Here is a 54,960-nt window from a genome sequence, read left to right as displayed (position 1 = left end):
GCGGCCAGATCGCGGCGGTTGCCGAAGACAAGCGGATAGTAGTCGTCGCCGTAGGTCCCCCAGGCGAGACACCGCGCGCCCCTTCTTCGTACCGTCAGTTCGGTGCGGCCGTCTTGCTCAGCTCGAACCAGACCACCTTCCCGGTGCTCAACCGGGTCGCCCCCCACCGCCGGGCCAGGCGGTTGACGAGATACAGGCCGCGGCCGCCCTCGTCCGTCGCCCGAGCCTGCCGGAGCCGCGGCAACTGCGGCACGTCGTCGCCGACCTCGCACCGCAGCACATCGGTCCGCAGCAACCGCAGCGTCACCGGCCGGGACGCGTAGCGGACCGCGTTGGTGACCACCTCGCTCACCAGCAGCTCGACGGAGTCGCTCAGCTCCTCCAGCCCCCACCGGGCCAGAGCCCGACGGGCCAGCCGCCGCGCCCGCCCGGGCGCCGCGTCCTCCGGCTCCAGGAACCAGTACGCCACATCACTCGGCGCGATCCCGTCGAACCGGGCGGCCAGCAACGCGATGTCGTCGTCCCGGTCACCGGGACCGAGCATGTCGAGCACCTCGTCGCACAGCGCCTCCAGCGGCGGCGGATGGTCTGGCCCCGTCAGCTGCGCGGTGGCGGCGAGCTTCTCCCGCAGCTGCTCTATGCCGGTCCACACGTCCCGCAGCCGGGACTCGACCAGCCCGTCGGTGTACAGCAGCAGCGTGGCCCCGGCGGGCGCGTCCAGCTCCACGGCCTCGAAGTCGACGCCACCGACGCCGATCGGCGCCCCGGGCGGCACCCGGAGCACCTCCGCGCGCCCGCCCAGGTGCAGCAGCACCGGCGGCGGATGCCCCGCGTTGGCGATGGTGATGCGGTGCGAGACCGGGTCGTAGACCGCGTACAGGCAGGTCGCCATGCGGTCCGTGCCGAGCCGCTGGGCCTGCTCGTCCAGGTGGTGAAGGACCTCCTGCGGCGGCAGATCGAGACCGGCGAGGGTCTGCGCCGTCGTCCGCAGCTGGCCCATGATCGCGGCCGAGGTCATCGAGTGCCCCATGACATCGCCCACGACCAGCGCGACCCGGCTGCCCGGCAGCGGAATCGCGTCGTACCAGTCGCCGCCCACCCGCGCGGTCTCCGCGGCCGGCAGATAGCGCGAGGCCAGCCGGACGCCCGTGGGCCTCGGCAGATGCTCCGGCAGCATGGTGCGCTGCAGCTCGTCGGCGATGTACGCCTCCCGGCCGTACAGCACCGCCTTGTCGATGCCGAGCGCGCTGTGCGTGGCGAGCTGGGCGGCGACCAGGAGATCGTCGGGCTCGAACGCCAGACGCTCGGGCCGCCGCAGGAACAGCGCGGCGCCGATGACCCGACGTCGGCCCCGCAGTGGGGCGAGGATCGCCCGCTGACCGGCCGGTACCAGCAGCTCCCCGCCCTCGCCCAGAAGTTCCGGCAGGGCGGCATGGGCGGCCGGCGCGTCGGTGAAGACCGGCCGGACCCCGCGCAGCACCTCGGCGAGCGCGCTGCCGGGCCGTACCTCGCACAGCTCGGCGCCGAGCGAGTCCAGCTCGGACAGCTCGGCCGGCTCCGGCTGGAGCGCGGGCGAGAAGCCGGTGCCCTCGGTGTCCCGCTCGGCCGGAATGCGGTCGGTGCGCCGCAGACGCAGCAGCAGCGGGCCCGTGGGCCGCTCGTCGCCGACCGGCAGCGGGTCGCGCAGATAGACCAGGATCGCGTCCGAGAAGGTCGGCACGGTCGCCCGGCACAGCCCCATGACGATCTCGTCGAGGTCGATGCCGCGCGCGATGCGCCGGGTCGCGGCACCCACGAACCGCAGCCGGTCACCGTCGCGTCGCATGGGTGTGGGCTGCCCGGGCGAGAGCCCCTGGCCCATGCGGCGTTCCTGACCCTCGCCGCCGCCCTGCGGCCCGTCCTGCTCGGCTCCCGGCCGCTCCGTCACGGCCTCGGGCACGGGCCGCGGGCGGGGCATGTCGGGTTCCACTGCTTCTACGGCGGCGGGCTGGGAGTGCTCCGGGCCCGTGCCCGTGGTGTCGGGAGGCGAGGCCGGCTCCTTTCCCTTGCCGCACGGTGCGGCGGTCCCCGGCGTCGAAGGTGTCTCTCCGGTGCGCGCCTGTGCGGGTAAGGCGGCCGCGGGAGCGCCGGGCACCTGCGTCGGGGTGTGCAGGAGTGCCCCGCGGGGGTCCGCGGGGTCGGCGCCCGGGCGCTCGAAGGAGATGGGGTGCTCCGTCACGCGTGTCGAATCCGTCCGTCCGGGGCTGCGCGTCCTACGCGCAGTTGGTCCCGCAGGAATCCCGATACCCGGAATACGTGTCCCCGGAACGGGATTCCCGCGTGGTCAGAGGCTGTTCCTGTGCCGGAAACGAACCGTCCACGGCTCGCTCCGGTGTTGCCCTCGTACCCCTCGCTCACGTCCTGCCGCCCCTCGGTGACGTTCGGTCAAGCCCAGCGCATGCCCCGGGAGTTGCCGCCCTGCGCCCTTGCGGAGGACGATCCTACGGTTGTGGACCGGGGGCGCATCAAGGGTCTCATGAGGACAGATGCGCGGGCGTACGGTCCCAGTCCTCCGGCAAAGAAGGTACAGCCCACGAGGGATCCGGGCGCCAGTGCTGCCAGCCGTCGCTGAACGGATGACCCCAGGAACGGATCACCTCCACGGCGGAACGTCCCGCTTCGCGCACCTGTGCGGCGAGTTGCTCGTCCATCAACCCGTCCGCCCGGGCCTGTGCGAACTCGTCCTCGTCGCGCCAGTGCCAACTGCGGTCCGGATGCACCGAGATGTCGAGGAAGTGGTCCTCGGAGTCCACCCCGCCACCCCAACGGGCCAGCGGGGTCTCCAGGTTCACGTACCAGTTCTTGAACTGCCAGCCCGGCTCCCAGAACAGCCACACCGACCAGGGCTCACCGGGCCGGGCCAGCTTCAGCACCCCTGTGCCGAACCAGCGGTCGCGCTGGACGGTCCGCGGCTTGGTGTAACGCGACTCCAGCGGCTCGACGTGCACGGGGGTACCGTCGGCGAGGACCGGCTTGACGCACTCGGTGCCGGGCGCGAGCCACACGGCGAGCACATCGGCGTCGTCGCGGACGACCGTGACGGGGCGGGCGATATGGAAGCGCTCGCCGGCGTTCTCCCGGTACCGCCACAGGATCTGGGTGCCGGGCGCCCAGTAGTCCGCCGCCGTACCCGCCGCCGCGTCCGCTCTCACCGCTCCGCCCTCTGCCATGCACAGATATTAGGTGCCATGGGCATACGACGCTGCGGCGCGCGTCACGGTTCTCGCCCGCGCGGGACCTGGTCGACGAATGGTTACGGCCGCGTCATCCGCAGGACATCCAGTGCCTCGTCGAGCTGCCCGAGCGTGAGGTCGCCGCGCTCCACATAGCCGCCGTCCAGCACGACCTGCCGGATCGTCCTCCGCTCGGCCAGCGCCTTCTTGGCGACCTTGGCGGCCTCCTCGTAGCCGATGTACTTGTTCAGCGGGGTGACCACGGACGGTGAGGACTCGGCGTACTCCCGCGCCCGCTCCCGGTCGGCCGTGATCCCGTCGACGGTCCGGTCGGCGAGCAGCCGGGAGACATTGGCCAGCAGCCGGATCGACTCCAGCACGTTCTTCGCGATCACCGGCAGCATGACGTTCAGCTCGAAGTTGCCGGCCGCGCCCGCGGCGGCGACCGTCGCGTCATTGCCCGTGACCTGGGCGGCGACCATCAGCACCGCCTCCGGGATCACCGGGTTGACCTTGCCGGGCATGATCGACGAACCCGGCTGCAGATCGGGCAGGTTGATCTCCGCGAGACCGGTGCGCGGCCCGGAGGACATCCACCGCAGATCGTTGGCGATCTTCGTCAGTCCCACGGCGATCGTCCGCAGCTGCCCGCTGGTCTCGACGATGCCGTCCCGCGCGCCCTGCGCCTCGAAGTGGTCACGGGCCTCGGTCAGCGGCAGCCCGGTCACCCGGGCCACCTCCTCGATCACGGCCGCGGAGAAGCCGGGGGGCGTGTTGATGCCGGTGCCCACCGCCGTACCGCCCAGGGGCAGTTCGGCGAGACGGGGGAGCGAGGCGTACAACCGCTCGACGCCGTAGCGGATCTGGGCCGCGTAACCGCCGAACTCCTGCCCCAGGGTCACGGGTGTGGCGTCCATCAGATGCGTCCGCCCCGACTTCACCACGTCCGCGAACTCCTCGGACTTGCGGGTGAGCGAGGCCGCGAGGTGCTCCAGGGCGGGGATCAGGTCCCGGGTGACGGCCCCGGTGGCCGCGATGTGGATGGAGGAGGGGAAGACGTCGTTGGACGACTGGGACGCGTTCACATGGTCGTTCGGGTGGACGTCCCTGCCCAGCCGCTCCGTCGCCAGGGTGGCGATCACCTCGTTGGTGTTCATGTTCGACGAGGTACCGGAGCCGGTCTGGAAGACGTCGATCGGGAAGTGCTCGTCCCAGTCCCCGCGCGCGACCTCCTCGGCCGCCTCCTGCACCGCCTCCGCGATGTCCTTGTCGAGGACCCCGAGGCGCGCGTTCACCTTCGCCGCCGCGCCCTTGATCCGCGCGAGCGCCTCGATGTGGGCGCGCTCCAGACGCTGCCCGGAGATGGGGAAGTTCTCGACGGCCCGCTGCGTCTGCGCCCGCCACCTGGCGTCCGCGGGAACCCTTACCTCGCCCATGGAGTCGTGCTCGATGCGGTAGTCGCTCATGTCCTGTACAGCGATCGGGAGGGCGGGGATGTTCCGGACCCTGGGCCATTCGTGGACTGTGACCCAGCTCTCATCGCACCTGTGCAGCAGACGGGGGGCCTTCCGCGTCGAGGACGGGTGACAGGAAGGGAGGAGCGTGTGGAGACCGACTTCCACGGCTTCGTCGCCGCCCGGTCGGCCGCGTTGTTCCGGGGCGCCCTGGTCCTGACAGGGAACCGGCACGCGGCCGAGGACCTGGTCCAGGAGACCCTGGAGCGGGCCTGCCGCAGATGGCGGCACATCTCCGCCAAGGACGCCCCGGACGCGTATGTGCGGCGGATCATGGTCAACCTGGCCAACGACCGCTGGCGCCGCTTCCGCCGGGCCGTCCCGGTGGGGGACGGTCCCGACCGGACCGCGCCCGGCGACCAGTACCAACAGGTCGACAGCCGGGACCAGTTGGTGCGCGCACTGCAGCAACTGCCCATGCGGATGCGGACGGTCGTGGTGCTCAGGTACTTCCACGACCTCTCGGACGACGAGATCGCGGCCGACCTGGACATCTCCCCGTCCACGGTGCGCTCCCAGCTCGCCCGGGGGATCGAGAAGCTCAGGGGCCAGTTCCCCGCACTCTCCGGCCCTTCACCACGGCAGCCCCAGGGAGGACGCCGATGACCTCGTACGACGCCGCCCCCGGCTGCACACCCTTCGAAGAGGAACTGGTGAACGCCATGAGGAACTACGCAGACTCCGCCGACGCGCCCGTCTTCGACGCGCCGGGGATCGTCCGCCGCACCCGCCGCCGGCGGGCCGCGGGCATCGCCGCGGTCGCCACCGCGCTGATCGTGGCGGGCGGGGGCACGGCTCTCGCCGCCATCTCCGGCGGCACGGATCACGAGGCACGGCCGGCCGTGAGCACCGCGCCCGCCAGGAGCGAGGCCACCACCGTGCTCGTCGACATCAAGGGCGACAAGGTCAGGATCGACCTCGCGGGCTACGACCTGACCCTGGCCAGGGAGGCGCTGGCGAAGGGCAAACTGATCGTCGGCACCGTCTCCAAGCGACCCGTCACGGGCTGCAAGCCGGGCTCGGTCCTGGCCGCGAGCCCGCACGCCCCGACGGTCGTCAAGGCCGGCGACACGATCAACCTGGCCCTCTGCGCCGGCTGACCCGCCTCCGGGCACGGGCGCCTCTTCCGGTAGCGCTGCCGGAAGGGGCGGACGAGCCGTCACCGACGCCCGCCCCGGCCCTCAGCGGCCGTGCGCCCCGTACCGCCCGGTGCACGCCGGTGTGCCGGCCACCTCCGCGCACGCCTGTGCCCCGTGCGGGTCCGGCGTGGCCAGCATCGGGCTGTTGTAGCCGTCCGAGCGGTCGCCCGGGTACTGGGCGGACAGCTCGTCCTGGCCCGACCTGATCGAGATCTCCCGGGCGCCGCCCGTGCGGGTGCGCAGCTCCGACCAGACCGTGCCGCAGGACGGGGAGAACCGCAGCAGCACGGCCTCGGCGGCCCGGGTGACGCTGCTCTCCGTACGCGCGTCCCGGTCGCAGGTCTCGGAGGTGGGCAGTTCCCCCTGGCAGTCGCCGCCGTGGCAGGAGGCGGCCGTCCGGGGCGCCGCGGCCGGATCGGAGTCCAGTACGTCCGCCGCGCCGGCCGTCACCGCCACGGTCGCGGCCATGGCGGCGAGGGCGACGACGGCACGGCTCGGCCGACGGAGCCCGCGGGGCCGCACGGCTGGGGCCGGGACCGGGGGCTGTCTCACCGTGACCGGCCCCTCGGCCTGTGCCCGGGCCGCCGCGTCCCACAGGGCGAGCAGCGGGCCCGGCTCGGCCTCCGCGAGCCGGCCGAGCGCCACGACCGCCGCCCGGGGCGGGAACTGGTCACCGTTCAGGTAACGGTGCCAGGTCGACTTGCTGAACGGGGTGACCGCGGCCAGCCCGGCCAGGCTGAGCCCCGTCCGCCGCCTGAGCGCCCGCAGCCGCTCCGTCAGAACTCGCCCCTCGTCCTGCGACGCGTCGGACAGCGGCTGCCCCTTGACCGTCACGTGGCTCTCCATCTCGCTCCCTCGCCGTGCCGGGGTGACCGCCCTGATGCGTTCCCGGCGGCGGGGCCCGGTCATACCGTGGTCACCGGAATATGAAGGGGAGTTGACCTGCGGTTACGCCACCTGGGGGAGAAGCGGCCGTTCGACGGGGCGGTGCCTTCCGGCGGGTTCCCGAGGCCCGCCGGAAGGCACCGCGGCTCATGGGTGGTGCGGTGGAGGGGCCGTCAGCACCAGCGGACGGCGCCGCGGCTGCGCACATAGTGGGCGGAGACATAGCCCTTGCGGTGGGGGAGCCGGTACCAGCGGTGGTCGCCCCGGACGCCGGAACCGCGTACCTCGCAGATGACGGCGACCCGGGCCCCGGCCGGCCGTGAGCCGACGACGCGGTACCGGGTGCCGGGCCCCGACCGGACGTTCAGCCGCGGTCCGCCCGTGGAGACGTCGCCCCAGGCGCGGGTCGCGACGACGTGGCGCAGGCCGCGCAGATGCCGGAAGTGAGGCTGGTGACGGACACGGGTGACCGTGTGGTGACGCCGGGCGTGCCTCTTCACATGGGTGTGCTTCGTCGGCACGTGGGTGTGCCGCGTCGGCGTGGACGGTGTGCCGGACGGCTGCCACGGCACGGAGAGGTGCGGGGGAGTGGAGTTCCAGGCGTGGGCCGACGCGGCCGGCCCCGCGTCGGCGACGGCCGCCACCGGGAAGACGGCGACGACCGCGAACGCGGCCAGGAGACCACCGCGCAGTGTGCGTCGAATCATGGGATGTCCCTCCGAGCTGACCTGCGGATCACGGGCTGTGATCCAGTCAGCACGGAGCGTTTCCGGCGAACCTCGCAAAGATGCCGTCCCACCCGTTCCTGGGACGAAATGGGACGGCGTCCATGAGTTCCCCGACGTCGTACGGCGATGTCGTACGACGTCCCGGGACGCTAGGCCAGCCCGGGACCCCGAACCGGGATCGTGGTGAAGGTCGGCGCGGGGGTCTGGTCCTGGAAAAATTTGTCCGGCTTGTTCATCTCGCGTGCACCCCAGTACGATCCGCGCCATGATCTCTAACCCGAGGGTCCTGGGGGCCGTACGCCTGTCCATCCTGAAGGACGACACCACCAGCCCCGAGAAGCAGCGGCAGGCCGTAGAGCACTGGACCACTGGCCCTGCCGTCGACGGCCGTATTGCTGGCTGGGCCGAAGACCTCGACGTGTCCGGTGCCATGCATCCCTTCAAGAGACCCGGCCTCGGTCCCTGGTTCAACGAGCGGGCCGACGAGTGGGACGTGTTGGCCGTGTGGAAGCTCGACCGTCTCAGCAGAAAGGCGGGGCACTTCGCGGAGGTCTTCGAGTGGTGCCAGAAGCACGGGAAATCCATCGTGTCCGTGACCGAGGGCATCGACATGTCCACCCCCATGGGCAAGATGTTCGCTCAGATCATCGCCGCCTTCGCTGAAGGCGAGTTGGACACCATTCGCGCCCGCGCGCTCTCTGGCTCGGCCGCTCGTAAAGCCAAGGGTGTTTGGATCGGTGGCGTCGAACCGTACGGGTACCGCTTCGAACGGCAAGAAGGCGGCGGAAAGAAGCTGATTCAGGAACCGACGTATGCGGACCTGTTCCGCGAGATTGTCGAGCGGTTGAAGGGCGACTGGTCGGCGTACAAGGTCGCGCTTGATCTGAATAAGCGTGGCGTTCCCACTTGGCGGGATCATCTTCGAATCGTGAAGGGGGAAGATCCGAGGGACGTTGCCTGGACTGCCAACGCGATTCGCGCCATAGCTATGAACCCGACGGTGGCCGGCATCTATACGTACAAGGGCGAGAACGTCGTAGACGAGAACGGCGAGAACGTTCGGATCACTGATGATCCGTTGATGGATTTCGCCGAGTGGTCGGAGTTTGTGGCCGCACTCAAGAGTGATCGCCAAGTTAGGCGGTCCACCCCTTCGCGGTCGATGCTGGGCGGTGTGGCCACCTGCCAGGGGTGCGGCGCTCGGATGTCGTCCAACAAGAAGACGAAGCCGAACGGCCGCGTGCATCACTACTATGCCTGCAATAACGTCAACACCGGAACGTGCCCTAACCCTGGCCGTATTCGACGTGATGACCTAGACGCGGCTGTCGAGACTTTCGTGAAGGTCACTCTCGACCCGCTCCCGGTTATGGAGCGGGTCGGAAACTCCATCAGTCAGGCCAAGACCGAGCTAGCCGAAGCCGAGGCGACGCTAGACCGACTAGAAGCCGATTACCTGGCTGGACGGTTTAAGACCGATGTGCAGGTTGAACGCTACTGGGGACAGCACGAATTCCAGTCGGCCAAGGTGGAACGTCTGAGGGACGAAATCAAGACTGCCGAAGATGCCCCGGCCTGGAAGGAGACGGGGCGGACCTACTCCGAAGAGTGGACGACCAAGGATGACGAACAGAAGCGTGTGTTCCTGCAACGGCACGGCATAACTGTGACGGTGGGGGCTACGGAAGACGGGAGCCGACGAGTCGTCTGCAAGATGCCTGAGCTTGCCGAGATCGCCAAGGATACCGGGCTTCAAGTTCCCGAGGGATACTGGTTGATCGAGCCGGAGGCGGAATACATTCTGCCGAAGCAGATGGCTTATAAGCGGAACTAGGTAGGGCCGCCCACGCTCCCAATCCTTGCCCCCGTCGCGTGTAAACGCTTCAGGGGCTTTTCCATGCTCACGCTGGGTCACCTGGCCGTTTAAACACTCTTCCTTGATTCCGCCACCCCCGGCAGGTTAAAACCTAGGCACAGAAGACCGCACAACGGCCCCGGATAACCGGGGTATTTCCGTGCCTGCTCACCCCGAAAGGGAACGTGGCCGATGACCTTTGCCGAACAGTACGCGGACGCTATCAAGGGGCGCAGAGTGAAGCTGCGAAAGCGCGGGTTTGTCCTTGCGGCCGAGACGGCTCCCCCGGCCGGGCAAGCCGCCCTGTGGTATGCCGACGCGGTTCAATGCGTGCCGCGTAGCGGTCAGGCAGTGGCCCGGCAGATAGCCCGCCTCTGCGGCGACGAATCCGAGGTGACTGTTCCGTGGCGTTCGCTTGCCGATGCTGTCGGATGGCTCGAAGTCGAGACGGTTGGGAACAAGCGCGGAGCGAAGACGACGTTCCGCCTCCTGGCGAGTGACCGTTCCTCGGAGTGCCTGGGCTGGACCGGTGACCTGGAATGGTTCACCGAGGCTGCCTGAACAACCCTCGGCGACTTATGGCCTTAGTAAGACCCCCTTGGTGGCCGTTAGCTGCTGCGCTCTGCTGTGCAGCTATGCCCTGGCCTTGAGCGGAGGGGAATTTATGGCCTTAGAGAGAAGCAGCGCCCCTCTAGGGGCGCTGCTCTATAGAAGCTCACTAGAGTGCCCTTCTCGCCCTGGCCGAGGATTGGAGGTCAGGCTTCATGGCAACGTAGAGGCACCCGGCGGAGGGTGCCTCTACCTGCGAGACAGAATTACTCAGCTTCAACGACGGCTGAGGGCGAGTCGTCCTAGGCGTCGAGTAGACCGCCGAAGTGACCAAACACCCAACCATCGACCATGGTTGGGTAAGCGTCTATCAGCATCCTCGGAAGAGAGTCGTTCGGCTCATCGAGATGGAAGCACCATTGCGACACGACGTTGTCGCCCAAGGCTAGATCGGCTACAGCAGCGCGCAGCCGCGCCGCATGCTCCAAGATGTCGCCTTGACTCACGGCAGATATTGAGGCTACCGAGGCTCCATCGTGCGCAATGAAGTTGCGGGCTTTCCTCGCCCCATCGAGGGCGTCCAAGTCGGAGGTTCGCGAGCCGAGCGATGTGCTCGCTAGATCTCGCAACGTCCCCCGCGAGCATCTTGTCCGGGGGCAGGCCGTTGATCATCTCTTGCAGACCCAACACCGGGTCGGCTTGTGCAGCCTCGGCAAGGTTGGCCATCCGCGAGACGTACTGACACTTGGACTCGAAAGCATTGGCCAAGTGCAACGCGCGACCAGCCGACAGGAATAGCGCGTCCAACAACCGTGGCTCACGCGGCTTCAGATAGCTCAGCGACCAACCCATGCGATCCAAGGTACTGACACCGTCAAGGGGGTTCCGGCCGGCTGACGGGGAAGACCCCGGTGCTCAGGTTGCGGAGGATTCATAACGACCCTGGTCGCCGGGAAATCTGAGGAGCGGGAGTCTGAAACTCTGAGGGGATCCTTCCCGGCACCCGCCGCCTTCCCCCCGCGCGAACGCGCGGGGGTTCGCCTAAGTCGGTGGGAATACCAAGTTGGCCCGCTGTCGCTAGCTCTCCGCTTCCTCACCTCACCTCTAAAGATTGGGAAGCGGCTTAGTGCGGGATCCATCCTTCATGGGCTTAATGTTGCGGTCTTTATCAATCCTCCATCGCTTACCGAGTGCGTCTCGAAGCTCAAGGCCGACCGGCACGTCTGCGATCCTGATTCGAAGTTCAGACCCCTCCAGGGAAGGGGTAAGCGCAACTTCACTGATCCTAAGATTTGGATTCCAGCTCTCGGGGTACTTTTCAATGCGTTTCCTAGTTCTCCCCTTCGCGGGAAGTTCCGGGATATAGGACAGAAGGCCTCCCGACATAGCGTCCTTGACGTTGATTTCGTAGGCGCCTCCGTCTCCTCCGTTGGCCGCGTTGACGAAGTACAGATTTTCCCCGTTCTCACCCTTTTCTTCACTGATCCACGCAGCAACCTTACTGGCATGTTCGCGCTTCTGATCTCTTCTACTCCGCCAAAAGGTGAAGGAAGCAACAATCAGTGATCCGCTCGTCAGAACGGCACCTACCCATGCCGGGACATTCCCCCAGTCCCATCCAAGCCATCCTGAAGCGTTCGAATAGTTCGCCATGGCTCCATACCAGGGCAATGGCGGGTGCGCCGCACCTCAAGCTACTCCAACTGAGGGATGAAGCCGCACTAGCATACGGTTTACCAAGTGGAGTGATCTAGGTCACTGGCGGGTTTTGTGTTGAGTATCGCGCCTTAACCGGTCTTTGGTAGATGCAAAACAGAGAAACTTCGATCCCTTCGGGATCGGGGGAACACGCGGCATGGGCGGCGCGGCAGCGGCGGCCCGGTTTCCATGGTTTGACTCCGAAGGCCATGGAGGCCGGGCCGTTTCGCATATCCACCACCAGTAGCCGACCATTCCCCGCTCGCCATATCGAAGAGACATGGAATGAAGAACACAGTCGAGCTGAAGTGCTGGGCTTGTGAGCGAGAGTTCACGACCGAATTCGGACCGGGGCGACCGCGCCGGCACTGCTCCCCAGATTGCAAGGAACTGGCGCGCAAGGTTGCGCGCAGAGTCCGCCACCCCCACACGGTCGCCATAGGGAGCTTCCGCCCCTGGCCGACCGAGCTATGAGGATGGTTCTCAATTTCCCGGTTGGCCGAAGCCACCGCTTCGGTCACGCCCGCTTCACGGTCGACTTCACGGGAGCCAGAGAGAGCGGCGCACGTCATGCACCCCTCGACTCCCACTGGTTCGAGTCCGGGAATACTTCTTGCTACCGGTCCGGAACGGGATTCAGCGTGCGGCCTGTGCTCTAGCATCGATCGCCCCTCGGCTCCATGTCTGTCACGCAATGGTGCCGAGGGATGTGCATCGCTAGTCGATTTATGCGCGACATGGGTTAAAGGTCATGATCGGCAGGCTGCCGACCATTCGGTGCGTCTCGCCCTGGCCTCTTCTCCGAACAGGGCGCTTTCTTCGTAGCCTGAGAACTCTTCGAGGTATCCGCGAATATCTCTGTCATCACGCAGCACAAGCAGCCCTGCCGAAGTCTCAATGGTCGCCAAAGACGTGTCATAGACAGTGATGGTATTCATGGGCGTCTTCGAGGTGAGCGCACCCATCGGTATGAGGCCAATCCGAACATTCGGCAGGTAGCTCAGAGAAGAAATTCGGTCCATCTGTTCCGCCAAAGCGAGCGGCGCAACCAGGGGCCACCGAACGGCTTGCTCGGTAAGAATAAACGCGAACCGCTTGGAGCTGTCATATAGGACGGCTTGACGTTCCAGCTTCCCCGCCACGGCCTTACTGATGTCTGCCGGAGAATGAGCGAGGCTTGCCCGAACGTATTCGGGGGTGGCTAGAAGGCCAGTCATCATGGAGAGCAGGAAGTAGCGAATATGGGCCGAAGACGCTTCGAGTGCCTTCAGTTCGGCTTGCCGTGTTCCTAGACCCTTCCGGCGCAACTCTCGAAGGTTTCGCCATTCGGTGTTTGCCAACCGGGCGAGAGTTGAAACTTCCTCGATCATGCTCGGGTGTGCGTCGACTGCTCTCAAGATCTGCTCAACGTCCACCAGGGACGGCCGGACTTTCCCGTTCTCAATCCTGCTCACCTTGGACTGAGACATGTTGCAGCGCGCAGCAAGCCGGACCCCGGAGAGTCCGGCTTGCTTGCGAATCCTCGCCGGCTAGTGCGTGAGGCGCGTAATACCGCGAGAACTCAAAGCGCAGGTATTCGGAAAGCGGCTGGGTCAGGATGTGCACCCGGCCCTTCCTTCTTCCCTCGCCTCTAAGCCGCTTCAAATCTTCCGTGTACGGCGACGAGTAGGCGTGCGGGTCGATCCGCTTACCCGCGCGGAACGCCTCAATCTCTGCGGACTCCTGCGGTACGAGGTACTGGGGCAGGGTCTCCAGTCGCCACGCTTCCGACTGGATCCCCCGAAACATTGCCCGCCACTCGTTACCATCCAAGAGCACGGAGAGCCTCCCGAGGCACGCTCTCGGGAATCTCGACCAGCCCCTCACCAGTGGGCGGCGTGAAGGCGTCGGACATGTCGCCCTGAACGACGAACGTTCCCCGCTCTGTGCGGTACACGTTCGGGCAGTCGTCCTCGCCGCACTCGCCATTGCCGTTTCCAGTGTGCCGGGTCAGTTCCTCGCGTGCCATTGCGAACCCCCTGATTCGTGGCCCCGGTTGGGCCGCCGCGTACGACGGTACGAGGGCGCATGTCCGGGCGTCTATGCGGTCACGCGACTATGCGCGTTGTCGCATAAACCGGCGGGCGGCTGGTCCGTTGTGGTGCTCACCAGGCGGGCGCACCGGGAGCCTCTTTGCGTGCCTGCAGCGACAGACCCCCCGGCGGGCGCCGAGGGGTCTGGGACGGGGCGCCAAGGGCACTTAGACCAGGCCAGGACCCCGCACCGGGATGCTGGTGAACGTCGGCTGCTCAGGTTCCCGTGAAGTGAAGAAGTCGTTGCCCTTGTCGTCCACCACGATGAACGCGGGGAAGTCCTCGACCTCGATCTTCCAGACCGCCTCCATGCCGAGCTCCTCGTACTCGACGACCTCGACCTTCTTGATGCAGTCCTGGGCGAGACGGGCGGCCGGGCCGCCGATGGAGCCGAGGTAGAAGCCGCCGTGCGCGTCGCACGCGTCGGTGACCTGCTTGCTGCGGTTGCCCTTGGCGAGCATCACCCTGGAGCCGCCGGCCGCCTGGAACTGCTCGACGTAGCTGTCCATCCGGCCGGCCGTGGTGGGGCCGAAGGACCCGGACGCGTAGCCCTCCGGGGTCTTCGCCGGGCCCGCGTAGTACACCGGGTGGTCCTTCAGGTACTGCGGCATCTCCTCGCCGGCGTCGAGCCGCTCCTTGATCTTGGCGTGCGCGATGTCACGGGCCACGACCAGCGGGCCGGTCAGGGAGAGCCGGGTCTTGACCGGGTACTTGGTCAGCTCGGCGAGGATGGTGTCCATCGGCTGGTTCAGGTCGATCCTCACCACGTCCGACGACTCGTCGAGATGCTCGTCGGTGGTCTCCGGCAGGAAGCGCGCCGGGTCCGTCTCCAGCTGCTCCAGGAAGACGCCCTCGGGCGTGATCTTGGCGAGGGCCTGGCGGTCGGCGGAGCAGGAGACGGCGATGGCGACGGGGCAGGACGCGCCGTGCCGCGGCAGCCGCACCACCCGCACGTCGTGGCAGAAGTACTTGCCGCCGAACTGCGCGCCGATGCCGATCCTCTGCGTCAGTTCGAAGACCTTCTGCTCCAGCTCCTTGTCCCGGAAGCCGTGTCCGAGCTCCGAGCCCTCGGCCGGGATCTCGTCCAGGTAGTGCGCGGAGGCGTACTTGGCGGTCTTCAGCGCGTACTCGGCGCTCGTGCCGCCGACGACGATCGCCAGGTGGTACGGCGGGCAGGCGGCCGTGCCGAGCGAGCGGATCTTCTCCTCCAGGAACTTCATCATGGAGGACTCGTTCAGGACGGCCTTGGTCTCCTGGTACAGGAAGGACTTGTTGGCGGAGCCGCCGCCCTTGGCCATGAAGAGGAACTTGTAGGCGCCGCCGTCGGTGGCGTACAGCTCGATCTGGGCCGGCAGGTTGGAGCCGGTGTTCTTCTCGTCCCACATGGTCAGGGGGGCCATCTGCGAGTAGCGCAGATTGAGGTTCAGATAGGCGTCGTAGATGCCGCGGCTCAGGGCCGCCTCGTCGCCGCCCTCGGTCAGCACGTTCTGTCCGCGCTTGCCCATCACGATCGCCGTGCCGGTGTCCTGGCACATGGGCAGCACACCGGCGGCCGCGATGTTGGCGTTCTTCAGGAGGTCCAGCGCCACGAACTTGTCGTTGGCGGACGCCTCGGGGTCATCGATGATCCGGCGCAGCTGGGCGAGGTGGGCGGGCCGCAGATAGTGCTGGATGTCGTGGATGGCCTCGGCCGCCAGCTTGCGCAGTGCCTCCGGCTCCACCTTGAGGAACGTGCGCCCGTCGGCCTCGAAGGTGGAGACACCCTCGGAGGTCACCAGCCGGTACGGGGTGGTGTCCTCTCCCATGGGGAGCAGATCGGTGTACGCGAACTCAGGCATCGCAGCCCATTCCTCACTCGACAGACGGCGCCCGCCGACGCTGGCGGGCGCTCACCAGCGTAGAACCTGCCGCTGACAGCAAGCCTGTGAGGTAGGGCTCAGTGGGGGGTGTCGCGATCTATCGTGTTTCGGTAGTCTGCTGCCGTGGACCTTCAGAAGCAACAGCAGGACACAGCTCCGCACGCATCCGAACTCCGAGCGTCGGACGCCGACCGGGACCGTATCGCCGACATCCTGCGCGACGCGCTCGCCGAGGGCCGGCTGACGGCCGACGAGCACGCCGAGCGGGTGGAGGGCGTGCTCGCCGCCAAGACGGTCGGTGAGCTGGAGGTCTTCGTCCGGGACCTGCCGGCCGCCCACCAGCGCCGCGCGGCCCCGTCCTTCGCCGCGGCCCCGAGCAGGCCCACGCTCGGCGCGATCCCGGTCGACCCGGACGAGAACGTGGTCGCGGTGTTCAGCAGCGCCATGCGTAGGGGCCGCTGGCGCGCCGGCCGCCGCATTCACGCGTACGCGATCTTCGGCAGTGTGGAGATAGACCTCAGCGAGGCCCTCTTCGAGTACCAGCAGGTCGTCATCAAGGCGATCTCCGTGTTCGGGAACGTGGAGGTGCGTGTCCCGGAGAACGTCTCGCTGCGCGGCACCGGCGGCGGTGTACTCGGCAACTTCGAGGTCGCGCCCCTCGACTCCAGCGACCCGGACGCCCCGGTGGTCTATGTCGACGGCTGGGCGGTCCTGGGCAATGTCGAGGCGAAACCGAAACGGGGCAAGCTCGTCGCGGACATTCTCGATCGGGTGCAGCACAAGGTCGACAGGCATTTGCGCAAACATCTGGACCGTTGACGGTTGTGAATCCGGCGTGAATGCCGGTGGTTCGGAACTCAGTGCATAGGCACGCGCACAGCGGGTAGGCCTTGCTGCATCGTCGCTCGCTCGCGAAGCCGTCGTCAGGAGTAGACCGTGCTGCAACCGCCGCATTCGTCCCTGCAGGTAGCCGCCGTTCCGGCCCAGCGGGTGCCAGTGCCAGCCAGGGACCAGGACGCCCCTTGGCACACCGAGGCGGTGTGCCGGCGCGACGAGGCCGGCCTCTTCTTCGCCCCCTCCAAGGAGCCCACGGCCGCCCGCCTCTCCCGCGAGGAGGCCGCGAAGCGCGTCTGTGCCCGCTGCCCGGTGATGGTCGAGTGCCGCGAACACGCCCTGCTCCAGCCCGAGCCCTACGGCGTCTGGGGCGGCCTCACCGCGGCGGAGCGCCGGGTCGTCCTGGCTCGGCGCCGCCGCCGCGAGATGGAGCTGAAGAAGACGGCGCGGGCTCAGGGCCGCATAGCGCAGGCGGGCTGACCGGGCCCCGTACGACGATGGGGCGCCCCCACCGCACCGGGGGCGCCCCATCGTCGTACGGCTTCTCCTACTTCGCCCGGTCGAAGTCGATCGCGCTGTAGGCCCTCAGCTTGCTCAGCCGGTGCTCCGACTCGATCCGCCGTACGGTTCCCGACTTCGACCGCATCACGATCGAGTCGGTCGTCGCGGTCTCCGAGCGGTAGCGCACGCCCCGCAGCAGCTCACCGTCGGTGATGCCGGTGGCGACGAAGAACACGTTCTCCCCCGACACCAGGTCGTCGGTCATCAGCACGCGGTCCAGATCGTGCCCGGCGTCGACCGCCCGTGCCCGCTCCTCGTCGTCCTTGGGCCACAGCTTGCCCTGGATCGTCCCACCGAGGCACTTCACCGCACAGGCGGAGATGATCCCCTCCGGCGTACCGCCGATGCCGAGCAGCATGTCGACGCCGGTGCCCTCGCGCAGCGCGTAGATGGATCCGGCCACGTCACCGTCGGAGATCAGCTTGATCCGCGCCCCGGCCTCCCGGATCTCCTTGATGATCCCCTCGTGCCGAGGCCGGTCCAGGATCACCACGGTCACGTCCTCCGGCGTGGACCGCTTGGCCTTGGCCACCCGCCGGATGTTGACGGACACCGGCGCGTTGATGTCGACGAAGTCCGCGGCCTCCGGACCCGTGACCAGCTTGTCCATGTAGAAGACGGCCGACGGGTCGAACATGGACCCCCGGTCGGCGGCCGCCAGCACGGCGATGGCGTTCGGCATGCCCTTGGCCGTGAGCGTGGTCCCGTCGATCGGGTCGACGGCGATGTCGCACTCCGGCCCGGTCCCGTCCCCGACGCGCTCCCCGTTGAAGAGCATCGGGGCCTCGTCCTTCTCGCCCTCGCCGATGACGACCACGCCGTTCATCGACACGGTGGAGACGAGGGTCCGCATGGCCCGCACCGCCGCACCGTCGGCGCCGTTCTTCTCGCCCCGTCCGACCCAGCGGCCCGCGGCCATCGCGGCGGCTTCGGTCACCCGGACGAGCTCCAGGGCGAGGTTGCGGTCGGGGGCTTCGCTGGGAACTTCGAGTTCGGACGGCAAGTGATGATGCTCGGTCATCGAGGCGCACCTTTCTGATACGACGACGGCCGGATGAGGGTTCGACCCATGACTCTATCGTCAGTCCGACAAAATGAGCAGGGGACCCCACGGATGAGCGGACCGGGCACCTGCGACGATAGGGGACGTGGCAGGTTCGAACGGCAGGCAGAAAACGGTCCGGGACATGATCCTCTCCCTGGGCCTCATCGGGATCGCGGCGGCGGTCATCTACGTCTTCATCCCGCACGACGACTCGGCTCCGGATCTCAAGCGGGTCGACTACCGCGTCGAGCTGCTCACGGCGCGCCGCGCCGCGGCCTACCCCGTGGCCGCGCCCGAGGGCCTGTCCGGGACCTGGAAGGCGACGTCGGTCCGCTTCCAGGCCGACGACTTCGACTCGTGGCATCTGGGCTTCCAGACGCCCGACCGTCAGTACGTGCAGATCGAGCAGTCGACTCAGAAGCCGTCGGAGTTCATCGACGACGCGACCCAGGGCTCGGACGCGACGAAGACCACCCAGCGGATCAACGGGGAGACCTGGACCCACTACACGGGTGGCCGCTACGACGCCCTGGTCCTGCCCGGCAGGCACTCGACGACGGTGGTCGCCGGCACGGGCTCCTTCCAGCAGCTGACGGAGATGGCCGCGGCGCTGAAGACGTCGTAGGCCCGCGTGGCGTACGCGAAAGGCCCCACCGCGCGGTGGGGCCTTTCGCGTACGGGGGTCGCTCAGACGGTGGTGACGACCTGCTCGTAGTCCAGGCGCGGGGAGCGCGGGAACCACGCGTCGGCGCCCGGCTTGCCGATGTTGACGACCATCAGCGGGGTGTGGTCGTCGTCCAGGAACTCCTTGCGGATGCCCTCCAGGTCGGCGCCCGTCATCGGACCGGCGGCCAGGCCCGCGGCGCGCACGCCGATGATGAAGTAGGCGGCCTGGAGGGAGGCGTTCAGCGCGGCGGAGGCGGCGCGCCCCTCGCGGCCGGCGCCCTCGAACATGCCCTTGGCGCCCTCGAAGTGCGGGAACAGACGCGGCAGCTCCTGGTGGAACTCGCTGTCCGCCGAGAGGATCGCGACCAGCGGGGCCGCGGCGGTCTTCGGCCGGTTGCCCTCGGCCATGTACGGCACGAGACGCTCGCGGGCCTCGGCGGAGCGGACCAGGGTGACGCGCAGCGGCGACTGGTTCATCGAGGTCGGCCCGTACTTGACCAGGTCGTAGATCGCCTGCACCTGCTCGTCGGTCACCGGCTCGTCGGTGAAGGAGTTGGCGGTGCGGGCCTCGCGGAACAGCAGGTCCTGGGCGGCGGGGTCAAGAACGAGGGACATGTCGGCCTTCTGCTTCAGGGGATGAGCGGTCGGTACTCCCCGAACATAGACCAGTGAAGTTCAACGTTCAACCAAAATGGGAGTGTCGTGATCCGCTTCACAGCGGGAGCCGGGATCTACTCCTCGTCCCCGGCGGCGCCGTCCTCCGCGTCCTCCTCGGCGAGCGCGGCATCCAGCCGGGCCCGCGCACCCTCCAGCCAGCGCCGGCAGACCCTGGCCAGCTCCTCGCCCCGCTCCCACAGCGCCAGGGACTCCTCGAGCGTCGTGCCGCCCGCCTCCAGACGTCGTACGACCTCGATCAGCTCGTCCCGCGCCTGCTCGTACCCGAGCGACTCTTCCGCCACCTTGCTGGTCATCCACTCACCCTATGCATCGACTTCCACGACCTTGACGGGGAACTCCCCCTCGCAGACCCGCGCCCGCAGCGTCTCGTCCGCCTCCACCTCGCCCGGGGCGCGCACCACATGCCCGTCGGCCTTCTGCAGCACCGCGTAGCCGCGCTTGAGCGTGGCGGCGGGGGAGAGGGCCACCACGCGCGCGTGCGTGTGCGTGAGCTCGGAGTCGGCGCGGTCCAGGAGATGGCCGAGCGTGCGCCGGGACCGCTCGACCAGGGAGGCGACATGGTCGGCCCGCTCGTCGACCATCCGGTGCGGGTCCTCTATCGAGGGCCGCGCGAGCGCATGGGCGAGTCCGCGCTCCTCCCGCGCGATCAGCGCCTCCACACAGCGCCGCGCCCGGTCCCGGAGCGACCGCACCCGCTCGTACTCCTCCCCGACGTCCGGTACGACCTTCTTGGCGGCGTCGGTGGGGGTCGACGCCCGCAGATCGGCCACATAGTCCAGCAGCGGGGTGTCGGGCTCGTGCCCGATGGCGGACACCACGGGCGTACGGCACCCGGCGACGGCCCGGATCAGCTGCTCGTCCGAGAACGGCAGCAGATCCTCGACGCTGCCGCCCCCACGGGCGACGATGATCACATCCACGTCGCCCATCGCGTCGAGCTCCTTGACGGCCTGCACGACCTGCGGAACGGCGTGCACACCCTGCACCGCGACATTGCGCACCTCGAAACGGACCGCGGGCCACCGATGCCGGGCGTTCTCCAGCACATCCCGCTCGGCCGCGGAGGCCCGCCCGCACACCAGCCCCACGAGCTGCGGCAGAAACGGCAACGGTTTCTTCCGCTCGGCCGCGAACAGCCCCTCCGCGGCGAGGGACTTCTTCAACTGCTCCAGCCGCGCCAGCAGTTCCCCGACACCGACCGGCTTTATCTCGGCGGCCCGCAGGGAGAGCTGACCGCGCGGTGCGTACCACTCGGGCTTCGCGTGCACGACGACGCGCGCACCCTCGCTCACCACGTCGGCGACGGCGTCGAACACCTGCCGATAGCAGGTGACACCGATGGAGATGTCGTACGAGGGGTCACGCAGCGTCAGAAACACGACCCCGGCACCCGGCCGCCGCGACAGCTGAGTGATCTGCCCCTCGACCCAGACGGCCCCCAGCCGATCGATCCACCCCCCGATCAGCCGCGAGACCTCACCGACGGGCAGGGGCGCTTCTGCGGACGTGTTGAGAGCCATGCGCCGAGCGTAGTGGCCGCCACCGACAACACGGCCGAGCCCGAGGCGTGGCCGACCCCTCCCGCCCGCGGCCGGTCTCCCCGAGGGCGCGATCTTCGACGCGCCGGAGACGGCCTTACGATGGTTCGCATGACTGCTTCGCCTGGCCGCCGTGTCCTGCTCGCCGCTCCCCGTGGGTACTGCGCGGGTGTGGACCGCGCCGTGATCGCCGTCGAGAAAGCCCTGGAGCAGTACGGGGCTCCCGTCTATGTCCGGCACGAGATCGTGCACAACAAGTACGTCGTGCAGACGCTGGAGAAGAAGGGCGCCATCTTCGTCGAGCGGACGGAAGAGGTTCCCGAGGGGAACATCGTGATGTTCTCCGCCCATGGGGTCGCACCGGTCGTCCACGACGAGGCCGCGCGCGGAAAGCTCGCCACCATCGACGCGACCTGCCCGCTCGTCACCAAGGTCCACAAGGAAGCCGTCCGGTTCGCGAACGAGGACTACGACATCCTTCTCATCGGGCACGAGGGCCACGAGGAGGTCATCGGCACCTCCGGTGAGGCCCCCGAGCACATCCAGCTCGTGGACGGCCCCGGCGACGTCGCCGACGTCGAGGTCCGCGACGAGTCCAAGGTGGTCTGGCTGTCCCAGACCACGCTCTCCGTCGACGAGACCATGGAGACCGTCGACGCGCTGAAGGAGAAGTTCCCGCAGCTGATCTCCCCGCCGAGCGACGACATCTGCTACGCCACCCAGAACCGTCAGCTCGCGGTCAAGCAGATGGGTGCCGAGGCCGAGCTGGTGATCGTGGTCGGCTCCCGCAACTCCTCCAACTCCAAGCGGCTGGTGGAGGTCGCCAAGCTGGCCGGCTCCCGCGAGGCCTATCTGGTCGACTTCGCGAGCGAGATCGACGAGGCCTGGCTGGAGGGCGTGAGCACCGTCGGGGTCACCTCCGGCGCCTCCGTGCCCGAGGTCCTGGTCGAGCAGGTCCTGGAGTGGCTGGCCGAGCGCGGTTTCGAGGACGTGGAGATCGTCAAGGCGGCCGAGGAGTCCATCACCTTCTCGCTGCCCAAGGAGCTCCGCCGGGATCTGCGCGAGGAGGCGGCCGCGCTCATCGCGGAGCGTACGGGGACCTCCGCGGAGTGACTGTCTGTCGTCCGACGTAACGTAGGGCCATGCAGATCTTCGGTGTGGACATCGGCGGCTCCGGGATCAAGGGCGCCCCTGTGGACCTCGACAGGGGCGACCTGGCCCAGGAACGCTTCAAGGTGCTCACCCCGCATCCGGCGACGCCCGACGGCGTGGCCGACGGGGTGAAGCAGGTCATCGACCACTTCGGATGGTCGGGCCCGGTCGGCCTGACCTTCCCGGGCGTGGTCACGGACGGGTCGATGATCCGTTCGGCGGCCAACGTCGACAAGAGCTGGGTCGACGTGGACGCGCGCGCGTTGTTCGGCGAGCGGCTCGGCGGCCTTCCGGTGACGGTGGTCAACGACGCGGACGCGGCGGGCGTCGCCGAGATGAACTTCGGCGCCGGCAAGGACCGCAGCGGCACGGTCATCCTGCTGACCTTCGGCACGGGCATCGGCAGCGCCCTGTTCGTCGACGGCGTCCTGGTGCCCAACACCGAGATGGGCCACCTGGAGCTGCACGGCCACGACGCGGAGAAGCGCGCCTCCAGCAAGGCCAAGGACGACGGCGAGCTGACGTGGGAGCACTGGGCCCGCCGCGTCGCCAAGTACCTCGCCCATGTCGAGATGCTCTTCTCGCCCGACCTGTTCATCATCGGCGGCGGTGTGAGCCGCAAGTCCGACAAGTTCCTGCCCTTCATCGAGGGCATCAACGCGGAGATCGTCCCGGCCCAGCTGCAGAACAACGCGGGGATCGTGGGGGCGGCGATGCGAGCGGCGAAACACGGCTGAGCCCGGTATGCCGGGGCGGGGCGGAGCGGGTGCGGGCGGGCCGCAGCGGTGCCGAGCGAGGCCGACGGCTGCGGAGTGGGGGCGGAGGAGGCAAGGCGGCGGCCCGACGGGGCCGCCGATCCGGCGGCCCGGATCGCGGCCTTGACTGCCGGGCCGTCGATCCGTCGGCCTGGATCGCGGCCTTGACCCCGGCTGGAGTCTCGGGCCCTGGAAGCCGACCGAGAGATCGGCCCCGGACACCGGCCGCGCCGCCGGTCCGGGGGCCGGCCGGGGAGTGGGTCCGGGGGCGCCGGGGTGTCCGTCTGGGTGTTGCCGGGGTGGGGCTCTGTGGCTAGCGGGTGGGTGTTCTTCGGCGGGCGACCTGGCGCCGCATGAGCACGACCTTCCGCGCGGTCACGATCACGCCGGCGATCAGCGTGCCGCCGTAGAGCCAGCCGGCCTGGGTGGCCAGGGCCGTCACCAGGCCCATCAGGCGGCCCAGGACTCCGCCGTCGCTGTCGGCCACCGGGATCAGCCCCACCGCGAAGGCGATGGGGACGACGACGGGGGCGGTCACCAGGTCGCCCTTGCGCACCCAGACCGCCGTCAGCACGCACACCGGCAGGAACAGCACGCCGTAGACCGTCAGCGAGCCGCCGAACAGCAGGTCGTCCAGGCAGCCGAGGACGAACATCACCGCCCCGCAGAACAGACCACCGCCGAGCCCGGTCAGCCGCGGGTTCGGCAGCCGCCGTCCCGTGTCGACGAGGGGCGGACCGGGTTGCCGTACCGCCGAAGGCCGCAGGGACGGGCGTTTCTGCGCGGGCCTCGGCGTGGGCCGCTGCGCGGGTCGCGCACCACCGCCCGCCGTCCCACCGCGGGCCGCCTGCGGGGGCAGCGGGGGTGTGCCTCGTCGCGTTCCGTTGTACGGGGGTCGCGTCCTGTGTTGCTCCACTCGACCAACTTAGGTCTGTTTATGTGGAGAATCGCCCCTGGGACACGCCGTAGGGCGGACCTTGGCCATGCGTTCGATCGGTAGCCGGTGCGGGGGTGGGCACGCCGTAGACTGGTGGATCGGCCCGGCCCCTGAAGTCTCGCCAGCCCCGACCTCAGTCCTCTCCTCTCACGTACGGGAAGTCGCAACGTGTCGCTCACGATCGGAATCGTCGGTCTGCCGAATGTCGGCAAGTCGACCCTGTTCAACGCCCTGACCAAGAACGACGTGCTCGCGGCCAACTACCCGTTCGCCACGATCGAGCCGAACGTGGGCGTGGTCGGCGTCCCGGACCCCCGTCTGACGAAACTGGCCGAAATCTTCTCCTCGCAGCGCATCCTCCCGGCGACGGTCGACTTCGTCGACATCGCGGGCATCGTGAAGGGCGCCTCGGAGGGCGAGGGCCTGGGCAACAAGTTCCTCGCGAACATCCGTGAGTCCGACGCGATCTGCCAGGTCATCCGCGCCTTCAAGGACGAGAACGTCGTCCATGTCGACGGCAAGGTCTCGCCGAAGGACGACATCGAGACGATCAACACCGAGCTGATCCTCGCCGACCTCCAGACCATCGAGAAGGTCCTGCCGCGCCTCCAGAAGGAGTCGCGCATCAAGAAGGACGTGGCCCCCAAGGTCGCGGCGGTCGAGGCGGCCAAGGAGATCCTGGAGAAGGGCGACACCCTCTTCTCGGCGGGCATCGTCCAGGGCTCCGGCAACGAGGAACTCCTGCACGACCTGCACCTCCTGACCACCAAGCCCTTCCTCTACGTCTTCAACGTGGACGAGGACGAACTGGTCGACGAGGACTTCAAGGCCGAACAGCGCGCCCTGGTCGCCCCCGCCGAGGCGATCTTCCTCAACGCCAAGCTGGAGGCGGACCTCGCCGAGCTGGACGAGGAGGACGCCCTGGAACTCCTGGAGTCGGTCGGCGCCGAGGAGCCCGGCCTCACCACCCTGGCCCGCGTGGGCTTCAACACCCTCGGCCTGCAGACCTACCTCACCGCCGGCCCCAAGGAATCCCGCGCCTGGACCATCAAGAAGGGCGCCACCGCCCCCGAGGCCGCCGGAGTCATCCACACCGACTTCCAGAAGGGCTTCATCAAGGCGGAGGTCATCTCCTTCGAAGACCTCGTCGAAACCGGCTCGGTGGCGGAGGCCCGCGCGAAGGGGAAGGCGCGGATGGAGGGCAAGGAGTACGTGATGCAGGACGGGGACGTGGTGGAGTTCCGCTTCAACGTGTAGCGGACGAGCCGGGGTCTGACCCGCCGGGGTCGGGGGTGCCGCTCGGGTGCTCGCGCCGGACGGGGCTCCCGTGGTGGGAGCCCCGCTGTCGGGATCGGTCAGTGTACGGAGTTGGCGGCGGCGACTATGGCACGGTCGACCGCGCCCGGGCTGATCGAAGGGACGTCATGGCCCGAGCGGGTGCGGATGAGGTGGGCGCCCACCCGCTTGGCCTCGAACTCCTGTGCCGCCGTGGGCACGGCGTGGTCCTCCGTCGAGATGACCGCCCACTTCGGCGTCTTCGCCGGCGGGTTCACCGTGGCCTTGTCGGTGAAGGCCGAGAACGCGATCGGCTCCTGGGTCACCGAGGCGACCTGGATGTCCGACTTCGGCAGCCCGTTGCCGTAGACGCTCCCGTATTTGTCCGCCTTGATGTACACGTCGGTGTCGCCGCCGGGCAGGGGAACGGTGCGCAGGTTCTCCGGAGTGAGCCGTGACCCGGGGAACTGGCCGATCAGGGAGTTGGCGGTGTCTCCCACCCTGGGGATGAGGGCCGCCACGTACACGAGGGCCTTGACCTTCGGCGTCTGCGCGGCGACCTGGCTGACGACCTCGCCCGCGTAGGAGTGGCCGACCAGGACCACGGGACCCTTGATGGTCTTGAGCTGTGCCTCGACATAGGCGCTGTCGAAGGCCAGGCCGCGCAGCGGGGTGTCGATCGCGTAGACCGGGTAGCCGTGCCGGCGCAGATGGCCGACCTCGCTGTTCCAGCTGGAGGAGTCGGCGAACGCCCCGTGCACCAGGACCACCGTCGGCTTGACGCGCTGCGCCGTCTGCGTGACGCCGGCGTGATCGTTGGTCCTGGCCGTGGCGGCGCCCGCGTTCGTCACGGCCAGCGAGGCCACGACCGCGCCACTCACGAGCCCGGCGGCCACCAGCGTTTTGATTCGAACGATGGACCTCATGTGGTGTTGTTCCTTTCGCTTTTCTGATTCGGTTTTCCGAGTCGTTTTCTGGCTCGAGTTTCGACTCGAATTCCGAGTTCCGCCAATGCCTGTTTCGCTTGCGTCCATGCCCTTTCGGCATGTCGAGCGCCGCTCATGCCGAATCGGCATGTCCCGTCACCGAACAGGCATTGGCGGCGCATGATCGGCCCGGTTCAGGATGGGGGAAACGTGGCGATCGTCGAGCCGCGGCCAGAGAGAAACCAGGAGATTCCAGCATGTCCCGCCGAATCCAGATCGCCTGTGCGAGCTTCGGTTACCTGTTCATCGCGCTGTTCTTCGCCGCTCTGCTGATCGCCCACTGGATACCGCCGATGGCGCCCAGCTGGTCGGCCGAGCGGGTGGCGGCCTTTTACACGGACCACGCCAACTCGATCCGCGCCGGCCTCGTCGTCATGCTCGTCGGCGCGGTGACGACGGCACCCTTCGTCGCCGCGCTGTCGAGCCTGATCCGGCGTATCGACTCGCGGCTGGCGCCCCTGGCCGCCACCCAACTCGTGTGCGGTGCCGCGAACGTGGCGGCCGTCTTCGTACCGGTCCTGATCTTCACCGCGACGGCCTACCGGCCCGACCGCTCGCCCGACATCACGATGGCGCTCAACGACCTGGCCTGGATCACCCTGGTCATGAACGCCTTTCCGGCGATCGGGCAGGCCACGGCGGTCGGAGTGGCGATCCTCGCGGACAGGCGTGCTACGCCGCTTCTGCCCCGCTGGTCCGCCTATCTGAACTTCTGGATGGCCTTCCTCTTCCTGCCGAGCATCCTGCTGACCTTCTTCAAGACCGGCCCCTTCGCGTGGAACGGCATCCTCTCGTTCTGGGTCGCGGCCGGTGCCTTCGGCGCCTGGTTCCTCGTCATGACGTACCTGATGGTGCGAGCCGCGGCCCGGGTGGACGACGACCGGGCCCCCGCCGTCCTCGAACCCGCGGTATGACCGCCACCGCGGCCGGGACCGGGCGCTCGGCACCCCGGCGTCAACGCCACATCCCCGGCGAGCCCGGTCTCTGGGTCTTCCTGCTCGGCGACATGATCATGTTCTCGGTGTTCTTCGGGTTCGTCGCGGTGCTGAACGGCCGGCACCCGAGGATGTTCCGCGCCTCTCAGCAGGCCCTCCATCCGGACCTGGGGCTCCTGAACACACTGCTCCTGCTGACGGCGTCCGCCCTGGTGGCTCGCGGGCTGCGGCGGCTGCGGTCCGGCAGACCCGCGCGGACACTGCCGTGGGCGGTCCTGTGCGCGCTCGGATTCGCCGCCGTCAAGGGCTGCGAATACGCCCTCGTGATCCACGACGGACACACGCCGAGCAGCAACGACTTCTTCATGTACTACTTCGTGTTCACCGGCATCCACCTCGCCCATCTGGTGATCGGGCTGGGCGCGTTGACGGTCCTCGTCGTCCTGTCCCGCCGGCCGGCCCCGAGCCCGGGGCGGCTGCTGGTCGCCGAGGGGGCGGCCGCGTACTGGCACATGGTGGACCTGCTCTGGCTCGTCCTCTTCCCGCTCTTCTACCTGGTGGCGTGAGACATGTGGGTCTTTCCGGTACTCGTCCTGGCCACGCTGGCGAGCTGGCTGCTGGGCATCGAAGGGGGTCCGTCAGGCGGTACGTCGACCGTGGTCGGCTGCGCGGTCGTGGCGATCGCGCTGTTCAAGGTGCGCCTGGTCGGGCTGCACTTCATGGAGTTGCGCGACGCCCCGAAGGCCCTGCGTGGCGCTTTCGAGGCCTACGTCGTGCTCACGGGCGCCACTCTCCTCGCCCTGTACCTGTTCCTCTGAAGGGCCCGGTGTTCGCGCGGTTAGCATGAGCGCCATGGACCTCGATTTACGGCGCGTGCGCTACTTCGTGGCCGTCGCGGAGGAATGCAGCTTCGTGCGGGCCGCGAGCCGCCTCTACATGACCCAGCCGGCGCTCAGCCGGCAGATCCGGGCGCTGGAGGAGGACCTGGACGTGGTCCTCTTCCTGCGGGACCGGCAGGGCACCGTACTGACGCGTGCGGGACACCAGTTGCTCGAGGACGCCCGGCCCCTGCTGTCCATGGCACAGGCGGTGCAGCAGCGGGTGCGGACGGCGAACCGGGAGGTGAACCAGTTCACCATCGGCTTCATGCCGGGTGTCAACGTCACTCCCATCGTGCGGGAGTTCGCCCGCACGGCGCCGCAGCTCGACATCGATGTGGTCCACACCTCGATCACCGACCAGGTCGACTTCCTCGTCGACGGCCGGGTGGACGTCTGCTACGTCCGACTGCCGCTGCCCGAGGGCTTGTTCGAGGTGGTGCCGCTCTTCCCGGAGCCCCGGGTGGTGGCGCTGTCCAGTGACCATCCCCTCGCTGAGCTCAAGGCGGTGCACGTCGAGGACCTGCGCGACATGACCCTGCTGCAGGATCCGCGGGACGTACCGGAATGGCGCGGGCGCGTCCCGCGCGACCCGGTGGCGTCGCAGGGGGACCCCGGACGGTTCCCGGCGACGATCGAGGAGTGCCTCCAGGCCGTCGCCCTCGGGTCCGGGTGCTACGTCATGCCGGCCGGCATGGCCGGCTTCTACCGCCGTGACGACGTCGTCTACCTGACGCTGGAGGGCGTCGCACCGCGCATGGTCGCGCTCGCCTACTCCAGGCACCGCACCATGCCCGAACTGCTCCAGTTCGCCGAGCTGTCACGCCGCATGCTCGGCCCCGGCCCGGACTGACCCCGCACCGCGGTCAGGACGACCGCGCCGACGCGCCGCCACCCGGCCCGCGCTCTTCGACACGAGCCGCGCCGGTGTCAGCGCGGACAGCGGTGTGCACGCCAAGGCGAGCGCGACCCGAGGCGTGGTCGCCGGCGGCGCCGGCACCCGGCCCGGCGACCCGGCCAAGGCCGCCGCCCTCGTCCGGAGATCGCGGCCTGGGAGAAGCGCACCCGAACGACGGCCTTCACCGACTGAACTCCATCCAAGCGACGGCCTTCACCGACTGAACTCCACCCGAGCGACGGCTTTCACCGACTGAACTCTCCACTCCCGCTGTCAGCCCCCGGTGCGAAGATGTGCGGACGGGGAGGGGCGGCGTGTGAGGGGTGGCATGGCGGGTGTCGGGGAGGTGCGGGTGCCGCCCGTGGGTCGGCGGGCGCGGGAGGTGTGCGAGCGGGGAGCGCGGCTGTACGACGCCGCCCGTGCCGTTCTCGACGACCACGCGCGCGCCCTCGACGCCGTACGGTCCGCCCTCGCCCCCCTCCGGGACGAACTGGTCGCCAAGGAGCTCGAGTCCATCCCGGTCGCCCGGCTGAAGGACGCCACCGAGGGGCGGCTGCGGCTCGCGGCCGTGGAGGCGGCCGGCCTCGGTTCCGTGCGGGACGTGTACGCGGCGAGCCGGTACGAGCTGCGGCAGATCCCCGGCGTGGGCGCGCAGACCGCCGACCAGGCCCTGGCCGCCGCCCGCCAGATCGCCCGGGCCGTCGAGGAGACCGTCGCCGTACGGATCGACGTCGAGCACCCCGAGCCCAGGACCACGGCCCTCGTCGTCGCCCTGCACCGCCTCGTCGAGGCCGGACCCGAGCTGCGCAAGGCCGTCGACAGCGCCGAGCGACTCCAGCGCGGGCTCGGCGAGTTGCTGCCCGCCGCCCGCCCGGCCGCCAGTCGCCTGCGGCTCGCCCTCACCGGCCGGCACCGCAAGGACGCCGCCCTCGCCGCCGCGACGGAGCTGGGCGACCTGGTGGCCGAGGCCGAGTCCGGCGGCACCCGCCTCCAGCTGGCCCAGGCCTCCACCGACCTGCTGCGCCCCCCCGGCCGCCGACATCGAGGCCTGGGTCGACTTCGAGCTCCGTTCCGCCGAGTACTACAGCCACCTCGCCGAGGTCTCCGAGCACCCTCCGGACGAGGCCGCCGCCGAGGGCTTCCTGCCCGCCGAGGTGGCCGAGCGGGTGCGCGCGCAGCCGCTCGACGACACCCACAGCCGGGTCTCGCTGCGCGGCTACCAGTCCTTCGGCGCCCGTTTCGCCCTCGCCCAGCGCAGAGTCCTGCTCGGCGACGAGATGGGGCTCGGCAAGACGATCCAGGCCATCGCCGCCCTCGCCCATCTCGCGGCCGAGGGCCACGGCCACTTCCTGGTGGTCTGCCCGGCGGGCGTACTGATCAACTGGACGCGGGAGATCCGCGCCCGCAGCACCCTGCGCGCGGTGCCGGTGCACGGCCCGGACCGACAGGAGGCGTACGCCGAGTGGCGCGAGCGCGGCGGTGTCGCCCTCACCACCTTCGACCTGCTGCACACCCTCCCCGAACCGGACGGCACCGCGCCGGGGATGCTCGTCGTCGACGAGGCGCACTACGTCAAGAACCCGGACACCCGCCGCGCCAGGTCCATCGCGGTCTGGACGCGCGCCTGCGACCGCGTCCTGTTCCTCACCGGCACCCCGATGGAGAACCGCGTCGAGGAGTTCCGCGCCCTCGTCCGCCACCTCCAGCCGGAGCTGCTCCCCGCCGTCCACGACAGCGACGCGGCGGCCGGCCCCCATGTCTTCCGCAGATCCGTCGCCCCCGCCTACCTCCGCCGCAACCAGCGGGACGTGCTGACCGAACTCCCCGCCCTGCTCCAGGTCGACGAGTGGGAGGAGTTCAGCGCCGCGGACCAGGACGCCTACCGCACGGCGGTCGCCGAGGGGAACTTCATGGCGATGCGTCGGGCCGCGTACGCCGACCCGGAGAAGTCCGCGAAGCTCCAGCGGCTGCGCGAGCTGGTCGCGGAGGCGGCGGTCAACAACCTGAAGGTGGTTGTCTTCTCGTACTTCCGTGATGTCCTGGCCACCGTCCAAGGAGCGCTGGACGAGCGGGTGTTCGGCCCGTTGTCCGGCAGCGTCCCGGCCGCCCGCCGTCAGCGGCTCGTCGACGACTTCACGGCCGCCGAGGGGCACGCGGTGCTGCTGGCGCAGATCGAGGCGGGTGGGGTGGGACTCAACCTCCAGGCCGCGTCCGTCGTCGTCCTCTGCGAACCGCAGGTCAAACCGACCCTGGAACACCAGGCCGTGGCCCGCGCCCACCGGATGGGCCAGGTCCGGCCGGTCCAGGTCCACCGCCTCCTCGCCACGGACAGCGTCGACGACCGCCTCCTGAGCATCCTGGAGAACAAGGACCGCCTCTTCGACGCCTACGCCCGCCGCAGCGACACCGCCGACGCCACTCCGGACGCGGTCGACATCTCCGACGCCGGTATCGCCCGCCGGATCGTGGAGGAGGAACAGCGCAGACTCGCGGGAGATGGCGAGAACGCCGGTCAGAAGCCGTAGGGCTCCGGATCGGTGACCCGGCCGGCCGCCGGCACGAGCCGGGTGCGGCCGTCCTGTTCCGTGACCGGCATTTCACCCCCACCTGCCTGGTGCTTACCATGCGCCCAGTCGTAGTCCGGGCCCGCACGCAGGGACGTACGGCTCCGCACCCCTCCGCGCAGCCCCCGCAGCGCCCCCTGAACCAGGAGCACGGCACCCGTGTCCATACCCCCGCCTCCCGGGCCCGGTGGGCCCCAGGAACCCCAAGGGCCCCAGCCGCAGGGGGAGTTCCCGCAGGGGCCCTACGGCCATCCCTACGGCCTTCCCTACGCACCGCCGCCCTATCAGGCCTGGGGACAGGGCTACAGCCCGTACAACCGCCCCGCCCCGGTCAACACCCTCGCCATCGCCTCCCTGGTCCTCGGCATCCTGTGCTGTGTCCCCGGCCTCGGTCTGCTGCTCGGGCTGATCGGGCTCGGTCAGATCCGCAGGAGCGGTGAGCGGGGCAAGGGCATGGCGATCGCCGGATCGGTGCTGTCCTCGCTGGGGCTCGCGCTGTGGACACTGGTGCTGGCGACGAACGGCATCTCCGAGTTCTGGTCCGGCTTCAAGGACGCCGCCCACGACAACGGCAGCGCCTACACCCTCACCAAGGGCGAGTGCTTCGACTCCCCGAGCGGTTCGCTGGAGGGCATGACCTACGACGTCGACAAGGTGCCCTGCACCGGACAGCACGACGGTGAGGTCTTCGCCTCCTTCCGGATGCGCGGCGGCTCGGCCTACCCCGGGGACCACAAGGTCACCGACGTCGCCGACAACCGGTGCTACGCGCTGCGCTACGACTACGCCATGGACGCCTGGGCCGTACCGGACGACGTCGACGTCTACTACCTCACCCCCACCCGGCAGAGCTGGCGGCTCGGCGACCGGGAGGTCACCTGTGTCTACGGCAACACGGACGCCAGGGCGGGCCTGACCGGCTCGCTGCGCAACGACGGCCGTTCGCTGGACGCCGATCAGATGGCGTATCTGATGGCCGTGAACATGGAGAACAAGGCGCTCGACACCCAGCCCCTGGACAGCCCCGACGACGATCTGAAGGCCAGCACCGACTGGGCGGGACGGGTCTCGGACGCGCTCCTCCAGGAGACCGCCGCGCTGCGCGGATACGGGTGGCCCGCCGGGGCGAAGGCCCCGGTCACGGCGGTCGCGGGGCAGGTGGCGGCGATCCAGAAGGAGTGGGCGAGGGCGGCGAGGGCCACCGACGCCGACGAGTTCTACACCGCCTACGACCGGATCATGGTGCTGTCCACCCCCGGCAGGTCCGTCACCGCACGCAAGGCTCTGGGGCTGGCCACCACCCCGCCGGCCGCCGGGAACGGGGACGGCGGAGACGACGACACACCGGGTGCTTCCGAACTCGAGGTGTGACGGCGGCCATAGCGGGGAGAAAGTGCCTGCGTAAAGCCCGCAGCGGTCACATGTCATCACATCGAGTGATTCCCTGGCCTTTGCTTGCATGGCGGAACCCACGGTTGCCACGCTGTTGCTGTCTGTACAACCTGATGGGAGCGGCCAGTGACTTTCGGTGAGCAGCCGGCGTACTTGCGTGTCGCGGGTGATCTCCGCCAGAAAATCGTGAACGGCGCGCTGCCACCGCACACCCGCCTCCCCTCCCAGGCCAGAATCCGCCAGGAGTACGGCGTCTCGGACACCGTCGCGCTGGAGGCGCGCAAGGTGCTGATGGCCGAGGGCCTGGTCGAGGGCCGCTCCGGCTCCGGCACCTACGTGCGCGAGCGCCCCGTCCCCCGCAGCGTCGCCCGCTCCGGCTTCCGCCCGGACGGCGGGGCGACCCCCTTCCGCCAGGAGCAGGCCGACGGCGCCGCGCGCGGCACCTGGGAGTCCAGCAGCGAGCAGACGGAGGCGAGCGGCGCCGTCGCCGAGCGGCTCTCCGTCCAGCCCGGCGACCGCGTGATGTGCACGCGGTACGTCTTCCGTGAGTCCGGCGAGGCGATGATGCTCTCCACCTCCTGGGAGCCCCTCGCGGTCACCGGCCGCACCCCGGTGATGCTCCCCGAGGAGGGGCCCCTCGGCGGCATGGGCGTGGTCGAGCGCATGGCGGCGATCGACGTGATCGTGGACAACGTCACCGAGGAGGTCGGCGCCCGCCCCGGCCTCGCCGAGGAGCTGCTCGCCCTGGGCGGTGTCCCTGGCCATGTCGTCCTGGTGGTCCAGCGCACGTTCTACGCCTCCGGCCGCCCGGTGGAGACCGCCGATGTCGTGATCCCCGCCGACCGCTACCGGGTCTCGTACCACCTGCCGGTGAAATAGCGCACACCTTTACGGCGGTTACCCCCGGGAGCACCCCGCCGCACCCTTTTCCACCGGCGCTCGGAGCTGCCCGCGCGCCGGTGGATTCGAGCCGTCTTCGCAGGTGGCCGCCCACCTGCCCGACATGCCCCTGACCGGATGCGTCGCGCTGCCCGGACGGCGCATCCGCCGTCGTGCGCCCCCTTCGGTCTGGCCGGTTGCGTACCTCTTTGTGAAAACTCGTATTCGCTGCGTAAAGGTAAGGCGTAGGCTCGGGCATATGCGGATTGCGGTTTCCTTAGCGGGTGGGGCACGGCGCGTACCGCGAGCGACAGGCGGCGGTGCCGGGACGGGAAGGAGCGGTGGGGCTCGATGAACGACGGCACGATCACTCTTCCCTGGCTCGTCATACGACAGGACGACAACGGCAACCGCTACCGCGTGGGCCGCTACGCGACGAGGGCCGAGGCCCAGAAGATCGCGGACAGCCTCGACGACCGAGGCCACAAACAGCTCTACTGGGTCGAACGCATCGGTCAGAACGGCCAGGCGGGCCCGAGCGGTCCGCACGGCACCAGCACGGTCAACTGACCCGGCTGCCGTAGGCTCCCGCGCATGACCGAACGGATCGTGGTGGTGGGAGCCGCCCTGCTCGACGACGACCGCCTCCTCGCCGCCCGTCGCAGCGCCCCGCCGGCCCTGGCCGGCCGCTGGGAGCTGCCGGGCGGCAAGGTGGAGCCCGGGGAGACCCCGGAGGCGGCCCTGGTCCGCGAGCTGAGGGAGGAGCTGGGCGTCGAGGCGGAGGTCCTGGACCGCGTACCGGGAGAGTGGCCCCTGAAGCCCCCGTACGTCCTGCGGATCTGGACGGCCCGTCTGTCGGCGGGTTCCCCCGCCCCCAAGCCCCTCCAGGACCACGACGAGCTGCGCTGGCTGCGGACCCCGGACGAACTCTGGACCGTCGACTGGCTCGACCAGGACGTGGAAGCCCTACGAGCCCTGCAGGCCGCCGTCTAGCGTCCGGTCCCCTCTGGAACCCCCCGATACGCCGTTGGTGCCACAGTGCGCCCCACTGGACGGTACTCCCCGTTGAATATCGGGTATGTGCCCATTAACCCCACGAAATCAGACATGGGTGGGCACGTGATCGACACCGAAGGCGACTGCGCCGAGTGGATGTTCCCGGCGGAACCCGGCGCCGTCCGCACCGCCCGCGCAGCGGTCCGCAGCCAACTGCACAGCTGGTCCCTCGATGCCCTCGCCGACCTCACTGCCCTGCTGGTCAGCGAGCTGGTGACCAACTCCCTGCGCCATGCCACCGGCCCCATCGGGCTTCGCCTGGTCCGACCCACCGGCCTGCCCGACGTCCTGCTCGTGGAGGTGTCCGACCCGCTCCCCGACCCGCCCCGGGAAAGGATCGCCCGCCCCGAGGACGAGAGCGGCCGGGGACTGCAACTGGTCGCGCACTCGGCCCGCCGGTGGGGTACCAGACCGGGGATCGCGGGCAAAACGGTCTGGTTCGAGCTGGCGGTTCCGGGCTGAACGACGGCCGGACGCCCTGTACGCGGGCGTCCCGAATGTCGACGTGCTGGTTCAGGCCAGTGGCGGTTGGCGGCCGACGTGATTCGACGAGGTGTCGGCTGGTTAGAAGACTGGGAGTGTTGTCACGGCCGGGACCGAAAACCGCCGGGAACGTGCTGTGATCGTGAACACCGTGTTGTGCGGCGCCGTAGTGCTGGATACTGCGGGCAGCCGCCCCCGGTGACCGGTGCCGGACGCGGTGAGCTGGAGGGGACGGTTCGCGTGAGCGAGATACCAGCGAAGGCCACGGAGTCCGAGGACCCGTCGGAGGGCGCGAGGGCAAGGGCCGCGGGCGATGCCACGGGGTCCTCGTCCGGGCTGTCCGCGCCGGCCGGGGCATCCCGGGACACCGGCCTCGGTGACGCGCCCGCCTCGGACGCCATCTGGCAGAGCAGTCCGCCCGGCTCGATCTACGACTACATCAAGGTCGCGTCCTTCTCCATCGGCCCCGACGGCCTGGTCGACCAGTGGAGCCTGCGGGCCGAGCAGCTCTTCGGCATCCCCGCCGGGCGTGCCGTCGGCATGGACCCCATCGAGGCGTTCATCGACCCGGACCTGCGCGAGCAGGGCCAGCGCAAGATGGCCGAGATCCTCGACGGCCGCGAGTGGACCGGTGTGGTCCCGTTCCGCACCCCGGAGGGGGAGGGCCTCGCCGAGGTCTACGTCATGCCCACGCGGACCGAGGACGGCGAGAAGGCCGCCGTCTGCATCGTGGTGGACGTGCGCACACTGCGTAGCATCGAGACCGACCTTGCCGCCTCGCAGTCGATTTTCGGTCAATCTCCTTTCGGGTTCCTTCTGATCGACACCGATCTGCGGGTCCGCCGCGCCAACCAGCAGTTCGCCAACACCTTCGGCGGCGCCTTCGGCTCCTCGCCGGACGACCACCGCGGCCGTGGAGTGCACGACTATCTGCGCAGCCCGGAGGCCGAGCGGGTCACCGCGACCCTCCGCCGGGTCCTGGAGACCGGCGACTCCATCACGGACATGCACGTCACCGGCTTCGTACCGGGCTCCGAGGAGCGCCGGCACTGGTCCATCAACCTCTACCGCGTGCACAGCGGTTCCGGCCGCCCCATCGGCATCGCCTGGCTCGGAACCGACATCACCTCACGGCGTGCCGCGGCCCGGGAAGCGGCCGCAGCGCGGCGCAATCTCGCCCTTCTCAACGAGGCCGGCGCCCGCATCGGCAACTCCCTCGACCTGGAGACCACGGCCCGCGAACTCCTCGACGTCGTCGTCCCCGGCTTCTGCGACCTCGCCACGGTCGACCTCTACCAGGGCCTGCTGGCCGGCGACGAGACCCCGCCGGGCCTGGCCGACGGCAGCGCGGAGCTGCGCCGGGTCGCGTTCGCCAGCGCGGTCTCCGACGCCCCGTTCATCGGCTCGGGACCGCCGGTCTCGGTCGGCGCGGTCCACCACTTCCCCTTCAACTCGCCCTGCGCGGACGCCCTGCGCACCGCCCGCCCCCAGCTGGTCCCCGCCGAGGAGGGCGGCCTCGTCCAGTCCACGCTGGCCGTGCCGATGGTCGCCCACGACACCGTCGTAGGACTCGTGCAGTTCGCCCGTACCAAGGGCAGCGAGCCGTTCGGGGAGCGGGACCGGGATCTGGCCGTGGAGTTGGCGGCCCGCACGGCCGTCTGCATCGACAACGCGCGGCTGTACCGCCGCGAGCACGAGCGGGCGTTGATACTGCAGCGCTCCCTCCTCCCGCCCGGCGACCCGGTCGCCTCCGGGCTGGACATCGCCTGCCGCTATCTGCCCGGCAACTCCTCCTCCGACCGCCCCAGCGAGGTCGGCGGCGACTGGTTCGACGTCATCGAACTGCCCGGCCACCGTACGGCGTTGGTGGTCGGGGACGTGATGGGCCGCGGTCTGCGCGCGGCCGTCGCGATGGGCGAACTGCGGTCGGCGGTCAGGACCCTCGCCCTGCTGGACCTCGAACCGGCGGAGGTGCTCAGCGCGTTGGACGAGATCGCGCGGGGCCTCGGCGCACCGGGCGGCGTCCAGCAGGCGACCCGCGCGGCCCGCCGCCCGCGCGAGGCGGACCTCTCCGAGGTGTACCTCGCGACCTGCGTCTACGCCGTCTACGACTCCGTCACCCGGCGCTGCACGTTCGCCAACGCGGGCCATCTGCCGCCCGTCCTGGTCGAACCCGGCGAGGACGCGCTGATGCTCGACGTGCCGCCGGGCATGCCGCTGGGCGTCGGCGGCGAGCCCTTCGAGGAGGTGGAGGTCGAACTACCCGAAGGCGCACTGTTGGCGCTCTACACGGATGGACTGGTCGAATCCCGCGACCACCCGCTGGACGAGGGCCTCCAGGCGTTCGTCGGCGCCCTGACCGATCCCGCCCGCCCCCTGGAGGACGTCTGCGACCACGTCCTCAACACCCTCGACACCCATCACGGCGAGGACGACATCGCGTTGCTGATGGCCCGGGTGCAGGGGCTGCCGGCGAACTCGGTCGGCGACTGGACGCTGCCGCGGGAGCCGCGGAGCGTGGGGCGGGCGCGGGAGTACGCCCGCGGGCAGTTGCTCTCCTGGGACCTCGAACCGCTCGTCGACACGACGGAGCTGCTCGTCAGCGAGCTGGTCACGAACGCTCTGCGGTACGGCGAGGGCGAGATCAGACTACGGCTGCTGCTGGACCGGACCCTTGTGTGCGAGGTCTGGGACTCGGGCCTCGTCCAGCCCCGGCGCCGGCGGGCGCGGGACACGGACGAGGGCGGGCGTGGTCTTCAGCTGGTCGGCCTGCTGAGCGCCGCGTGGGGCTCGCGTCGCACTCCGCGCGGGAAGACGGTGTGGTTCGAACTGCCGTTGCCGGACGGGGAGACGGGGCTGACGGATCCCGCGGAGGCCCTGCTCAGTCTGTTCTGAGGGAGGCCGTTCGCTGCCGGGTGCGGGGCCCGCCGAAGGCCGTCGGCGGGTCCTCGGTCCGGTGACCGTGGGTGCGGACGTCCTGTTCGGCCACTTCCCGTGCCCGGCGAGCCAGGGCGTCGGCCGTCACGGGGTCGGTCGTCAGGAGGCGTCGTGCCTCCGCGAGCTGGATGCGGGCCGCGCTGCGCACGGCCGTCCGGTGCACGGATATGAAGCCGTCCGTGCCGCTGACGGAGTCGCGGGCCACCAGCAGCCCGGCCGCCGACAGGACCCCGTCCACGGCCCCGACGGCCCGTACGACACGACGCAGGGCGCCCAGGGGGTCGTAGGGCCCGGCGGTCAGTTCCTCTCGTACGGCGGCCAGGACGGGGTCTGCGTGGGCCGTGTCCGGCGTCCGGGCGAGGACCGCCTCCGCGCCGGTGAGCGCGGCCGGGACCAGGGCGGCGGCGGAAGCCAGGTCGACGGCGAGACGGTCGACGCCGTCCACCAGCTCCGCGGCCTGGGCTGTCGCGGTCTCGGCGGCGCGCAGATGGTGCACCGCCGCGGCCGCCTCACCCATGTCGGCGGACTGGCGGGCCTGGTTGAGCCGGGTGGTGGCCTGCACCAGCCGGTCCTTGGCCTGTTCCACATGACCGGTGACGGGGGCGACGGCGGAGGAGCCGTACCGCTCGCTGAGGCCGTCCACGGTCGCCGCCGCGCCGCCCGCGCGTGCCGCGAGCTCCCGGAAGCGGGTCTCCGCGAGAGCCAGCGCCCGTCCCGTCCCGGGGCCCTCCAGCGCCCGCAGCCGGTCGAAGCCGTCCGCCTCCGCGTCCAGCCGCCGTCCGGCCTCCTGGCACCGCCCCACGATCCCGGCGAGCACATGCAGCCGGGACGCCTCGTCCTCGGGGACTCCGTCGTCGTACCGCCGCCGTATCCGGAAGGCGGCCGCCAGCTCGGCCTCGGCGTCCCGCAGGGCCCGGGCGAAGGGGGCGACGGCCTCGGTCCCGGCGCCCGCCTCGGCGAACCCGAGCTCCTCGCGGCTGGTCCGCACCCAGTCGTCGGCCTCCACGAGCAGCGCCCGTGCCCGCTCGTCCGGTCCGGTGAGGGGCGGTGGTACGGCGGCTCCCGCGGCGGCGCTGCCACCACCCGGGGTGGTCCGCGTCCGCGCCCTCCGTGTGCGCCGCACATAGCCGTACCCGGCGAGCGCCCCCGCCGCGCCCACCACGGCCAACGGCAGCACCAGATCCGCGCCCGACGTCTCGTCCTCCACCGCGGCCGTCCGCGCCCGTGTCTGCGCGGCCGGGACGTCATGGCCGACCGTCATCCCCGGCAGCACCAGCCACACCACTCCGGCCAGCCCACCGACCAGCGTGTGCGCGACCCGCACGGATATCTCAGCCCGGGAACCCCGCCGCGGCCGGCCCCGGATCAAGGATGACGTCACATTCCGGAGCGTATGGGCACGAATACACCGGCGCGACCGGGCGGCGGCGGGGCAGGGGAGCGGACCGGACCGCGAAGAGCCCGGGCGGGCGGATTCAGTCCGCCGCCGAGCGTCTCCTGATCTTCGAGCCCAGCCACACCAACGGGTCGTACTTGCGGTCGACGGCCCGTTCCTTCAAGGGGATCAGCGCGTTGTCGGTGATCTTGATGCCCTCGGGGCAGACCTCCGTGCAGCACTTGGTGATGTTGCAGTAGCCGAGGCCGTGTTCGTCCTGGGCGGTCTTCTTGCGGTCGAGGCCGCTCTCGCCGGCCGCGTCCAGCGGATGCATGTCCAGTTCCGCGACCCGCATCAGGAAGCGCGGCCCGGCGAACGCCGGCTTGTTCTCCTCGTGGTCGCGGACGACATGGCAGGTGTCCTGGCACAGGAAGCACTCGATGCACTTGCGGAACTCCTGCGAGCGGTCCACGTCCTCCTGCATCATCCGGTACTCGCCGGGACCCACCCCCTCCGGCGGCACGAACGCCGGGACCTCGCGGGCCTTGGCGTAGTTGAAGCCGACGTCGGTCACCAGGTCCCGTACGACCGGGAAGGCGCGCAGGGGAGTGACCGTGATCGTCTCCTCCCGTGTGAACACCGACATCCGCGTCATGCACATCAGCCGCGGGCGGCCGTTGATCTCCGCCGAGCACGAACCGCACTTGCCCGCCTTGCAGTTCCAGCGGACGGCCAGGTCGGGGGCCTGGGTGGCCTGGAGACGGTGGATGATGTCGAGCACCACCTCGCCGTCGTTGACCTCGACCTCGAAGTCCTCCAGGCCACCGCCCTTGACATCACCCCGCCACACCTTGAAGCGGGCCTCGTAGCTGCTCACTCGTACAGCTCCTCTTCGGCGAGGTACTTGACCAGCTCTTCCTTGTCGAAGAGGGCGAGCAGGTCGGCGCGGATGGGTTCGGTGGTCTCGCGGGTGAGGGCGATCTGGCCGCGGACCGGGTCCGTCGCCGCCAGACCTCCCGTCGGGTCGGTGAGCGCGCAGAGCAGGTTGACGTTGCGCCACTTGCGGTCCATCGTCGGGTGGTCCTCGCGGGTGTGGCCGCCGCGCGACTCGGTGCGCTCCAGCGCCGCCCGGGCCACGCACTCGCTGACCAGCAGCATGTTGCGCAGGTCCAGCGCCAGGTGCCAGCCCGGGTTGAACTGGCGGTGGCCCTCGACCCCGGCCCGGCGCGCTCGTACGCGAAGATCCGCCAGCTTCTCCAGGGCCTGCTCCATCTCGCCCTCGCGGCGGATGATGCCGACGAGGTCGTTCATGGTCTGCTGGAGCTGCTGGTGGAGGGTGTACGGGTTCTCCGGGGGCCGGCCGTCCTCCTCGCCCGGCGCCGGGCCCTCCGCGGAGAACGGCCGCAGTGCCTCCGCCGCCGCCGCGTCCACCTGTACGTCGTCCACGGCCGGCCGGCCGCCCGGCGCTCCGGTCGCGTACTCGGCCGCGTGCCAGCCCGCCCGGCGGCCGAACACCAGCAGGTCGGACAGGGAGTTGCCGCCCAGCCGGTTGGAGCCGTGCATACCGCCCGCGACCTCGCCGGCCGCGAACAGGCCGGGCACCCCGCGCGCCGCCGCCGTGTCCGACTCGACCGCGATACCGCCCATCACGTAGTGGCAGGTCGGCCCGACCTCCATCGCCTCCGCCGTGATGTCGACGTCCGCCAGCTCCTTGAACTGGTGGTACATGGACGGGAGCCGGCGCTTGATGACCTCGGCCGGCATACGGGTGGACACATCGAGGAAGACCCCGCCGTGCGGCGAGCCACGGCCCGCCTTCACCTCGGAGTTGATCGCCCGGGCGACCTCGTCACGCGGCAGCAGCTCCGGCGGACGCCGGTTGTTGTCCGGGTCCTCGTACCAGCGGTCGCCCTCCTCCTCCGACTCGGCGTACTTCTCCTTGAAGACGTCGGGGACGTAGTCGAACATGAAGCGTTTCCCGTCGGAGTTGCGCAGCACTCCGCCGTCGCCCCGCACGGACTCGGTGACCAGGATGCCCTTGACCGACGGCGGCCAGACCATCCCCGTCGGGTGGAACTGCACGAACTCCATGTTCAGCAGGGGCGCGCCGGCCAGCAGCGCCAGCGCGTGGCCGTCGCCCGTGTACTCCCACGAGTTGGACGTGACCTTGAAGGACTTGCCGATGCCACCGGTCGCGATCACCACGGCGGGCGCTTCCAGGACGAAGAAACGGCCGGTCTCGCGCTCGTACGCGAAGACACCGGAGACCCGCGAGCCGTCCTTGAGGATCCGGGTGACCGTGCACTCCTGGAAGACCTTCAGCCGCGACTCGTAGTCGCCGGTCTCCTTCTTGTCCTCCTGCTGCAGGGAGACGATCTTCTGCTGGAGGGTGCGGATCAGCTCCAGGCCCGTGCGGTCGCCGACGTGCGCGAGGCGCGGGTACTCGTGGCCGCCGAAGTTGCGCTGCGAGATACGGCCGTCCTTGGTGCGGTCGAAGAGCGCGCCCCAGGTCTCCAGCTCCCAGACCCGCTGGGGGGCCTCCTGGGCGTGCAGCTCCGCCATCCGCCACTGGTTGAGGAACTTGCCGCCGCGCATGGTGTCGCGGAAGTGGACCTGCCAGTTGTCGTGCTCGTTGGCGTTCGCCATCGCCGCGGCGATGCCGCCCTCGGCCATCACGGTGTGCGCCTTGCCGAACAGGGACTTGCAGATCACTGCCGTACGGGCGCCTCGCTCACGTGCCTCGATGGCGGCGCGGAGGCCCGCGCCCCCGGCACCGACCACGACGACGTCCCACTCCTGGCGGTCGACCACGGACATCAGAAGGCCCCACTCATCTCAGTCAGAAGAAGCGCGGATCGTCGAAGGCACCGGACGCGATCAGATAGACGTAGAAGTCGGCGAGCGCCACGCTCACCAACGACGCCCAGGCGAGCAGCATGTGCCGGGCGTTGAGCTTCCCGACGAACTGCCATGCCTTGTAGCGCACGGGGTGCTTGGAGAAGTGTCTGAGCTTGCCGCCGACGATGTGCCGGCAGGAGTGGCAGGAGAGCGTGTACGCCCAGATCAGCGTGATGTTGACCAGGAAGACGACGGTGCCGAGGCCCATGTGGCCCCAGTTCTCGTGCGTGTCGCGGAAGGACAGCACGGTGTCGTAGGTCAGCACGCCCGCCACGAGGAGCGCCGCGTAGAAGAAGTAGCGGTGGATGTTCTGCAGGATCAGCGGGAAGCGGGTCTCACCGGTGTACTTCTTGTGCGGTTCGGCGACCGCGCAGGCCGGGGGCGAGGCCCAGAAGCCCCGGTAGTAGGCCTTGCGGTAGTAGTAGCAGGTCAGGCGGAAGCCCAGCGGGAAGATCAGGATGATGATCGCCGGGGAGATCGCCCACCAGCTGCCGAAGAGGTCGGCGTTGGGGCCCGAGGGCATGTTCTTGCAGTTCTCCGCCAGACACGGCGAGTAGAACGGCGAGACGTACGGCGCCGAGTAGTAGTCCGCGTTGGCGAAGGCCCGCCACGTCGAGTAGACGATGAAGGCGAGCAGACCGGCCGCGGTGGCGGCGGGCGCCAGCCACCAGCGGTCGGTGCGCAGATGCGGGGCGTCGATCGCGGCGCGCGTGCCGGTTCTCACGCCGCCGCTGTTCAGATGTGGTTCCGTACCAGTGGCCAACTCATGACTCCGGTCGGTGTCGGGGGGCGCTCAGCGGTGCTTGTGCCCGTGGTGCGCGCCGAGACCCTCGTCGTCGGTGTCCGTCCACAGAGCGTCGTCGTACGGCTGGTCGGGGATGGGGACGAGTTCGGGCTTGCGGGGCGCGGCCTGCACCGTCGCCGCCGCGCGCAGGAGCTGGACGCTCTCGCGCAGGTGGTCGGCGTCGGCGCGGACCCGGCGCATGTCCAGGTTGGTGCTGCCGAGCTGCTGTTCCAGGCGGCCCACCGACCGGGACAGGTCGTCGAGGCAGCGCTGCACTGACGTCAGGTCGTCTTGCACGGACATGACGTGACCTCACTTCCATGGGCCGACGGCCCTAGGCGGCAACGTTCATGCGCCTGCGAGTGTTGCGCGTCACACCTGTCGGTGGGAAGGGATGTGCAGCGATTGGCGGATTGCACGCCTCCAGTGCACGCTCGCACGCGCTTCTTGTGCGCCGGGGGCGCACGTTGCGCCGGGTGGGTGGCCTTGTCCGCCCGTGCCGCCGTGTCGTCCCCGGTCGGCGAACCCTTTCCTCTTCAGTGGGGCCGTAGATCTGATCAACTCCAAAATACCGCCAAACGTGAACAGAAACCCTTTTATCCGGCTCACTGGCGGGAGCGGCTCCCCGGAGGTAGCAGAGATGTCCTACGACCGTGTCGGACCGCGCGCTGTGCTGCGATCGGTCGCCTTCCTGACCGCGGGCGCGCTCGCGGTGCCCCTGCTCTCGGGCTGCGGCTCCGACGACAAGGCGGGCAGACCGCTCGCCGGGCAGGACATCCTCCCCGCCGGCCGGGCCCTGATCGCCGACGGCGGCACGCTGCGGTGGGCCGTCGACGACGTGCCGGAGACGCTGAACACCTTCCAGGCGGACGCCGACGCCACCGGCGCCCGGGTCGCGCAGGCCGTGCTGCCGTCGATGTACCGGATGGACGCCGAGGGCCGGCCGGTGCGCGACGCCGACTACCTGGAGTCCGCCAAGGTCGTCGAGACCAAGCCCAAGCAGGTCGTGGTCTACAAGCTGAACCAGCAGGCCGTCTGGAGCGACGGCCGGGAGATCGGCGCCGCCGACTTCGCCGCCCAGTGGCGCGCCCTGTCCGGCAAGGACAGCGCCTACTGGACCGCCCGCAACGCCGGCTACGACCGCATCGAGAAGGTCGAGCGCGGGGCGAGCGACCTCCAGGTCAAGGTGACCTTCTCACGGCCGTACGCCGACTGGCGCTCCCTCTTCTCGCCGCTGTACCCGAAGGACGTCATGGGCACCCCGGACTCCTTCAACGACGGGGCGCGACGGGCGCTCAAGGTCACCGCGGGACCGTTCTCGGTCAAGAAGGTCGACAAGAAGGACGACCGGGTCACCCTCGTCCGCAACCCCCGCTGGTGGGGCCGGCCCGCCAAGCTCTCCGAGATCGACCTGGTCGCCGTACCGCGCGACAAGCGGGCCACCGCGCTGGCCGACGGGAAGCTGGACCTCGCCGAGATCGACCCCGACGACGCCACACGCATCGACCTCGCGGGCCGCGCCAAGGGCACGGGCACCCCGCTCCAGGGCTCCTCCCCGCTGCTGGGCCCCGGCGGCGGCCGGCTCGCCGTCAAGAAGAGGCAGCAGCGGAAGATCGCCGCGTACGACAAGCAGCAGGAGGCCCTGCGCGGCTTCGAGGTCCGCAAGTCGCTGGAGCCCGCCTACACCCAGCTGGCCCTCAACGGCTCCGAGGGCCCCCTCGCCGACGAGCGCGTCCGCCGGGCGGTGGCCCGCGCCCTGGACCGGGCGGCGCTCGCCGCGCTCGTCCTCAAGCCGCTCGGCCTGCCCGCCAAGCCGGTCGGCAGCCACCTCGCCCTCTCCGGACAGGCCGCCTACGCCGACAACAGCGGTTCGCTCGGCGGCCAGGACACCGCGGAGGCGGAGGCGCTGCTCGCGGACGCCGGGTGGGTGCGGGGCGGTCCGGTCAAGGAGGAGAAGAAGGGCAGCAAGGCCGCCGGGGCCGAGGACGAGGGCGAGAAGGACTCCGGTGGCAAGAAGCACACCGACGGCAGGAAGGACACCGACGGCAAGAAGGACGACGACCGGTCCGGGAGTGACGACGGGACGTACATCGTCGGTGAGGACAACAAGGGCGACCACCCCAGGGAGCACGACGCCGAGGACGGCGCCAAGCACCTCGCGGACGGCAAGCGGTACTGGGACAGGCAGGGGGCGCCGGGTGCGTACGCGCCCAGGGGCACGGCCGCTCCGGCGGGTGCGTCGAGCGGGATGCTGGCCAAGGGCGGAAAGCCGCTGGACCTCCGGTTCGTGATCCCGTCGGGCCCGGGCTCCGAGACCCTCCGCACGGTCGCCGACCGGATCGCGCGGATGCTGGAGCGGGTCGGGATCCGTACCGAGATCACCAAGGTGCCCGACGACAGCTACTTCAAGGACCACATCGCGTCCGGGGAGTACGACCTGGCGCTGTACTCGTGGCCCGCGTCGGCCTTCCCCGCGACCGACGCCCGGCCGATCTACGCCAAGCCGGTGCCGGCCGCGGACGGCTCCCTGAACGTCGAGCAGAACTACACGCGCGTCGGGACCGACCAGGTGGACCAGCTGTTCGACCAGGCGTCGGCCGCGCTGGACGACGACGAGAACCACGCGCTGCTGCGCAAGGCCGACTCACGCATCTGGGCGGCGGCCGGATCGATCCCCCTCTACCAGCGGCCCCAGCTGACAGCCGCGAGGAAGGACGTCGTGAACGCGGGCGCCTTCGGCTTCCAGACCCCTGTGTACGAGGACATGGGCTTCCTGAGAAAGGGCGCGAAGCCGTCCGCGAGCGCCTCGCCGAACGGCTGACGGGGAGCCGGCTCAGGAACAGCTCAAAACGCTTGCCGTACGCGTCCGGCGCCCGCAGCATGAGTCGACCACTGATCATGCGGCGGGCGCCGGACGCCCTTGCGTGGGGAACACGGGGGCGGCACATGAGGGAGACGGCGCGGGGGATGTGGGCTGCGGCGTTGGCCTCGGCGGTCGTGGCGGGGCTCGCCGGGTGCACGACCGGGAACGCCGGGGGCGCCGTAGGGAGCACTGCACCGGCCGCGGGCGCCGTAGGGAGCACTGCACCGGCCGTGGCGAAGGCCTGCGCCGACGGCACCTTCAGCTGGTCCGGCACAAAGAGGACGGACCGGCTCACCGGTGTGTCCGCGCCGGACGTGAGCGACGGCCGCACCATTGACACCCCGAACCCCATCGAGCGGCTGTACATCACCACGCTTGCCGGGGTGGTCGGCGAGAGCTGGTCCTTCACGGACGTGCACCAGAAGGCCCCGAACCTGGACAACCGTTTCTCCAAGGTGTCGGGCCCGGGCGCGGTCGTGGAGTTCGCCGCGGTCCGGGAATGGGAGGGCGACTTCCGCCACACCTGCCCCGGCGGCCGGACCACCACGGGTCACGCGCGGAACTGGACGGTCGACCTGCAGGGCAGCCTCTCCTGCGACGAATCCGTCGACACCCGGATCGCCCGCCAAGCCGCCCGGCGCTCCTGTGAACCGGGTTCGCCGGCCACCCGGAACGCCTGACCCCGGCCGCCCGGCGAGCCGCCGCCGTGACGGCCCCGTACCATGGGGTAAGGCCGTGGCGTGTACAGCCCGGCAGGGTCCGCGTAACACAGATGTACGCGCCGGCCCCTTCCTCACACTCCGGGAGTACGCCACACATGGCCACGCGCCACGACATCCGCAACGTCGCCATCGTCGCCCACGTCGACCACGGCAAGACGACCATCGTCGACGGCATGCTGAAGCAGGCCGGTGCCTTTGCCGCTCACCAGCTCGAAGGCGTCGACGACCGCATGATGGACTCGAACGACCTGGAGCGTGAGAAGGGCATCACGATCCTCGCCAAGAACACGGCGGTGAAGTACCACCCCAAGGACGGGGGGGACGTCATCACCATCAACATCATCGACACCCCCGGCCACGCCGACTTCGGCGGCGAGGTCGAGCGCGGTCTGTCGATGGTGGACGGGGTCGTCCTCCTCGTCGACGCCTCCGAGGGCCCGCTCCCGCAGACCCGCTTCGTGCTGCGCAAGGCGCTCCAGCAGCGGCTGCCCGTCATCCTGTGTATCAACAAGACGGACCGCCCGGACTCCCGGATCGACGAGGTCGTCAACGAGACCTACGACCTCTTCCTCGACCTGGACGCGGACGAGGAGCAGATCGAGTTCCCGATCGTCTACGCCTGCGGCCGTGACGGCATCGCCTCGCTGACCAAGCCCGAGAACGGCACGGTCCCGGCGGACTCCACCAGCCTGGAGCCGTTCTTCTCGACGATCCTCCAGCACATCCCGGCCCCGACGTACGACGAGCAGGCCCCGCTCCAGGCGCACGTCACCAACCTGGACGCCGACAACTTCCTCGGCCGTATCGCGCTGCTCCGCGTCGAGCAGGGCGAGCTGCGCAAGGGCCAGACCGTCGCCTGGATCAAGCGTGACGGTTCCGTCAGCAACGTGCGCATCTCCGAGCTGCTGATGACCGAGGCGCTCACCCGCAAGCCCGCCGAGGTGGCCGGCCCGGGTGACATCTGTGCCGTCGCGGGTATCTCCGACATCATGATCGGCGAGACCCTCGCGGACCCCGAGAACCCGATCCCGCTGCCGCTGATCACGGTCGACGAGCCCGCGATCTCCATGACCATCGGCACCAACACCTCGCCGCTGGTGGGCCGTGGCGGCACCGGCAAGGGCGCCGACAACAAGGCGGCCGTCAAGGACCGCAAGGTCACCGCCCGTCAGGTCAAGGACCGCCTGGACCGCGAACTCGTCGGCAACGTCTCGCTGCGCGTGCTGGAGACCGACCGTCCGGACGCCTGGGAGGTCCAGGGCCGTGGTGAGCTGGCGCTCGCCATCCTGGTGGAGACCATGCGCCGGGAGGGCTTCGAGCTGACCATCGGCAAGCCCCAGGTCGTCACCAAGGACGTCGACGGCAAGGTCTACGAGCCCGTCGAGCGCATGACGATCGACGTGCCCGAGGAGCACATGGGCGCCGTCACGCAGCTCATGGGCGTCCGCAAGGGCCGTATGGACAACATGTCGAACCACGGCTCGGGCTGGGTCCGTATGGAGTTCGTGGTGCCCTCCCGCGGTCTCATCGGGTTCCGGACCGAGTTCCTGACGCAGACCCGCGGCACCGGCATCGGGCACTCCATCCACGAGGGCTTCGAGCCCTGGTTCGGCACGCTCCAGACCCGTAACAACGGCTCCCTGGTCGCCGACCGCGCCGGCGCCGTCACCGCCTTCGCGATGACGAACCTCCAGGAGCGCGGCGTGCTGTTCGTCGAGCCGGGCACCGAGGTGTACGAGGGCATGATCGTCGGCGAGAACTCGCGCGCGGACGACATGGACGTCAACATCACCAAGGAGAAGAAGCTCACCAACATGCGGTCGTCCACGGCCGACGTGTCCGAGTCGATCGTTCCGCCGCGCAAGCTCTCGCTGGAGCAGTCGCTGGAGTTCTGCCGCGACGACGAGTGCGTGGAGGTCACCCCGGAGGCCGTTCGCATCCGCAAGGTGAACCTGGACGCCCGCGAGCGGGCCCGCGCCGCGAGCCGCGCCAAGCACGGCTGACCGAAGGCCGCTTGAGCCCGGGTGCCCCCAGCTTGGGGGTGCCCGGGCTTTTCGCAACCCATTTTCGGCGGGTTCACGTCCGGAATACGGACCGCTGCGCCCGATAGCCATGTAACACGTCCGTTTCGTGGCCATCTTGTCCCGAACGGTTTGTCCAGTTTTTGGAAGATGTACGCGTCAGCTGTGACCGAATTGAGATTTGAAGACTGTGGTCGGCCCCTGGCTCATGGCAGATAGTTAGCCGCGTAGCGCTCGGGTCAATGGGTCTCGCGCCGTGGGGACGGCGCCGACTCACGAGCACCAGGGGGTGTCTGACTCTCCGTCAGGGGTGTCGGAGGACAGACACGCGCCCCCTCTTGTTGGTGAACACGTGGAGTCATGAGGAGGAGCCCCATGTGCGGTGACGCGAACATCGGTTCGTGCAGCGGTTCATTCTGAGGATTTTGCCGGCCGTTTAGTGCGTCCTTACGCCTACGCGCGTCCGACTGCGGGTTTCCCGCTCTTCCTCTACCCGGCTCACCTACACCCGTGCATCCGTGAAATGGATAAACCGTGACAAGTCCCATCGATGTTGAGGGCGGCGGTACGTCGGTCGTCGTCGACGGCGCACCGCAGCCCCCCGCCAAGCCCGAGGACCAGAAACTGGAGGGGCGTTCGCCCGGCCAGTTGATGTGGATCCGCTTCAAACGCGACCGCACCGGCGTGATCTCGGCGCTCATCGTGATCTTCTACTTCGTGGTCGCGCTGGCGGCGCCGCTGATCTCGAAGCTGTACGGCAAGGACCCGTACACCATCTACGCCGACGAACGGCCGGAGCTGTTCGACAGCGCGGGTGTGCCGGTGCAGCCCAACGGCGGCATCAGCAGCCAGTTCTGGTTCGGGCTCGAACCGGGCAACGGCTACGACGTGTTCACCAAGCTGATCTACGGCATCCGCACCTCGCTGATGATCTCGGTGGCGGTCACCGTCGCGGTGGTCGTGACCGGCATCCTGCTCGGCATCACGGCCGGCTACATCGGTGGCAGGACGGACTACGCGATCGGCCGGGTCATCGACTTCCTGCTGGCCTTCCCCTCGCAGCTGTTCTTCATCGCCAGCATGCCCGTGGTGGTCTCGCTCTTCGTCAGCCCGCGGGACGAGACACCGACCTATGTGCGGGTGCTAGCCCTGATCATCGTGCAGTGGGTGCTCGGCTGGATGAGCCTCGCCCGGATCCTGCGCGGCACGACACTCGCCCTGAGGGAGCGGGAGTTCATCGAGGCGGCCAAGGTGAGCGGTGCCTCGCCCTGGCGGATCATCCGCAAGGAGATCCTGCCGAACGTGGTGACACCCCTGCTGGTGCAGGCCACGTACATGCTCCCCAGCTTCGTCACGATCGAGGCGGGACTGTCGTTCCTCGGTGTCGGCATCGTCGAACCGACCCCCGACTGGGGTCAGATGTTCTCCAAGGCGTCGACCGAGCTCGTGCTGCAGAACGACATCACTTACATGATCTTCCCCGGCGTCTCGATGGTCATCTTCGTCGTCGCGTTCAACCTGCTCGGGGACTCGGTCCGGGACGCCTTCGATCCCAAGTCGGCTCGCTGACCGAGAGTTTGGGCGTCCTCGCCCGGATACGCACAGCAATTTTCTTCGCATCAGGCGACACACAGATGGGTGGAGACTTCAGTGATGAGTAGGGGCGGACGCCAGACTTACGCCGCGCTCTCGGTGCTCGCGGCCGGAGCACTCGTGCTCACCGGCTGCAGCAAGGGCGGCAGCAACGCCAGCGACAACGAGAAGAAGGACCAGCAGAACGCCAAGCGGCAGCAGTCGTCCATCAAGTTCGGCGACGCGGCGGACTCCCAGGGTCCGGCCGCGGCCGTGCCGGGTGCCAAGGCGGGCGGCACCCTCGAGGTGCTCCAGCGTGACTCCTACGCGCACCTCGACCCGGGGCAGATCTACGTCTCCGACGAGGGTTCGCTCGCCACGCTGATCCACAGAGGCCTCACCGGCTACAAGTCGACCAGCAGCGACGGCAGCAAGCACGAGGTCGTCGGCGACCTCGCCACCGACTCCGGTACCACCACGGACGGCGGCAAGACCTGGAAGTACACCCTCAAGGACGGCATCAAGTTCTCCGACGGGTCCCCGATCACGTCCGCGGACTTCCGCCAGACCTTCGAGCGGCTCTTCGCGTCCTTCATCAACCAGGGCCCCACCTACATACAGCAGTGGATGGCCGACACCACGGGCTCCGACTACCGCAAGCTGCTGCCGGACGGCCCCTACAAGGGCAAGCACCTGCCGGACAGCGTCCTGGAGACGCCGGACGCCAAGACCATCATCTTCAAGTTCAAGACGCCGCACCCGGACCTGCCGTACGCGCTGGCCATGGCGGGCTACGACGTCGTCTCCAAGAAGGGCGACACGAAGGAGAAGTACGACAAGGCCCCGCTGACCACGGGCCCGTACAAGATCCAGTCGTTCAAGTCCGGCAAGTCGATGGTCCTGGTCAAGAACCCCAACTGGGACCCGAAGACGGACCCGATCCGCAACCAGTACGTGAACCAGATGAACTTCACGTTCAACAGCCAGTACGAGGACTCCACCAAGGCCCTCCTCGCGGACACCGGTGCCGACCAGGCCGGCATCAGCTTCAACAACTCGGTGGACGCGGGCAACATCGCCAAGGTCCTCGGCGGGGACGCGGCCATCAAGGCCCGTACGGTCGCCGGCTACCAGCCCTACGTCGGCCAGATCAACATCAACCAGTCGCACCCGGCGCTCAAGGACAAGACGGTCCGTGAGGCCATCGCCTACGCGCTGCCGATCACCCCGATCATCCGCGCCTTCGGCGGCAGCGCCGCCGCGGAGGTCGCCGGCGGCTTCATCAGCCCGACCGTCAGCGGCTACGACGCCTCCTTCGACCCGTGGGGCAAGAAGAAGAACCCCGGCGGTGACGCGGCCAAGGCCAAGGCGCTGCTGAAGAAGGCCGGCAAGGTCGGTCTGAAGCTGACCTACGGCTACCAGAACACGCCCGAGGGACAGCAGTACTCCACGGCCATCGCCGCCGCCCTGACCAAGGCCGGCTTCAACGTCCAGCGCCAGGACATCCCGGCCGAGACGTACTACGACCAGGTCGGCAAGGTCAACAACAACTACGACATCTACGCCTCCGCCTGGGGAGCCGACTGGCCGTCCGCCTCGACCGTGATCCCGCCGCTGTTCGACGGTCGCGCGATCGCCGACGGTTCGCCGAACTACTCGCACGTCAACGACCCCAAGGTCAACGCCGACATCGACGCCGCGAACAAGATCTCGGACCCGGTCAAGTCGGCCGAGGCCTGGGAGAAGATCGACCAGTACCTGGCCAAGGACGTCATCAACGCCGTCCCGACCATCTACTACAAGCAGGTCCAGATCGCCGGCTCCAAGGTCGGCGGCCTCGTCTACGACGACGTGATCGGCGGCATCGACCCGCGTCGCCTCTACATCAAGTAACCCCACCTGTCCGACCGGTACCCGGTGCGTGAGCTCGCGAAGAGCGGCGACGCACCGGGTACCGCCCGGCTCGCCGACGTCAGAAAGCCCCTCGCATGCTGCGCTTCCTCGTCCGCCGGTTCCTCGGTGCCGTCGTCATTCTGTTCCTGCTGAGCATCGTGACGTTCCTGCTGTTCTTCGGGATGCCGCGTGACCCGGCGCTTCTGATGTGCGGCAAGACGTGCAACCCGCAGAGCCTCGCGAACATCCACCATGTGCTCGGCCTCGACAAGTCGATCCCCGAGCAGTACGGCATCTTCCTGCACAACCTGCTCTTCGGCAGCGACAAGTTCGCCCAGGGCCCCTGCCCCGCCCCCTGCTTCGGGTACTCGTACCACACCAACGACCAGGTCTGGGCGACCATGATGGACCGGCTGCCCACCACGGTGTCGCTGACGCTGGGTGCAGCGGTCGTCTTCCTGATCATCGGTCTGGGCACCGGCATGGTCGCCGCCTGGCGACGGGGCACGCTGCTCGACAAGACGGTCACCGCCGGATCGATGGTGATCAGCTCGCTGCAGATCTACTTCCTCGGCCCGCTGGCCCTGGCCGCCCTCGTCTACCAGACGCACATCTTCGACAAGCCCGCCTACAACAACTTCACCTCGGACCCGATCACCTGGTTCTCCGGGCTGATCATCCCGTGGGTCGTGCTGTCCACGATCTTCGCCTCGCAGTACACCCGTATGGCGCGCTCGTCGATGATCGAACAGCTCCAGGAGGAGCACGTACGGACCGCCCGCGCCAAGGGCATGTCCCGCAAGTACGTCTTCTTCCGCTACGCCTGGCGCGGCTCGCTGATCCCGATCGTCACCATCTTCGGCATCGACCTCGGCTCCCTCCTGGGCGGTGCCATCATCACGGAGTACACCTTCGGACTGCCCGGCCTGGGCATGCTCGCGGTGCAGTCCGTGCAGTTCAGCGATCTGCCGCTGCTGCTGGGCGTGATGCTGTTCTCCGCCGCCATGATCCTGCTGTGCAACATCGTCGTCGACGCCTGCTACGCCTTCATCGACCCGCGCGTGCGGTTGTCGTAGGCCGGAGACACCGGGTAATAGGAGCACTTTCGTGACCACTTTGACCAAGGAAGCCGGCGCCCCCGTACCGGCCGACGCGGACACCTTCCTCTCGGTGCGGGATCTGCACGTCAGCTTCAAGACCGAGGACGGCGTCGTGAAGGCCGTCGACGGACTCTCCTTCGACCTGGAGCGCGGCAGGACGCTCGGCATCGTGGGTGAGTCCGGTTCCGGCAAGTCCGTCACCAACCTGACGATCCTCGGGCTGCACAACCCGATGTTCACCACCATCGAGGGCGAGATCCTCCTGGAGGGCCAGGAGCTGACCACCGCCAAGGAGTCGGAGCTTGAGAAGCTGCGCGGCAACAAGGCCGCGATGATCTTCCAGGACCCGCTCACCGCGCTCTCGCCGTACTACACGGTGGGCCGGCAGATCGCCGAGCCGTTCATGAAGCACACCGGCGCCTCCAAGAAGGCGGCCTGGGAGCGCGCGGTGGAGATGCTCGGCAAGGTCGGCATCCCCAACCCGAAGGAGCGGGCGAAGGACTACCCGCACCAGTTCTCCGGCGGTATGCGCCAGCGCGCGATGATCGCGATGGCCCTGGTCTGTGACCCCGACCTGCTGATCGCCGACGAGCCGACCACGGCCCTGGACGTGACGGTCCAGGCCCAGATCCTGGACCTGCTCAAGGACCTCCAGCAGGAGTTCGGCTCGGCGATCATCTTCATCACCCATGACCTGGGTGTCATCGCCGACATGGCCGACGACATCATGGTGATGTACGCGGGTGGCGCGGTCGAACGGGGCACCGTGAACGAGGTGATGCGCGCGCCGCAACACCCGTACACCTGGGGCCTGTTGAACTCGATGCCGCGACTGGACTCGGACCTCTCGGCTCCTCTGACGCCGATCCCGGGCGCCCCTCCCTCGCTGCTGACCCCGCCGTCCGGCTGCCGCTTCCACCCCCGCTGCACCTTCCAGGACCGGGTCGGCGGCACGCTCTGTGTCAGCGAACGCCCGTTGCTGGCCCCCGACCGAGCCTCGGCCTGCCATCTCACGGCGGAGCAGAAGCGCACCATCTTCATCGAAGAGATCAAGCCCCGTCTGGGCTAGGAGGAGACGTCATGACAGAGGACCTCGTCCTCCCCGCCCCCAGGGCAGCCGGTGCCGGTACGCCCGGGGACCCCCTGCTCGAAGTCTCCGGCCTGACCAAGCACTTCCCGGTCAAGGGCGGCTTCCCCGTCCGCCGTACGGTCGGCGCGGTACAGGCGGTCGACGGCATCGACCTCACCGTGCACGTCGCCGAGAGCTTCGGCCTGGTCGGCGAGTCGGGCTGTGGCAAGTCGACGACGGGCCGGCTGATCACCCGGCTCATGGAGCCGACGGCCGGCACGATCGCCTACCGCGGCCAGGACATCACGCACGCCACGCGCAAGCAGCTGGCCCCGATCCGGTCCGAGATCCAGATGATCTTCCAGGACCCCTACTCGTCGCTGAACCCCCGCCAGACGGTCGGCAAGATCATCGCCGGCCCGATGGAGATCAACGGCATCGAGCCGGAGGGCGGGCGCGAGAAGAGGGTCCGCGAACTCCTGGAGATCGTGGGCCTCAACCCCGAGCACTTCAACCGGTTCCCGCACGAGTTCTCGGGCGGTCAGCGCCAGCGCATCGGTGTGGCCCGCGCCTTGGCCCTGGAACCGAAACTGATCGTCGCAGACGAGCCGGTCTCCGCCCTGGACGTCTCCATCCAGGCCCAGGTGGTCAACCTCCTCCAGAAGGTCCAGCAGGAACTCGGCATCGCGTTCCTGTTCATCGC

Annotated in this window: 49 protein-coding genes and 2 pseudogenes; 29 read left to right on the top strand and 22 right to left on the bottom strand. The window is 69.2% G+C overall.

Annotated features, from left to right (window positions below; genetic code table 11):
• Positions 1 to 94 precede the first annotated feature (94 nt).
• From ABZT17_RS31095 to ABZT17_RS31085, 3 genes are all read right to left on the bottom strand, one after another.
• A complete protein-coding gene (locus ABZT17_RS31095) occupies positions 95 to 2,218 on the bottom strand; it encodes a SpoIIE family protein phosphatase (RefSeq protein ID WP_356353647.1) in 2,124 nt (707 codons plus the stop codon).
• A 295-nt stretch (positions 2,219 to 2,513) separates the two neighbouring features.
• Positions 2,514 to 3,209, bottom strand: coding sequence for a DUF402 domain-containing protein (locus ABZT17_RS31090; protein ID WP_356353645.1), 696 nt, complete (start codon positions 3,207 to 3,209; stop codon positions 2,514 to 2,516).
• Between the two features lie 83 nt (positions 3,210 to 3,292).
• Positions 3,293 to 4,678 carry a class II fumarate hydratase gene (locus ABZT17_RS31085; RefSeq protein WP_356353643.1) on the bottom strand — a complete coding sequence of 462 codons (1,386 nt, stop codon included), beginning with the start codon at positions 4,676 to 4,678 and terminating at the stop codon, positions 3,293 to 3,295.
• A gap of 138 nt (positions 4,679 to 4,816) precedes the next feature.
• On the opposite strand from ABZT17_RS31085, the gene ABZT17_RS31080 reads away from it, so the two are divergent.
• Entirely contained in the window at positions 4,817 to 5,332 is a 516-nt protein-coding gene (locus tag ABZT17_RS31080) for a SigE family RNA polymerase sigma factor (RefSeq protein ID WP_356353641.1), read from the top strand.
• Positions 5,329 to 5,826, top strand: coding sequence for a PASTA domain-containing protein (locus ABZT17_RS31075; RefSeq protein ID WP_356353640.1), 498 nt, complete (start codon positions 5,329 to 5,331; stop codon positions 5,824 to 5,826). Before ABZT17_RS31080 ends, ABZT17_RS31075 begins: the two co-directional genes overlap by 4 nt.
• An 81-nt stretch (positions 5,827 to 5,907) precedes the next feature.
• On the opposite strand, the gene ABZT17_RS31070 is transcribed toward ABZT17_RS31075, so the two are convergent.
• Both ABZT17_RS31070 and ABZT17_RS31065 read right to left on the bottom strand, forming a co-directional pair.
• Positions 5,908 to 6,711 (bottom strand): DUF2690 domain-containing protein, encoded by an 804-nt coding sequence (locus ABZT17_RS31070; protein ID WP_356353638.1) that lies wholly within the window; start codon positions 6,709 to 6,711, stop codon positions 5,908 to 5,910.
• Between the two features lie 212 nt (positions 6,712 to 6,923).
• Positions 6,924 to 7,457, bottom strand: coding sequence for an SH3 domain-containing protein (locus tag ABZT17_RS31065; RefSeq protein WP_356353637.1), 534 nt, complete (start codon positions 7,455 to 7,457; stop codon positions 6,924 to 6,926).
• 286 nt (positions 7,458 to 7,743) lie between these two features.
• On the opposite strand from ABZT17_RS31065, the gene ABZT17_RS31060 reads away from it, so the two are divergent.
• Positions 7,744 to 9,312 carry a recombinase family protein gene (locus ABZT17_RS31060; protein WP_356353635.1) on the top strand — a complete coding sequence of 523 codons (1,569 nt, stop codon included), beginning with the start codon at positions 7,744 to 7,746 and terminating at the stop codon, positions 9,310 to 9,312.
• 213 nt (positions 9,313 to 9,525) lie between these two features.
• A complete protein-coding gene (locus ABZT17_RS31055) occupies positions 9,526 to 9,894 on the top strand; it encodes a hypothetical protein (protein WP_356353633.1) in 369 nt (122 codons plus the stop codon).
• Positions 9,895 to 10,986: 1,092 nt separating this feature from the next.
• On the opposite strand, the gene ABZT17_RS31050 is transcribed toward ABZT17_RS31055, so the two are convergent.
• From ABZT17_RS31050 to ABZT17_RS31030, 5 genes and pseudogenes are all read right to left on the bottom strand, one after another.
• Positions 10,987 to 11,535: a hypothetical protein gene (locus tag ABZT17_RS31050; protein WP_356353632.1), complete on the bottom strand. Its 549-nt coding sequence runs from the start codon at positions 11,533 to 11,535 to the stop codon at positions 10,987 to 10,989.
• Between the two features lie 794 nt (positions 11,536 to 12,329).
• Positions 12,330 to 13,049 (bottom strand): Scr1 family TA system antitoxin-like transcriptional regulator, encoded by a 720-nt coding sequence (locus ABZT17_RS31045; RefSeq protein WP_356353630.1) that lies wholly within the window; start codon positions 13,047 to 13,049, stop codon positions 12,330 to 12,332.
• A gap of 49 nt (positions 13,050 to 13,098) precedes the next feature.
• Positions 13,099 to 13,398: pseudogene (locus ABZT17_RS31040) on the bottom strand (DUF6879 family protein); the annotation flags it as partial.
• Positions 13,382 to 13,588, bottom strand: coding sequence for a hypothetical protein (locus ABZT17_RS31035; protein ID WP_356353628.1), 207 nt, complete (start codon positions 13,586 to 13,588; stop codon positions 13,382 to 13,384). The pseudogene ABZT17_RS31040 and the gene ABZT17_RS31035, both read right to left, overlap by 17 nt.
• Positions 13,589 to 13,819: 231 nt before the next feature.
• Complete coding sequence (locus tag ABZT17_RS31030) at positions 13,820 to 15,490, bottom strand: fumarate hydratase (protein ID WP_356353626.1); 1,671 nt, start codon at positions 15,488 to 15,490, stop codon at positions 13,820 to 13,822.
• 144 nt (positions 15,491 to 15,634) lie between these two features.
• Here ABZT17_RS31030 and ABZT17_RS31025 point away from each other — a divergent pair, with 144 nt between their 5' ends.
• Together ABZT17_RS31025 and ABZT17_RS31020 are read left to right on the top strand one after the other, a co-directional pair.
• The gene (locus ABZT17_RS31025) at positions 15,635 to 16,330 is read left to right on the top strand and encodes a DUF1707 domain-containing protein (RefSeq protein ID WP_356353624.1); all 696 of its coding nucleotides are present in this window, start codon (positions 15,635 to 15,637) and stop codon (positions 16,328 to 16,330) included.
• A gap of 117 nt (positions 16,331 to 16,447) precedes the next feature.
• A complete protein-coding gene (locus ABZT17_RS31020) occupies positions 16,448 to 16,825 on the top strand; it encodes a WhiB family transcriptional regulator (RefSeq protein WP_356353622.1) in 378 nt (125 codons plus the stop codon).
• A 67-nt stretch (positions 16,826 to 16,892) separates the two neighbouring features.
• Here the strand turns inward: ABZT17_RS31020 and glpX are convergent, their stop codons facing one another.
• The gene (gene glpX, locus ABZT17_RS31015) at positions 16,893 to 17,927 is read right to left on the bottom strand and encodes a class II fructose-bisphosphatase (RefSeq protein ID WP_356353620.1); all 1,035 of its coding nucleotides are present in this window, start codon (positions 17,925 to 17,927) and stop codon (positions 16,893 to 16,895) included.
• A 127-nt stretch (positions 17,928 to 18,054) separates the two neighbouring features.
• On the opposite strand from glpX, the gene ABZT17_RS31010 reads away from it, so the two are divergent.
• Entirely contained in the window at positions 18,055 to 18,576 is a 522-nt protein-coding gene (locus tag ABZT17_RS31010) for a DUF4245 domain-containing protein (RefSeq protein ID WP_356353618.1), read from the top strand.
• 62 nt (positions 18,577 to 18,638) lie between these two features.
• Here the strand turns inward: ABZT17_RS31010 and ABZT17_RS31005 are convergent, their stop codons facing one another.
• From ABZT17_RS31005 to xseA, 3 genes are all read right to left on the bottom strand, one after another.
• Positions 18,639 to 19,232: a malonic semialdehyde reductase gene (locus tag ABZT17_RS31005; protein WP_356353616.1), complete on the bottom strand. Its 594-nt coding sequence runs from the start codon at positions 19,230 to 19,232 to the stop codon at positions 18,639 to 18,641.
• A gap of 116 nt (positions 19,233 to 19,348) precedes the next feature.
• Positions 19,349 to 19,588 carry an exodeoxyribonuclease VII small subunit gene (locus tag ABZT17_RS31000; RefSeq protein WP_356353615.1) on the bottom strand — a complete coding sequence of 80 codons (240 nt, stop codon included), beginning with the start codon at positions 19,586 to 19,588 and terminating at the stop codon, positions 19,349 to 19,351.
• 9 nt (positions 19,589 to 19,597) lie between these two features.
• The gene (gene xseA / locus ABZT17_RS30995; protein WP_356353613.1) at positions 19,598 to 20,815 is read right to left on the bottom strand and encodes an exodeoxyribonuclease VII large subunit; all 1,218 of its coding nucleotides are present in this window, start codon (positions 20,813 to 20,815) and stop codon (positions 19,598 to 19,600) included.
• A 120-nt stretch (positions 20,816 to 20,935) separates the two neighbouring features.
• Here xseA and ABZT17_RS30990 point away from each other — a divergent pair, with 120 nt between their 5' ends.
• Together ABZT17_RS30990 and ppgK are read left to right on the top strand one after the other, a co-directional pair.
• Positions 20,936 to 21,946 carry a 4-hydroxy-3-methylbut-2-enyl diphosphate reductase gene (locus ABZT17_RS30990; RefSeq protein WP_356353611.1) on the top strand — a complete coding sequence of 337 codons (1,011 nt, stop codon included), beginning with the start codon at positions 20,936 to 20,938 and terminating at the stop codon, positions 21,944 to 21,946.
• Between the two features lie 29 nt (positions 21,947 to 21,975).
• Positions 21,976 to 22,722: a polyphosphate--glucose phosphotransferase gene (gene ppgK, locus ABZT17_RS30985; RefSeq protein ID WP_356353609.1), complete on the top strand. Its 747-nt coding sequence runs from the start codon at positions 21,976 to 21,978 to the stop codon at positions 22,720 to 22,722.
• A 331-nt stretch (positions 22,723 to 23,053) separates the two neighbouring features.
• Here ppgK and ABZT17_RS30980 read toward each other — a convergent pair whose 3' ends face one another.
• A complete protein-coding gene (locus ABZT17_RS30980; RefSeq protein WP_356353607.1) occupies positions 23,054 to 23,656 on the bottom strand; it encodes a DUF6542 domain-containing protein in 603 nt (200 codons plus the stop codon).
• Between the two features lie 189 nt (positions 23,657 to 23,845).
• On the opposite strand from ABZT17_RS30980, the gene ychF reads away from it, so the two are divergent.
• Entirely contained in the window at positions 23,846 to 24,934 is a 1,089-nt protein-coding gene (gene ychF, locus ABZT17_RS30975) for a redox-regulated ATPase YchF (protein WP_356353605.1), read from the top strand.
• 98 nt (positions 24,935 to 25,032) lie between these two features.
• On the opposite strand, the gene ABZT17_RS30970 is transcribed toward ychF, so the two are convergent.
• Positions 25,033 to 25,878 carry an alpha/beta hydrolase family protein gene (locus ABZT17_RS30970; RefSeq protein WP_356353603.1) on the bottom strand — a complete coding sequence of 282 codons (846 nt, stop codon included), beginning with the start codon at positions 25,876 to 25,878 and terminating at the stop codon, positions 25,033 to 25,035.
• A gap of 257 nt (positions 25,879 to 26,135) precedes the next feature.
• On the opposite strand from ABZT17_RS30970, the gene ABZT17_RS30965 reads away from it, so the two are divergent.
• The 5 genes and pseudogenes from ABZT17_RS30965 to ABZT17_RS30945 all read left to right on the top strand — a co-directional run bounded on the left by ABZT17_RS30965 (position 26,136) and on the right by ABZT17_RS30945 (position 31,174).
• Positions 26,136 to 26,852 carry a hypothetical protein gene (locus ABZT17_RS30965; RefSeq protein WP_356353602.1) on the top strand — a complete coding sequence of 239 codons (717 nt, stop codon included), beginning with the start codon at positions 26,136 to 26,138 and terminating at the stop codon, positions 26,850 to 26,852.
• Complete coding sequence (locus ABZT17_RS30960) at positions 26,849 to 27,439, top strand: cytochrome c oxidase subunit 3 (RefSeq protein WP_356353600.1); 591 nt, start codon at positions 26,849 to 26,851, stop codon at positions 27,437 to 27,439. The genes ABZT17_RS30965 and ABZT17_RS30960 overlap by 4 nt, the downstream gene beginning before the upstream one ends.
• A 3-nt stretch (positions 27,440 to 27,442) precedes the next feature.
• On the top strand, positions 27,443 to 27,691 hold the full coding sequence (locus tag ABZT17_RS30955; protein WP_356353598.1) for a cytochrome C oxidase subunit IV family protein: 249 nt from the start codon (positions 27,443 to 27,445) through the stop codon (positions 27,689 to 27,691).
• A 34-nt stretch (positions 27,692 to 27,725) separates the two neighbouring features.
• A complete protein-coding gene (locus ABZT17_RS30950) occupies positions 27,726 to 28,604 on the top strand; it encodes a LysR substrate-binding domain-containing protein (protein WP_356353596.1) in 879 nt (292 codons plus the stop codon).
• A gap of 373 nt (positions 28,605 to 28,977) precedes the next feature.
• Positions 28,978 to 31,174, top strand: a pseudogene (locus ABZT17_RS30945) (DEAD/DEAH box helicase).
• Here the strand turns inward: ABZT17_RS30945 and ABZT17_RS30940 are convergent.
• A complete protein-coding gene (locus tag ABZT17_RS30940; protein ID WP_356353594.1) occupies positions 31,162 to 31,380 on the bottom strand; it encodes a hypothetical protein in 219 nt (72 codons plus the stop codon). The pseudogene ABZT17_RS30945 and the gene ABZT17_RS30940 sit on opposite strands and share 13 nt — an antisense overlap.
• Between ABZT17_RS30940 and ABZT17_RS30935 the strand changes: the two genes are divergently transcribed.
• The 6 genes from ABZT17_RS30935 to ABZT17_RS30910 all read left to right on the top strand — a co-directional run bounded on the left by ABZT17_RS30935 (position 31,373) and on the right by ABZT17_RS30910 (position 37,918).
• Complete coding sequence (locus ABZT17_RS30935) at positions 31,373 to 32,584, top strand: DUF4190 domain-containing protein (protein ID WP_356353592.1); 1,212 nt, start codon at positions 31,373 to 31,375, stop codon at positions 32,582 to 32,584. The two genes, ABZT17_RS30940 and ABZT17_RS30935, sit on opposite strands and share 8 nt — an antisense overlap.
• A gap of 147 nt (positions 32,585 to 32,731) precedes the next feature.
• Positions 32,732 to 33,484 (top strand): GntR family transcriptional regulator, encoded by a 753-nt coding sequence (locus ABZT17_RS30930; RefSeq protein WP_356353591.1) that lies wholly within the window; start codon positions 32,732 to 32,734, stop codon positions 33,482 to 33,484.
• Between the two features lie 351 nt (positions 33,485 to 33,835).
• Complete coding sequence (locus ABZT17_RS30925) at positions 33,836 to 34,054, top strand: SPOR domain-containing protein (protein WP_356353589.1); 219 nt, start codon at positions 33,836 to 33,838, stop codon at positions 34,052 to 34,054.
• Positions 34,055 to 34,078: 24 nt separating this feature from the next.
• Positions 34,079 to 34,477, top strand: coding sequence for a (deoxy)nucleoside triphosphate pyrophosphohydrolase (locus tag ABZT17_RS30920; protein WP_356353587.1), 399 nt, complete (start codon positions 34,079 to 34,081; stop codon positions 34,475 to 34,477).
• A 114-nt stretch (positions 34,478 to 34,591) separates the two neighbouring features.
• On the top strand, positions 34,592 to 35,002 hold the full coding sequence (locus ABZT17_RS30915; RefSeq protein WP_356353586.1) for an ATP-binding protein: 411 nt from the start codon (positions 34,592 to 34,594) through the stop codon (positions 35,000 to 35,002).
• Between the two features lie 261 nt (positions 35,003 to 35,263).
• A complete protein-coding gene (locus ABZT17_RS30910; RefSeq protein ID WP_356353584.1) occupies positions 35,264 to 37,918 on the top strand; it encodes a SpoIIE family protein phosphatase in 2,655 nt (884 codons plus the stop codon).
• Here ABZT17_RS30910 and ABZT17_RS30905 read toward each other — a convergent pair.
• The 5 genes from ABZT17_RS30905 to ABZT17_RS30885 form a co-directional block, all read right to left on the bottom strand.
• Positions 37,905 to 39,284, bottom strand: coding sequence for a hypothetical protein (locus ABZT17_RS30905; protein ID WP_356353582.1), 1,380 nt, complete (start codon positions 39,282 to 39,284; stop codon positions 37,905 to 37,907). The genes ABZT17_RS30910 and ABZT17_RS30905 overlap by 14 nt on opposite strands.
• A 151-nt stretch (positions 39,285 to 39,435) precedes the next feature.
• Complete coding sequence (locus ABZT17_RS30900) at positions 39,436 to 40,212, bottom strand: succinate dehydrogenase/fumarate reductase iron-sulfur subunit (RefSeq protein ID WP_356353580.1); 777 nt, start codon at positions 40,210 to 40,212, stop codon at positions 39,436 to 39,438.
• On the bottom strand, positions 40,209 to 42,152 hold the full coding sequence (locus ABZT17_RS30895) for a fumarate reductase/succinate dehydrogenase flavoprotein subunit (protein WP_356353578.1): 1,944 nt from the start codon (positions 42,150 to 42,152) through the stop codon (positions 40,209 to 40,211). Before ABZT17_RS30895 ends, ABZT17_RS30900 begins: the two co-directional genes overlap by 4 nt.
• A 22-nt stretch (positions 42,153 to 42,174) precedes the next feature.
• Positions 42,175 to 42,996 (bottom strand): hypothetical protein, encoded by an 822-nt coding sequence (locus ABZT17_RS30890; protein WP_356353576.1) that lies wholly within the window; start codon positions 42,994 to 42,996, stop codon positions 42,175 to 42,177.
• A 30-nt stretch (positions 42,997 to 43,026) separates the two neighbouring features.
• Positions 43,027 to 43,320 (bottom strand): hypothetical protein, encoded by a 294-nt coding sequence (locus ABZT17_RS30885; RefSeq protein ID WP_356353574.1) that lies wholly within the window; start codon positions 43,318 to 43,320, stop codon positions 43,027 to 43,029.
• Positions 43,321 to 43,657: 337 nt separating this feature from the next.
• Between ABZT17_RS30885 and ABZT17_RS30880 the strand changes: the two genes are divergently transcribed.
• From ABZT17_RS30880 to ABZT17_RS30845, 8 genes are all read left to right on the top strand, one after another.
• A complete protein-coding gene (locus ABZT17_RS30880) occupies positions 43,658 to 45,838 on the top strand; it encodes an ABC transporter family substrate-binding protein (RefSeq protein WP_356353573.1) in 2,181 nt (726 codons plus the stop codon).
• A gap of 272 nt (positions 45,839 to 46,110) precedes the next feature.
• A complete protein-coding gene (locus ABZT17_RS30875; RefSeq protein ID WP_356353572.1) occupies positions 46,111 to 46,560 on the top strand; it encodes a hypothetical protein in 450 nt (149 codons plus the stop codon).
• 137 nt (positions 46,561 to 46,697) lie between these two features.
• Positions 46,698 to 48,605: a translational GTPase TypA gene (typA, locus tag ABZT17_RS30870; protein WP_356353570.1), complete on the top strand. Its 1,908-nt coding sequence runs from the start codon at positions 46,698 to 46,700 to the stop codon at positions 48,603 to 48,605.
• A 552-nt stretch (positions 48,606 to 49,157) separates the two neighbouring features.
• Positions 49,158 to 50,192: an ABC transporter permease gene (locus ABZT17_RS30865; RefSeq protein ID WP_356353568.1), complete on the top strand. Its 1,035-nt coding sequence runs from the start codon at positions 49,158 to 49,160 to the stop codon at positions 50,190 to 50,192.
• Positions 50,193 to 50,276: 84 nt separating this feature from the next.
• Positions 50,277 to 52,088, top strand: coding sequence for an ABC transporter substrate-binding protein (locus ABZT17_RS30860; RefSeq protein ID WP_356353566.1), 1,812 nt, complete (start codon positions 50,277 to 50,279; stop codon positions 52,086 to 52,088).
• A gap of 95 nt (positions 52,089 to 52,183) precedes the next feature.
• Positions 52,184 to 53,164, top strand: coding sequence for an ABC transporter permease (locus ABZT17_RS30855; RefSeq protein ID WP_356353564.1), 981 nt, complete (start codon positions 52,184 to 52,186; stop codon positions 53,162 to 53,164).
• A gap of 31 nt (positions 53,165 to 53,195) precedes the next feature.
• Positions 53,196 to 54,257: an ABC transporter ATP-binding protein gene (locus ABZT17_RS30850; RefSeq protein ID WP_356353562.1), complete on the top strand. Its 1,062-nt coding sequence runs from the start codon at positions 53,196 to 53,198 to the stop codon at positions 54,255 to 54,257.
• A gap of 11 nt (positions 54,258 to 54,268) precedes the next feature.
• A partial coding sequence (locus tag ABZT17_RS30845; RefSeq protein WP_356353560.1) for a dipeptide/oligopeptide/nickel ABC transporter ATP-binding protein occupies positions 54,269 to 54,960 on the top strand: 692 nt, incomplete at its 3' end.

Source organism: Streptomyces sp. NPDC005648, assembly GCF_040605395.1.
GTDB lineage: Bacteria > Actinomycetota > Actinomycetes > Streptomycetales > Streptomycetaceae > Streptomyces.
Note: the sequence above shows the minus strand (reverse complement) of the source record. Positions and strands in the feature narration are given on the sequence as shown.

What these genes read in the sequence shown, in the direction of transcription:
- ABZT17_RS31090 (WP_356353645.1), bottom strand. Translation starts at nt 3,209, where the DNA reads ATGGCAGAGGGCGGAGCGGTGAGAGCGGACGCGGCGGCGGGTACGGCG.
- ABZT17_RS31085 (WP_356353643.1), bottom strand. Translation starts at nt 4,678, where the DNA reads ATGAGCGACTACCGCATCGAGCACGACTCCATGGGCGAGGTAAGGGTT.
- ABZT17_RS31075 (WP_356353640.1), top strand. Translation starts at nt 5,329, where the DNA reads ATGACCTCGTACGACGCCGCCCCCGGCTGCACACCCTTCGAAGAGGAA.
- ABZT17_RS31070 (WP_356353638.1), bottom strand. Translation starts at nt 6,711, where the DNA reads ATGGAGAGCCACGTGACGGTCAAGGGGCAGCCGCTGTCCGACGCGTCG.
- ABZT17_RS31065 (WP_356353637.1), bottom strand. Translation starts at nt 7,457, where the DNA reads ATGATTCGACGCACACTGCGCGGTGGTCTCCTGGCCGCGTTCGCGGTC.
- ABZT17_RS31060 (WP_356353635.1), top strand. Translation starts at nt 7,744, where the DNA reads ATGATCTCTAACCCGAGGGTCCTGGGGGCCGTACGCCTGTCCATCCTG.
- ABZT17_RS31055 (WP_356353633.1), top strand. Translation starts at nt 9,526, where the DNA reads ATGACCTTTGCCGAACAGTACGCGGACGCTATCAAGGGGCGCAGAGTG.
- ABZT17_RS31050 (WP_356353632.1), bottom strand. Translation starts at nt 11,535, where the DNA reads ATGGCGAACTATTCGAACGCTTCAGGATGGCTTGGATGGGACTGGGGG.
- ABZT17_RS31045 (WP_356353630.1), bottom strand. Translation starts at nt 13,049, where the DNA reads ATGTCTCAGTCCAAGGTGAGCAGGATTGAGAACGGGAAAGTCCGGCCG.
- ABZT17_RS31035 (WP_356353628.1), bottom strand. Translation starts at nt 13,588, where the DNA reads ATGGCACGCGAGGAACTGACCCGGCACACTGGAAACGGCAATGGCGAG.
- ABZT17_RS31030 (WP_356353626.1), bottom strand. Translation starts at nt 15,490, where the DNA reads ATGCCTGAGTTCGCGTACACCGATCTGCTCCCCATGGGAGAGGACACC.
- glpX (WP_356353620.1), bottom strand. Translation starts at nt 17,927, where the DNA reads ATGACCGAGCATCATCACTTGCCGTCCGAACTCGAAGTTCCCAGCGAA.
- ABZT17_RS31005 (WP_356353616.1), bottom strand. Translation starts at nt 19,232, where the DNA reads ATGTCCCTCGTTCTTGACCCCGCCGCCCAGGACCTGCTGTTCCGCGAG.
- ABZT17_RS31000 (WP_356353615.1), bottom strand. Translation starts at nt 19,588, where the DNA reads ATGACCAGCAAGGTGGCGGAAGAGTCGCTCGGGTACGAGCAGGCGCGG.
- xseA (WP_356353613.1), bottom strand. Translation starts at nt 20,815, where the DNA reads ATGGCTCTCAACACGTCCGCAGAAGCGCCCCTGCCCGTCGGTGAGGTC.
- ABZT17_RS30990 (WP_356353611.1), top strand. Translation starts at nt 20,936, where the DNA reads ATGGTTCGCATGACTGCTTCGCCTGGCCGCCGTGTCCTGCTCGCCGCT.
- ppgK (WP_356353609.1), top strand. Translation starts at nt 21,976, where the DNA reads ATGCAGATCTTCGGTGTGGACATCGGCGGCTCCGGGATCAAGGGCGCC.
- ABZT17_RS30970 (WP_356353603.1), bottom strand. Translation starts at nt 25,878, where the DNA reads ATGAGGTCCATCGTTCGAATCAAAACGCTGGTGGCCGCCGGGCTCGTG.
- ABZT17_RS30965 (WP_356353602.1), top strand. Translation starts at nt 26,136, where the DNA reads ATGTCCCGCCGAATCCAGATCGCCTGTGCGAGCTTCGGTTACCTGTTC.
- ABZT17_RS30960 (WP_356353600.1), top strand. Translation starts at nt 26,849, where the DNA reads ATGACCGCCACCGCGGCCGGGACCGGGCGCTCGGCACCCCGGCGTCAA.
- ABZT17_RS30955 (WP_356353598.1), top strand. Translation starts at nt 27,443, where the DNA reads ATGTGGGTCTTTCCGGTACTCGTCCTGGCCACGCTGGCGAGCTGGCTG.
- ABZT17_RS30950 (WP_356353596.1), top strand. Translation starts at nt 27,726, where the DNA reads ATGGACCTCGATTTACGGCGCGTGCGCTACTTCGTGGCCGTCGCGGAG.
- ABZT17_RS30940 (WP_356353594.1), bottom strand. Translation starts at nt 31,380, where the DNA reads ATGGACACGGGTGCCGTGCTCCTGGTTCAGGGGGCGCTGCGGGGGCTG.
- ABZT17_RS30925 (WP_356353589.1), top strand. Translation starts at nt 33,836, where the DNA reads ATGAACGACGGCACGATCACTCTTCCCTGGCTCGTCATACGACAGGAC.
- ABZT17_RS30920 (WP_356353587.1), top strand. Translation starts at nt 34,079, where the DNA reads ATGACCGAACGGATCGTGGTGGTGGGAGCCGCCCTGCTCGACGACGAC.
- ABZT17_RS30915 (WP_356353586.1), top strand. Translation starts at nt 34,592, where the DNA reads ATGGGTGGGCACGTGATCGACACCGAAGGCGACTGCGCCGAGTGGATG.
- ABZT17_RS30895 (WP_356353578.1), bottom strand. Translation starts at nt 42,152, where the DNA reads ATGTCCGTGGTCGACCGCCAGGAGTGGGACGTCGTCGTGGTCGGTGCC.
- ABZT17_RS30885 (WP_356353574.1), bottom strand. Translation starts at nt 43,320, where the DNA reads ATGTCCGTGCAAGACGACCTGACGTCAGTGCAGCGCTGCCTCGACGAC.
- ABZT17_RS30880 (WP_356353573.1), top strand. Translation starts at nt 43,658, where the DNA reads ATGTCCTACGACCGTGTCGGACCGCGCGCTGTGCTGCGATCGGTCGCC.
- typA (WP_356353570.1), top strand. Translation starts at nt 46,698, where the DNA reads ATGGCCACGCGCCACGACATCCGCAACGTCGCCATCGTCGCCCACGTC.
- ABZT17_RS30860 (WP_356353566.1), top strand. Translation starts at nt 50,277, where the DNA reads ATGAGTAGGGGCGGACGCCAGACTTACGCCGCGCTCTCGGTGCTCGCG.
- ABZT17_RS30855 (WP_356353564.1), top strand. Translation starts at nt 52,184, where the DNA reads ATGCTGCGCTTCCTCGTCCGCCGGTTCCTCGGTGCCGTCGTCATTCTG.